Source organism: Pseudomonas peradeniyensis, assembly GCF_014268935.2.
Taxonomy (GTDB): Bacteria; Pseudomonadota; Gammaproteobacteria; order Pseudomonadales; family Pseudomonadaceae; genus Aquipseudomonas; species Aquipseudomonas peradeniyensis.
In genome coordinates, this window is record NZ_JABWRJ020000001.1 from 789,024 (window position 1) to 844,816 (window position 55,793).

The following is a 55,793-nucleotide window of genomic DNA, read 5'->3' on the forward strand; positions in this document are numbered from 1 at the left end:
ATGGTGAACAGGGTCGGCGTGCTCAGGCCGCGCCAGTGCATGTAGGCCGGGGCCAGCCCGGCCGGCCAGTCGTGGGCATGCACCAGGTCGGGGCGCCAGTGGGCCATGCCTTCGCCGGCGGCGATTTCCGCCGCCGCCAGGCCCAGGCGGGCGAAGCGGATATGGTTGTCGGGCCAGTCGCGGCCGTTGTTGGCGCCGTAGGGCGTGCCGTCGCGCTGGTACAGCTCGGGGCAGATCAGCACGTAGATCACCAGGCCGTCGGCCAGGTCCATGCGGCCGATCTTGCACGGTGGCAGGGCCGCGTGGCCGCCCAGTTCGCCGACGATATGGATGGGGTTGTCGCTTTCCATCACCTGGCGGTAACCAGGGATCAATACCCGCACGTCGTGCAGGTGCGCCAGGGCGCGGGGCAGGGCGGAGGACACGTCGCCCAGGCCGCCGGTCTTGACCAGGTCGGCGATCTCCGAGGTGACGAACAGGATCTTGCGCTTGTTCGGATTGTGCTGGCGCTGGGCGCCGGGTGCCTTGGCTGTCGGGGCGAGCGCCGATGGCAGCGGCTCGCGGCTATCCGGATTGAATGACTCTACGTGAGGTTCGACAGCGGCACTGATCATACTTCTCTCCGTCCCTTGTTCTGGTGTGTGCTTAACGTTGGCTCGTGGGTGTGCTCTCTGATCGTTGTTGCATCTTCGTAGTGCGGTCCTTGCCTCAGATTCGTGCGCGCAGGCACGGCACGTTCGGCATTCCGGCCGAAAGACGTATGGACTGGTTGGGGTGGGCGGGCCTGACGTGAGGAAGTCCTTTTGCGTCGGCCCACTTAAGTCCTGACCTGCCCGTGTTTTGCAAAGTTCGACTTTTTTACGTCACTTTTTTATGAGCAAAACGCGGGCCGAAACTGGAGTGTAGGAGACGAAATGCGAGAAAAGTGACCCGTTGGTCATTTTTCTCGGGGACGTTTGCCCGCGCAAACGTTGGCGAGTTGTTGCAAAATATGAGGGTCGCAGCGCAACGCAACGGGTTCGACCCGCGGCGGGCGCGATACGGCAACAAGAAAGGGCGTCAGCGAGAGGGTGGGAGCCAGGGCGCTCCCACACGGGATGGGTGAATCAGAGACCGGCGGCCTTGCCTTGCACGCGGGCCTGCTCCAGCAGCAGGTTCAGCTGGGCGACCTGCTGGCGCAGCTGGTCACGTTCGTCCTTCAACTGGCGCAGCTCGTCGCGGCGCACGGTGACGTAGAGGGTCTGGGTGGGAGTGGCTGGCATCAGGGTACCCATGGCACACCTCGCATGGCTGGTGACAATTTGAAGCGTAGTCGCTTCGCGCGGCGCGCATTCTGAATTCTTCGCAGGCCCTTGGGAACTTTTTTGTTTATCGTTGTCGCCCCGTTCGTCGGTGAACCCTACGCCAGAACGCTGGACTAATCTGAAATCGTCAATTGTTGTAAAGCAAAACCAACGGGAGCGTCGTCACATGCAACTGGGAATCATCGGGCTTGGCCGCATGGGCGGCAATATCGCAAGGCGCCTGATGCGCGCAGGTCACAGCACTGTGGTCCACGATCGCAACCGCGAAGCCATCACCACCCTGGAAGGCGAAGGTGCCGTGGGCGCCCACGACCTGGGTGCGCTGGTGCAGAAACTCAAGGCGCCGCGGGCAGTGTGGGTCATGCTGCCGGCGGGCGAAATCACCGAGCAGACCATCGCCCAGCTGGCCGACCTGCTCGAGCCGGGCGACGCCATCATCGATGGCGGCAACACCTTCTACAAGGACGACGTGCGTCGCGCCGCCGAACTGGGCAAGCGTGGCCTGCACTACCTCGACGTCGGCACCTCCGGCGGCGTGTGGGGCCTGGACCGTGGCTACTGCATGATGATCGGCGGCGAGAAGGCGGTGTTCGAGCGCCTGGAGCCGCTGTTCAAGGCCCTCGCCCCGGGCGTCGGCGACATTCCGCGCACCCAGGGCCGCAGCGGCGAGCACGAGCGCGCCGAGCACGGCTACATCCACGCCGGCCCGCCCGGTGCCGGCCACTACGTGAAGATGGTGCACAACGGCATCGAGTACGGCCTGATGCAGGCCTACGCCGAAGGCTTCGACCTGCTGCGCAGCAAGGGCGGCCCGGAACTGCCGGAGGACCAGCGCTTCGACCTGAATGTGGCCGAGATCGCCGAAGTGTGGCGCCGCGGCAGCGTGGTCACCTCCTGGCTGCTGGACCTGACCGCCGACGCGCTGGTCGCCGACCCGCAACTGACCGAATTCAGTGGCTCGGTGTCCGACAGCGGCGAAGGCCGCTGGACCATCGACGCCGCCGTCGAGCAAGCGGTGCCGGTGCCGGTGCTGTCCAGCGCGCTGTTCGCCCGTTTCCGCTCGCGCCAGCAGCAGGGCACCTACGGTGACAAGATCCTCTCCGCCATGCGCCTGGGCTTTGGCGGCCACGTCGAGAAGAAGAAGGACTGAATGAGCAAATCGACCATCCCCGCTGCGCCGCCGTGCACCCTGTTCCTGTTCGGCGCCAGCGGCGACCTGGTCAAGCGCCTGCTGATGCCGGCGCTGTACAACCTCAGCCGTGACGGCCTGCTCGATCGCAACATGCGCATCGTCGGGGTCGACCACAACGCCGCCACGGCCGAGGCGTTCGCCGAGCGCCTGCATGCCTTCATGGCCGAGCGCGACGCCGGCAAGTGCCTGGACGAAAAACTGTGGGCACGCCTGGCCAAGCGCCTGGACTACCAGACCGGCGATTTCCTCGATCCGCAGACCTACCAGGCCCTGGCCCGGCGCATCGACAAGACGCGCCACGGCAATGCCATCTTTTACCTGGCCACCTCGCCACGTTTCTTCCCCGAGGTGGCCCAGCGCCTGGGCGATGCCGGCCTGCTCGACGAGTCGGGCGGGGGCTTTCGCCGGGTAGTGGTGGAAAAGCCCTTCGGCACTGACCTGGCCAGCGCCGAGGCACTCAACGCCCGCCTGCTCAAGGTGATGAACGAGCGGCAGATCTATCGCATCGACCATTACCTGGGCAAGGAGACCGTCCAGAACATCCTGGTCAGCCGTTTCTCCAACGGCCTGTTCGAATCGTTCTGGAACAATCATTACATCGACCACGTGCAGATCACCGCCGCCGAGACCGTCGGCGTCGAGACGCGCGGGGCGTTCTACGACAACACCGGCGCCCTGCGCGACATGGTGCCCAACCACCTGTTCCAGTTGCTGGCCATGGTCGCCATGGAGCCGCCGGCGGCCTTCGGCGCCGACGCCGTGCGCGGTGAAAAGGCCAAGGTGATCGGCGCCATCCGCCCCTGGTCGCAGAAGATGGCCCTGCGCAATTCCGTACGTGGCCAGTACAGCGCCGGCAAGCAGGGCCGCAAGCAGCTCCCCGGCTACCGCGAGGAGGCCAACGTCGCCCCGCACAGCCAGACCGAGACCTACGTCGCCCTCAAGGTGATGATCGACAACTGGCGCTGGGCCGGGGTGCCGTTCTACCTGCGCACCGGCAAGCGCATGAGCGTGCGCGACACCGAGATCGCCATCTGCTTCAAGCCGGCGCCCTACGCGCAGTTCCGCGAAAGCGAGCTGGAGCGGCCCAAGCCCAACTACCTGAAGATCCAGATCCAGCCCAACGAAGGCATGTGGTTCGACCTGCAGGCCAAGCGCCCGGGGCCGGAGCTGGTGATGGAGAATGTCGAGATGGGCTTCGCCTACAAGGACTTCTTCAAGATGACCCCGGCGACCGGTTACGAGACGCTGATCTACGACTGTCTCACCGGTGACCAGACCCTGTTCCAGCGTGCCGACAACATCGAGAACGGCTGGCGCGCGGTGCAACCGTTCCTCGATGCCTGGGCGGCCGAGGGCGGCGAAGTGCACGGGTATGCGGCGGGGGAGGATGGCCCCGAGGCCGGCGACGAGCTGCTGGCGCGGGACAAGCGCGAGTGGCACACGCTGGGGTGACGCCAGCGGGGATAGCGACCTGCCGCCGTTGCAGCACGGCGGCAGGTCTTCAGAGCAGCCCTACAAGGTAAACGACAGCGCCGAGAACACCATCCCGCCACTGCCCGCCCAGCCCATGCAGAACTGGCCTGGCTCGGCTTCGCCGCGGCTCATGGCATCAAAGATACCGAAGGGAATCGACGCGGTAATGATGTTGCCGGTCTTGTGCCCGACGTGATGCAACTTGTGATCGACGCCGATCATCTGGCCAATGTGTTCCCACATCTTTGGCGAGCCGGTATGGATGAACACCTTGTGCACGTCGTCCGCAGTGAGCTTCTGCAGGTTGAAGACTTTGATCGCTTCGTTGCGCCCGTCTTCATGGAGGGCGGCGGCATAGGAGTTGAACTGGTACTGGCCACCGGTAGGCTCGATCTTGGCGATATCGGCCTCGTTGCAGAACAGCTTCCAGTCCGGCAAGGAGATCGTCGACAAGTCACTCAGGTCGGGCCTATTGATATAGGAGAACTTGAAGTTCCCCGGTGCCTCGTTACTCAGGATGGTGACGACGGCGGCCTCGCCAATGGTGAAGCTCGGGAACTTGTAGGCCAGTTCGGCCGGCGACTGCAACGAGAAGTTCTTGGGCATCACCGGCCCGCCTTCCGACATGCCGAACTCCATGTTGACGATGGCGGCGTAGCGGATCTCACCGGCTTGCATCTTGCTGTTGATGACGTCCATGGCCGTCACCCAGCCGTTGCAGGCATCGACCACATCGAAGTTGCGGCAGTTCAGGCCCAGCGCCTTGGCGATGAAGGTGCTGTTGGCCGGCTCGATGAAGCCGCGGGTGACGTTGGGATAGATCAACAGGTCCAGGTCGGCCTTGCTGATATTGGCCTGGGCCAGCGCCGCGTCGAACGCCGCTTCCATCAGTGCCATCGGCGTCTCGTCAGCCGCCAGCCAATGGCGGGTGTCGCTGCCGCTTTTTTCCAGCAACTTGCCGATGGTCTTCAAGGTTTTCGGCAAGTCCTCCTGGAAGGTGTCCCTGGAGTGTTGTTCGACCAGGTTGATGACGTCCTGGTTGGTGACTTGGCGTGACGGCAGTATTGCGGAAAGCCCGACGATCTTCATATAACGTCCTTGTTGAGGGGGTTGATCCTGCGCGGTATGTGCGCATGAGTGGAGGCGTGCTCATCCTTGTAAGCAGCCATTGGCCTGATGCTTGCCAGTCAAGCGAAAGGGGGCCGCTCTGCGGCCTTTCGCCGGCAAGCCGGCTCCCACAGGGCGCGTGCATTCCCTGAGCCTGCGCTGTATCCGTGGGAGCCGGCTTGCCGGCGATGGGCTGCGTAGCAGCCCCGGTGACGCCAACTGACCGACCTATTTCTAGCACAGGGCATTTGCGAACCCATGTCGTGGATCAATGTTCCTGCGCCTCGCCAGCGGCATGCGCTCAATCACAACCAAAGTGCCGGCGGCAGAGTCGTCAAGTTGTCATCGAGGCTAAGTAAGGGGCAACCCGTGGCCACGCCCAAGTGGCGAGAGTTGAGTGGGAGCGGGCTTGCCCCGCGATGAACGCCAGGAGCCTCTGCGTAATGCGCTGAGGGACGTTCATCGCTTCCAATACATCTGATCGAAGCTTATGCCTTTGCGGGATCGGGCGAGGTGCAGTTGACGCAGAGAAGGTGAGGTTGCCTTCGCCCTGGCTGCACTCCAAAGGCGAGGGCGGCTTGTCTTTAATCGTAGTAGCCCACAGTGTCCCTTAACTGATCAGCGAATTCGTAGATATCGTCTAATGAGTTAATGGGGTGGCGTGTCTCATTTTTATCTTTGTCGAAAATACCGATGTATTTTTGTGAACGGTTGAAGTGAAGCCGGGTGATCGGTTTCCGGTTGTTGTCGTCTAGTAGAATCCCGAAATAACTCTGCGTATCTCGGTGGATGACACGTTTGGAGTCCACAGTGGTACGGACAATAGCTTTGACTATGTGGAAACCTTCCAGCTCATCCATTGTGGTTTGAATGCGATCTTCTGCGCTATCCGAGGACTCGCTCTGCGTTTCGGTAACAACCTTTTCAGCAGGGGTTGGGTAAGAAACACCACTCATGGCTGACTTCAGGCGATCGTTGATCTGGTCATTCAAAAATTGAGAGGCTGCCTTGCGAGTCAGCAAACTGAACTGCTCTCTTACTTTTTGAGTGATGACACCATCGTAGACGCGTGAGGCGAAGAATTTTATGAAGTCATCGTCAGGTTGGCTGAATTGTGACGCGATGACCCGTTTGATCTGTCCGACGTACTTGAGCTCTCCTGCCGCATTAATTATTGAGTCAACGTCGAAGGCTGATTTTGTAAGTTTCTGCAGCTCCGGGATAACGTGCTCATCAATATCAAGAAGGTCGATTTCCAAAAATGGCTTTTCATCCATTTTGTTCGGTGCGTCAAGGTCTGTGAAGAAGCGGTAATGCCGCCCATTCGTCAGTATTGAAATTCTGGCCGTTGTGACGTGGAAGTAACGGAACAATTGGCTCGCATGGTTGATGTTGAGGGGCTCGCCTATTTTCTTCGTTTCGATGAGGATCTGTATTTCACCATCTTTCAAGATGGCGTAATCAATTTTCTCACCCTTCTTTGTGCCCACGTCACAGACGTATTCTGGAACAACTTCGGACGGATCGAAAACGTCGTAGCCCAGGACGGAGTGGATAAAGGGCATGATGAATGCCGTTTTAGTAGCTTCTTCAGTTTGAATGCTCGAAGCCAGTTGGTTGACCTTGGCGGCCATCGCGTTGAGACGTTCTACAAATTCCATTTGCGCTCCAGTGCGTGCTCGCCCATCCGGGCGGTAGAGGCAAGACGCTACTATGGTGGATCAGCTTGCCGCTACTGTCGTTTCATCCATGCTGGATACCCGAACAGGCAGGTGAAAGCACAATTTAGCTGCCTGAAAGTTAATCCTAAATCCGCAGAACGATCAGATTTTCCTCATTGCTTGTAGTCCATTTCCGAATCATCCTTTTGCCCCTCCTCAGCCATTGCTACGGTTTTCTCAGCAATCTAGGCTCCTTCGGTCGTTGCCAATTCAACGACCAGGTCTGCAAGCCTGTGTGTGATAGGAAGCCTAGCGCTAACCGCTATGCCGCCGGCGTATGTCTGTGGCTGATTTATGGCGGTTGTGTGTGGGTGGCCCTCGGGCCAGCCGGGTTTTCTCCTATTGCCCCGGTCTTGCAGCCCTGCACACGACCGCCACCATTACTTGCAAGGTAGTGAATGGCGGCATCTTCCAAGCAAAGGGAGCAGTGCCATGTTGAAGATCGTCCCGATCCACCGCCATCCAATCCTTCCCCTCATCACCTTGAAGACACCCTGATCCAGGCCGCGGAATATGTGCGTTGCGCCCTGATCGTGGCCCATCAGTCGGTGCTGGCCTTACATCCGCATTCGCTCGGTGCAACGCTGGCGCTGACGGCGGTGCACGAGATGGAAACCGTGCGCGCGCTGCTGGACTCCGCGTTAACGCAGGTACAGGTGCCAGTTCAGGCGCAGACACACCATTGAGTTTGCGCATCTCGCGTGGAATGCAGTGCTTGAAGTGGGCATGTCTGGCGATGATTGACGTTGGCTGCGTGGGTGGCTGCGCCGGTATCGCGGGCTTGTCCCGCGATACCGGCGCAGCCGGTGCCATCCTTATGGAGCATGCCCGCTCAAATCCCACCGAGGCGAATCGACACGCTAGCTATGGCATGATGCCCGGCCCCGCACGCGATAGACGCCTGCCATGAAAGGATTACTCAGATGCCCTCGACCCCACCCAACGGCCTGCCGGTCTATCGCCTGATCACCGGCAGGGACGACGCCAGTTTCTGCCAGCGTATTTCCGAGATCCTGGCCTTGGGCTATCAGCTTTATGGTTCGCCCAGCGTGACCTTCGATAGCAGCAAGGGATATGTAGTGGCTGCGCAGGCGGTATTGTGGCCAGTCCATGGCGCCGCCTTTCAAGGATGACACGATGCGCACTGTCGTCACCCTGCGTCCGGCCCGTGTCGAAGATGCTGGCGAAATAGCAGGGTTGGTCGCTGAAGCGTACAGCCCCTACATCGCACGAATCGGTCGTAAGCCGGCCCCCATGCTGGATGACTATGCGCAGGTCGTGCGTGACGACGATGTGTTCGTGGCCATGCAGGCCAGGCGTATTGCTGGCGTTGTTGTTGTACGCCGTGAAAAGGGCGACCTGCTGCTGGTGAACGTTGCCGTACGAGCTGCATGCAAGGGGCGAGGTATCGGTCGACACTTGCTCGATTTTGCCGAGGCCCACGCACGTGCAGCAGGGTGTGCGGCGATCAGGCTCTACACCCATGAGCGGATGACGGAGAACATCGGGATCTATCAGAAGCTCGGCTACCGCGAAACCCATCGCGCAGAGGTGGATGGTTTCTCCCGGGTATTCATGTGCAAACCGTTGGCGGTGAGCGCTCGGCGTCCAGCCGACCCTGGCTGTGATAGTTGAGAAAGTCGCCCATCGCCTCGGTGATTGCCGATTGTGCGGCGATACGCCAGAACACCCGTTTGCCGAGAACGGGTTCCAAATAGCTGATCAGCGCCTGCGCCGCATTATGGTTGCCTGACTCCAGCCAGTGACGGAGCAATGCTGCGTTTTCCTGTCGGGAAAGTCTGGCGCCTTGTGTCAGCAACAGGGCGTAGCGGGTATTGGTAGACCACAGGCCCTTCAGAAAGGTGATGCGCTCCGCGCTGGAGAGTGTGGCGAGCCAGTTTCTGACCTGTTTGTCGATCGGCCCATTGCCAACGCACCTGGCCAGGTGCTCTGGGGTGAAGGCTGGGGCGGTCATCTTGTCGCTCCTGAAGTCTTGCATCCATGTACAGAGGCCAGGTTGGCTATCACTGGAGTTGTCCTGTCTTTCTGAACGGCTGATCGTACGAGTATGGCGATGTCCTTCGATGCTTTACAGCCTTTGGCAGCTCTACGAAGCCGAGTGCGACATTTTTATTGGCAGGGTGTGACGCATAGCGTCACATATGATACTTTGTCATGTGTGACGTATGGGGTCACACTCGGGTTTTGTCGCATGGAACGGATGCGTGCCCCATGATTATCAGCTTTCGCCACAAAGGCCTGCGGCTCTTCCACGAAACGGGCAATGCTCGCGGCATTCAGGTTGCCCATGTCCAGCGATTGCGGCGGCAGTTGCAGTTCCTCGACAGTGCGGTGGTCGCCGAGGACATGAGTGTGCCTGGCTGGCAGTTGCACCCGCTCAAAGGAGAGCGGCTCGGTTTCTGGTCGATAAGCGTGTCCGGCAATTGGCGCCTGGTGTTCCGTTTCACAGGCTGTGATGTCGAACTGCTCGACTATCTCGACTACCACTGATCAAGGGGCCAAATCATGGCTATGCACAACCCGCCTCACCCCGGCGAAACCCTGCGTGAAGATGTCCTGCCCACGCTGGGCCTGACGGTAAAGGCATTCGCCGAGCACCTGGGCTTTTCCCGGGAGGCGCTGTCCCGGGTCCTTCATGGCCGTGCGGCGGTTTCTCCGGACCTGGCGGTACGCCTGGAAATGGCCGGCATCAGCACGGCGCGGCTGTGGTTGACGATCCAGGTGGACTACGACATCTGGCAGGCCCGCCAGCGCCAGCAACCGGTGATCAAGCGGCTTCACCAGGCAGCCTGAAGCCCCTGCAAGGAGCAGCTACGCTTGCGTGCTATAGGTCACGCAAGGCCGGGGAGCTGCCTGATGAAACGCCTGTACTACCTGCTGTTGTCGCTGCTGTTGCTGATACCCGCCGCCATGGCCGACGACGCCGATGGCACAGCACCTGTCGCGGCGCAGCTGACGGTGGCCAACCGCACGGTCTTCACCTTCCACGCCAGCGTGCTCGGCGAACCCCCGACAGTGCGTGCGCAGCGCGCCCGGGCGGTGGTCGACGAGGCCCTGCGCGGTGCCGAGGGGCTGCAGGTGCGGGTCGATCCGATGATGGACAGCCAATTGGTCCTGATCGGTGACCGGCGCGCCTTCATCGTTGCCCCGCAGGACTTGCCGGGCGGCTCGGGCGATACCCGGGCGGCCGCCGAACAGGCCGCCGTGGTGCTGCGCCAGGTGGTGGACGAAACCGGCGAGGCGCGCAGCCTGCATTTCCTGTTCGTGGCCCTGGGCTACTCGCTGCTGGCCACGCTGATCTACCTCGCGCTGCTCAAGGGCTCTCATGTTGCCCGGCGCAAGCTCACTGGCCTCTTGCCCAGGCTGATGCGCAACCGCGCCTACCAGCTCAAGGTGGGGCAACTGCCGCTGTTCGACATGCAGTACGTCTATGCCCTGGTCGACCGCTTGCTGCGCCTGTTCTACTGGCTGCTGGTGGCGCTGTTCAGCTACCAGTGGCTGAGCTTCGTGCTGTCGCGCTTCCCCTACACCCGTCCTTGGGGCGAGAGCCTCAACCTGCACCTGCTCGAACTGCTGCGCTACCTGCTCGACGGGATCGTCCATGCCATCCCGGGCATCGCCGTGGCGATCACCATCTTCTTCATCGCCCGTGGCATCAGCAGCTTCAGTCGCCGCCTGCTGGAGCGCCTGGCGCGCCCCGGCAGCGTGCCCTGGCTGACCGGCGAGACCCTGCAACCGACCACGCGCCTGACCTCCCTGGCCATCTGGCTGTTCGCCCTGGTGATGGCCTACCCGTACCTGCCGGGCTCGGGTACCGATGCGTTCAAGGGCTTGTCGGTGCTGCTGGGGCTGATGATTTCCCTGGGCGCCTCCAGCGTGGTCGGTCAGGCGGCGGCGGGGCTGATCCTCACCTATTCGCGCACACTCAAGGCCGGCGAATACGTGCGGGTGGGCGAGCATGAGGGGACGGTGACCGAGGTGGGGATGTTCAACACCACCATCCGCACCGGGCTGGGGGAAGTGCTGACCTTGCCCAACTCGATGATCACCGGCTCCGTGACCCGCAACTATTCACGGGTGGTGCAGGGGCCGGGCTATATCGTCGATACCGTGGTCACCATCGGCTACGACACGCCCTGGCGCCAGGTGGAGGCGATGCTGACCGAGGCGGCGCGGCGCACCGACGGCATCCTCGCCAGCCCCAGGCCGCAGGTGTTCCAGACCGGGCTGTCGGACTTCTACCCGGAATACCGCCTGGTCGCCCAGGCGGTGCCGAGCGAGCCGAGGCCGCGGGCGGAGCTGCTGAGCCTGCTGCACGCCAATATCCAGGATGTGTTCAACGAATACGGCGTGCAGATCATGTCGCCGCATTACCTGGGCGACCCGGCACAGGAGAAGTGGGTGCCGCCCGAGCGCTGGTACAGCGCGCCGGCACGGGCGCCGGATGCGCCTGGGGAGTGAGACCAGCGGCGCAGTTACAAAAGGCGCCGCCGATTCAGGGTTTGGCTATCAGGCCACCGCCTCGCGATTGGCACTTGCCGCCTTGGTGTGCCAAAGGGTCGGCACCATGAACGCGATCGCCAGCACGCACGCGCTCACCAGCAGCACGAAGCCGCCGTCCCAGCCGAAGTGGTCGACGGTGTAGCCCATCGCCGCGCTGGCCGCGACCGAGCCGCCCAGGTAGCCGAACAGGCCAGTGAAGCCGGCCGCGGTGCCGGCGGCTTTCTTCGGCGCCAGCTCCAGCGCCTGCAGGCCGATCAGCATCACCGGTCCGTAGATCAGGAAGCCGATGGAGAACAGCGCGATCATGTCGACGGTCGGATTGCCCGGTGGGTTGAGCCAGTACACCAGGGTGGCGACGGTCACCAGGGCCATGAACACGATACCGGTCAGGCCGCGGTTGCCGCGGAAGATCTTGTCGGACATCCAGCCGCACAGCAGGGTGCCGGGGATGCCGGCCCACTCATAGAAGAAGTAGGCCCACGAGGTGGTGTCGACGCTGAAGTGCTTGGCTTCCTTCAGGTAGGTCGGCGCCCAGTCGAGCACGCCGTAGCGCAGCAGGTAGACGAACACGTTGGCCAGGGCGATGTACCACAGCAGTTTGTTGCGCAGCACGTACTCGACGAAGATCTGCTTGGCGCTGAACTCCTGCTCGTGGCTTTCGTCGTAGCCTTCCGGGTAGTCGTTCTTGTACTGCTCGACCGGCGGCAGGCCGACCGATTGCGGGGTGTCGCGCATGGTGGCGAAGGCGAACACGGCCACCAGCACCGCCACGGCGGCGGGCACGTAGAAGGCGGCGTGCCAGTCGTTGGTCCAGCCCAGGCCCAGCAGGAACAGCGGGCCGATCAGGCCGCCACCGACGTTGTGGGCGACGTTCCATACCGAAACCACGCCACCGCGTTCCTTCTGCGACCACCAGTGCACCATGGTCCGCCCGCTCGGCGGCCAGCCCATGCCCTGGGCCCAGCCGTTGATGAACAGCAGCACGAACATGATCGTCACGCTGGACGTGGCCCAATGCGCGAAACCGAAAATGAACATCACCCCGGCCGAGATCAGCAGGCCGAAAGGTAGGAAGTAGCGCGGGTTGGAGCGGTCCGAGACCAGGCCCATGAGGAACTTGGACAGGCCGTAGGCGATGGCGATGGCGGAAATCGCCACGCCCAGCTGGCCACGGGTGTAGCCCTCTTCCTCGATCAGGTAGGGCATGGCCAGGGAGAAGTTCTTGCGCAGCAGGTAGTAGCCGGCATAGCCGAAGAAGATCCCGGCGAAGATTTGCCAGCGCAGGCGGCGATAGGTGCTGTCGACGCGCTCGTCGGGCAGCGGCGCCTGGTGCGCGGCAGGGCGGAAGAAGGCAAACATGTGAAGCTCCCAACTTGTTATAGGTATGCGAAAACGAATTTTACATTTTCGTTACAGAAAAAATATCTGTTTCGCGGGGAGCAGGTGTTGTTTTGTGAAAATTGCCGTGTTTCTCGACGACAGGTTGATGGCAGATACCTGACACGAATAATGGCAAATGGCTACAAGCTGATCGGAAGTGAACCACTTTTCCGGCTCGACTATGGATAGAAGAGCCGAAACACATGGATATTCACGTAACGCAAGCCGAGCGCACCAGCACCGCCCCCCGTGACACGCAACTGCCCATCCTGCACATCACTACGGACCACTTCCGTGCCTGGCGCCTGGCGGCCGATGTGCTGTTCAGCACGGCGGCCAGCACAGGCGATGCCTTCGCTGTCTCGCTCGAGGTCTTTCATTTCCAGCGATTCTTGTTGTGCCGTGGTTACCTGGAGGGCGCCCGCTATGACCGTGACGCGCACCGTCTGGGCGGCTGCGACCTCGATCACTATGTGCTGCACCTGCCGCTGCAGCGTGGCCTGGCCGCTGGCAATGGCATACGCGTACGGGCGCGGGATGTGGTGGTGCTGGACCTGACACAGCCGGCGGCTTTTGCCATGGCCGGCGGCGAAGGCCTGAGCCTGGTGATACCCCGTACCGCGCTGGCGCACCCCACATGGCAGTTGCATGGCCTGCGCCTGGGGCGGGAGAGCACGATGGGGCGCCTGCTCGCCAGCCTGCTTTTGTCGCTCGCCACGGCCGCGCCACAACTGACCCAGGAGCAATTGGTACATCTTGGCCAGCCGCTGGTGGGGGTGATCGGTGCCTGCCTGATCAGCGCGGCAGCCTGCAGCCAGGTCAAGGCCATGCCCACACAGGGCGACCTCGGTCGCCGGGCACGCAGTTACATCGAGCGCAATTTGCAGCGCAACGACCTTACCCCGACGCTGCTGGCCAAGGCCATGGGAACCTCGCGCAGTCAGTTGTATCGGGCATTCGAGCGATTCGGCGGGGTGCGCCACTACCTGCTGCAACGGCGCCTGCGCCGCTACCTGCAGGCGTTGGGCGAGCCCGGCAATGCCGGGCGGCGCATCGGCGACCTGGCCTATGACCATGGCTTCACTGACGAGGCGCACTTGCGCAAGGTGTTCCGCAAGGCCTTCGGCCTGTCTCCCCGCGCGGCGCGTACCGCCTTGCAGCGGGGCGAGCTGGCCTGCGCGGATGCGCGGGTTGGCGAGCCGCCCTCGATGGCGCGTTGGCTACGCGAGTTGGCCAGTCATTGATTCGGGACGGCTGACCCTGTTTTCGGGACGCACGCCCCCGGACACCCCCCGGGCCCATCCGTAATCTGGGCTCACCTGGTAACCCAACCATCCATCCAACCCGGTGCCGTCGTCAGGGCCTGAACCCTGCAACGCGTGGGGCATACCGAAGCCACCCGGACGGCATCGGCACCGCATGAGACAAGGAGCGTCGGTCGTGGCGAATCAATCCCTCCATCACCTCATCCAGAGCATCGCCGGCGCGGTCGCCGAGGCGCAGGACAAGATCCAGCGCTTCCAGGTATCGACCGTGCGCCAGTACTTCGACGAGGACAACCGGCCGGTCAGCATCGATGTGCGCCTGCCGTCCCATTCGCCCGAGGCGAGGGACGGCGAGGAGCGCGTGGTACGGGTCCCGCTGCTGTCGCTGGTGGGGGCGCGGCTGATGGCCGTGAAGGACATGGAAATCTCGTTCGAGGTAGGGCTGAACGCCGATGACGGTTCGGCCGCGAACGTCGGCCCGGCGACTGCCGGTGATGACGACTCGGGCTGGCCGAGCGAGACCCACAAGGCTCTGAACGTCGACCTGGGCGTTCGCCGCAATGGTGAAGGCGGGCCGCTGGCGCGCGTCACCCTCAAAGTCGAAACCCAGCCCCCTTCGGAGGGGATGGCTCGGCTGCTGCAAAACCTCGATAAATTGATCTAGGAGAAACTGAAATGGCTAACTTCTCGATGGGTGACCAGTTCCGCGGCCTGCCTATGGGCGACCTGATCGGCGGTCCTCTCACAGCCGCTTGCGACGCCCAGGTCCGCCTGGCCAATGCCACCGCCGACTTCATCAAGGTGATCGGCTTCCTGCCTGACCCCAACAACCCGACTGACCCCAACGCGGTGGGGGATGTGCGCACGGTCAGCTTCCGCTTCGACCGTCCGTCCACCAGCAAGCCCGACGACGGCACCATCCCGATGGAACGGGTGGAGCTCGAAGTCCCGTTGCTGGCGGTGGTCAAGGTGCCGAACCTGTCGATCAACAAGGTCGACATCACCTTCGACATGGAGGTGAAGAACTCCGAGCAATCGCGCGAAGCCACCGACGCCCAGGCGGCGATGTCGGCGGAGGCCAGCGTGGGCTGGGGGCCGTTCAGCGCCAAGGTCAACATCTCCGGCTCGGTGTCCTCGCACAAGGAGAACACCCGCTCGACCGACCAGTCGGCCAAGTATCACGTCGAGGTCCACGCGGCCGACGACGGTATGCCGGAAGGGCTGGCCCGGGTGCTGGACATGATCTCGCAGTCGGTCGCGCCCAAAGCCATCACCCAGCAGTAAGCGGTGATCGGCCCAACGCCAGCCCTGTGGGCGTGTGAGCGCTAGCCAGGGGTTGGCCGTCAGACTTTTCCGGAAAGGAGTTCCGTGATGTTCGATCTAACGGACGTGGGATATGTGAAACGCATCGTCGTCGGCAGCACCGATCCGGAGAAGCTGACGTCGCACGAGCTGATCCAGGCGCAGACCGCGTTGCTCAACCGCTGCCTCAGCGAGCCGCCCAAGGGGCGCATCGTCGGCATCGAGAAAACCTTCAACCTGCTCAACATCGGCGAGCACCAGGTGGTGCTGCAGTCACTCATCTACCACGTGGGCTTCGCCCGTCGGCCGTTCTGGCTGGCCGACGAACAGGAGGCCTCGTGATGAACCACTTCGCAGAGTTCGTCCACGCGCTGGGCGGCGCCGTGCAGTGCGCGCGGCAGGCCACCGGGCAACGCTGGCCGGGGATCCGGATCGCAGAGATGCAGGTGGTGCTGGCCGCCACCCTTGAGCCCGGCGATGCGCCGGGGAGGCTGGCACTGCGTGTCGGTCGCGCGCCACGGCGCAATGAAACCTTGCATGAGCTGAGTATCAATGTGCCCGGCGATGCCGGTGAGGCGATTGTCGTTCGCCTCGATGGCGAGCTGTTCGGCCACTACGGGAGGCCCGGTGATGGCCAGGCCGACTGAGCGCTCGATGCGTTTGCTGCTTTCAACCCAGGAGACCCGAACCATGCGCACGATTCTCAAGAACAAACCAGGCCAACCGGCTCGGATGTCCACCGGCAAGCGTGTGCTGTGCGCCATTGGCGCAGCCGCATTGTCGGCGCTGGTGGCGTTGGGGGCGATCCAGCCCGACCTGGCCCTGGCCATCGCCAAGTGGGCGGGGCTGGTGCTGGCGTTCTGAACCCATGAATCACCCAACAAGGAGAGTCACCATGAGACATCTGGCAACCGCACTGGCCGGTGCCCTTGCACTGGCCGGCCTGGGATCGGCGTGGGCCGACGAGTACCAGGGCACATTCAAGGACAACGGCACCAACGTGCCGGTGCTGCTGAACATCGATCCAGGCGCAGGCTTGGGCAAGAACGCCGGCAAGGTGCGCTTCGGTGCGGGATGGGCCTGCGATTTCGCCCTGGAGTTCAACGGTGCAGACGGGCCGGAGCGCAGCTACAGCCTCAAAGGCGGTGGGGCGGGTCGCTGCGGGCCGCTGACCCTGGGCTACCTGCAGAGTCGCCAGGGCAGTGACGGCCTGCAGATCCAGTTGTTCACCCAGGCCAACAAGCTCGCCTACAGCGCCACCCTGGTACCGCCCGCCAGGTAGCCGCCACAACCAACCGTCATCCATTCGCTTCGCCTTCAAGGCACGGCCTGGCCGCTGCCCCACGGGGAGCGGCTTGCCTGAAAAAAGGAGCTGACCATGTGCATCACCAACACCGTAGGGGCGGGCGGCAACAACGCCACCGCCGATGTGCGCAGCCTGCAGCTGCTGCTCAACCTCAACAGCGGTCAACGCGGCTTCAGCTGCGCGCTTGGCATCGATGGCCTGTGGGGGGGCGGCACGCGCAGTGCGCTGGACACCTTCCAGCAGATCATCGGCAGTCCGCAGGGCAAGCCGGTGGCGCCGGGCGATGCGACCCTGGCCGCCTTGCGCGTGGGCTTGCCTGGTGGGCTGGTCGCGCCCAAGTTGTGGCTGGCGCTGATCAATGCCAGCGGCGCACGTATCGATGCCTTCCACCAACCGGTGCTCGACGTGCTGACCCGCTACCGCATCGACACGCCGCTGCGCATCGCCCACTTCCTTGCCCAGATCGCCCATGAGAGCGGCTGCCTGCGATACACCGAGGAGCTGGCCTCCGGGAGTGCCTACGAGGGCCGCAAGGACCTGGGCAACCTGCAACCGGGCGACGGGCCGCGCTTCAAGGGGCGCGGGCTGATCCAGCTGACCGGTCGCGCCAACTACCGCCAGTACGGCCAGTACTGCAAGCGCGATTTCGAGAGCAAGGACGATCCCACGCTGGTCAGCAGCGACCCGGCCCTGGCGGTGGACGTCGCCGGCTGGTTCTGGGCCAACCGCAAGCTCAACGACTGGGCCGACAAGGATGACCTGCGTGAGGTCACCCGCCGCGTCAATGGCGGTTTCAACGGTCTCGACGACCGCGCCGCGTACCTCGCCCGGGCCAGGTGGCTGCTGATCGGCTGAACCCCATTCCCCCTTTTCGCCGGCAGCGGCGGAACCCGAGGACAACAACGTCCTGTCACCGTAAAAAAGGAGCTTCATGATGAAAAAGACTTTCGTATTCCCACATGCACGCGCCGCGCTGGCTGGGTTGGCGGTCATCGGCAGCCTGGCGTTCAGCCTGGTGCCGGTGGCGTCCGCCCAGGCCGCCGTGGCATGCCCACAGCCCAACTCGGGCGGCGTGCCGGCGGTCAATCAACAGCATGTGTTCTGCGGCGAGGTGGCCAACAACCGGGCCAAGGGCTTCCACAGCAGGCCTGGCGGACAGTTGCCCGCCACCGTGGCCTTCACGGCGGCGACCACCAATACACCGGTCGGGCCGGCCGGGATCTATGTCCTGCGCAGCTTCAACATCACCCAGAACGGCGTGACCGCGAGCAAGTCCATCTCCACCATGTTCCCGGACAGCTGCTCGCAAGCCAATGTGGTGGCGGCCATCCAGAATGCCTACAACAACCGCACCTCGCTGAACGGCAACGAGTTCCGCGGGCCGTCGGGGGCTCATTGCGTGGCCGGCAACCCTGGCGCATCGTTCAACATCGTCGGTTATCTGAATGGGGCTGGCACGGTGGTGACCACCGCCTATCCTGACTACTGATCCTGCGTCACCCTCACCAGGGCCGGGCATCATGCCCGGCTCTTCCGTATCCCTGGCAAAGGAGCCTGCTCATGTCCAACCCCCGCCCCCCAGGCCTGCAGCAGTTCCTCGACGACGAGATGACGGCCGTGGCACTCGAGCATTTGCTCGAGAAGGCCCTGGCCGCACGTCGCAACCGGATGGTGGAGGCCTACAGCGGCAACGCCTACCACGTTGCCTTCGAAGAGGACGTCGTAGTGATCGAACACCATTACAGGGAGGACTGGCCTGCGGTGCGCCTGCCTTTGGACAGTTTCATCGAGACCCTGCAGGGTTGGCAGCCGAAGGCGCGCTACTGAAACCCTGCGTCGGGCCGGCACGCCGGTGGTGCTTGCCACGTTTTTCGCGGGCCTGTGAAGGTCAATCGAGCACTGGCCGCAGGAAGTTGCGTTCGTAGCTGAGGATGAAACGTTGCTCGTTGGCCAGGGCGAAGGCGGCGATGCATTGCGGGTCGGTTTCCGAGGCTTTGCGGTACTGCTCGTAGGCGGCCAGGCTGGGGAAGCTGAACAGGGCGTAGGCGACATTGTTGGCGCCTTCGCTGGGCAGGAAGTAGCCGTGGTGGGTACCGCCCATGCGGTTGACCAGGCCGATCCACAGCTTACCGTAGGCCTCGAAGGCCGGGATCTGGTAGGGGTCGATGATGTACTTGAGGTGGCAGGTGATCATTGCACGCAATCCTTTGGGTGAGCCGGGTGGCTCACCTTACAGCGGGCGCGGGCGCGGGTGAAGACGCAACAAAACGGCACGGCCAGGCGCATCGCCATGGGAAACCTCCTGAAGGGGGGGAAGGGCTCACATGATGTTCGATGCGCGGGCCGGCCAAAGGTTTTACTGGGCTGGGCGTGAGGTCTCCACGCTCAGCACTTCGGTATAGATGGCTTCGACGGTCTGGTCGAGCTTGAGGTTCTTCATGCGTGCCTGCAGTTCGGGGTCTTCGACCTTGACCACCTGCAGCTTGCCTTCCGGTGGCAGCAGGGTGACTTCGTGGGTGTTGAGGTCGATTTTCTTGATCTGCGAGGTGACCTTGACCTGGCGGAATGCCTCGCCACCTGGGTTGGGGTTGGCCGCGGTGGCGCGGATGGTGCCCGACTCCTCGGAGGCCTTGGGCGCGCCGCCGACATTGGTGTTCAGTACATAGGCGATGGCACGGGTGACTTTGATGTTGACCTGGTCACCGACCTTGAGGTTGGGCAGGGCCTTGGCCTGCTCGGTGAGCTGGAAGGTCACGTCCTTGTCGTGAGGCCCCTTGACCGTGACCTGGCGGTTGGGCAGGTCGATCTTGGTCACTTCGGTGGTGACATGGCTTTCCAGCGCTTCGCTGGCGATGGGCAGTTCGGCGGCGTGGGCGGTGAGGCTGGCGGCAAAGATGAGCGAGGCGAGAGCGATGGCGCGGGTTGGGTTCATTGGCCTGTCTTCCTTGTGGTCGATACCGGTGGGTGTATGCGAGAAGAAGCATAGACACTGGTTGGCAGATGTGTGGCCAATGCTGGCCTTATCGCGGGGCAAGCCCGCTCCTACAGGCCGGTGCAACTACCTGTGGGAGCGGGCTTGCCCGCGATGAGGCCCTTGCAGGCATTACAAAGGCTGGCCAAGGTACTCACCTTTGGCCCCGGACACACTCACCGCCCCCGGCAAGCTCACGGCATTCTTCGCCGCCAGCACTTCGGCCATCACGCTCACCGCGATCTCCGCCGGGGTCTTGCTGCCGATATAGATGCCAATGGGCCCATGCAGGCGCTCAAGGGACTGTTCGGTTTCGCCGAAGTGCTCGATCAGCCGCTCGCGGCGCAGCTGGCTGTTGCGCCGCGAGCCGATGGCGCCGATGTAGAACGCCGGGCCATGCAGGGCCTCTAGCAGCGCCAGGTCGTCGAGCTTGGGGTCGTGGCTGACGGCGATGATGCAGGTGCGCAGGTCGGCCTTGAAGTCGCGTACCACATCGTCCGGCATGCCCTTCAGGTATTCGACGCCGGCGACCGACCAGGTGGCCATGTGCTCGGGCCGTGGGTCGCACACCGCCACCCTAAAGCCGTTGAACAGGGCCATGGTCGCCAGGTACTCGGCCAGGGCGCCGGCGCCGATCAGCAGCATGCGGTAGCCGGGGCCGAGGGTGTTGGTCATCTGCCGGCCATCGAAGCAGAACTGTTCCGGGGTGGCGGTGGGTTCGAGGTCGACCGCGCCGTTGGCCAGGGTCAGCTGGCGACGCATCAGCTGGCCGTTGTCGAGTTGCCCCAGCAGTTGTCGCAGCGGGGCGATGGCGGGCATGAATTCGAGGATCAGCTCCAGCGTGCCGCCGCATGGCAGGCCAAAGCGGTGGGCGTCGTCGGCGCTGATGCCGTAGCGGATCACCTCGGGCGCCCCCTCGGGCAGGCCGGGGCCGCCATAGGCGGTGGTGTAGCGGTGGATCAGGTCGTCCTCGATGCAACCGCCGGATACGCTGCCGACCACCCGGCCGTCGTTGCGCAGGGCCATCATCGAACCCACCGGGCGCGGCGACGAGCCCCAGGTGCGGGCGACGGTGGCGAGCAGCACGCGATGGCCGGCCTGGAGCCAGTCATGGGTGGTGCGCAGGACCAGCAGGTCGATGCTTTCCATGGTGTCCTCGTGAGTCTGTAGCTCGCGCTTTACCCGTGGGAGCGGTATCAGCGCATATGCAGGATGATCGGGCTGCTGCTGGCCGGGTCGGTATGCCCGCGCAACGTGCCCACCGCCTTGGCCTCTACCGCGCCGCCGTGATTGCCCCACGCACTGCGGGCGAAACTCAGCACCTGGGCGATCTCCTGGTCCGACAACTGCTCGCGGAACGCCGGCATGCGGTAGGCATCCGGCACCCCGGCGGCGACGATGCGCTGCGAGCCGTTGAGGGTGATGTTGATCGCCGAGGCATTCTCCGCGGCCAGCATCGAGGTGGCGCCCGCCAGTGGCGGCATCCACTCGGCCTGGCCCTTGCCGTCCAGGCCATGGCAGCTGGCGCAGCGGGTCGCGTAGGTATGCGCCCCCGGCGTGTCGGGCCCTGCGGCAAGCGCCTGGTACTGCCAGGGTGCGCCGTCACGCCCCGGATCGCCGGGCAGCGACTTGAGGTAGCGGGCGATCGCGTTCAGGTCGTCGTCGCTCATGAACTGCGTGGAGTTGTTGAACGCCTCGGTCATCGAGCCGTACACCACCGCGTGCTTGTTTCGCCCGGTCTTGAGGAACTGCACCATCTGCGGCTCGCTCCAGCGCCCGAGCCCGGTGTTGTGGTCCTGGCGCAGGCTCGGCGCGTACCAGCCATCGAGCAGGGCGCCGGCGAGGAACGGCGCGCCGCTTTCGTCCAGGGCCTTCTCGTTGAAGGCCAGGCCCCGAGGCGTGTGGCAACTGCCACAGTGGCCGGGGCCCTGGACGATATAGGCGCCGCGATTCCACAGCGGGTCCTGGTCGGCCTTCTGCGCATAGGTGCTGGTCGGCGCGAACAGGCCGTTCCACAGGGCAATGGGCCAGCGCAGGTTCAGTGGCCAGGGAATGTTGCTGGGGACATTGGCCTCGGCGACCGGCTGCACGCCCTTCATGAAGAACGCATAGAGCGCCCGCACATCGTCGTCGCTGAGCTTGACGTAGGACGGGTAGGGCATGGCCGGGTACAGCCGTCGCCCACCCGGCGCGACGCCCTGGCGCACGGCGCGGTCGAAGTCGGCCAGGCTGTAGGTGCCGATGCCGTGCTCGCGGTCGGGGGTGATGTTGGTGGCATGGATGGCGCCCAGCGGCGTGGCCATTTCCAGGCCGCCGGCAAACGGCGCCTTGCCCGGCAGGCTGTGGCAGGCCACGCAGTCGCTGAGCCGCGCGACGTATTCGCCACGGCTGACCAGGGCGGCGTCGGCGCTGTCCGTGGCGCTGAAGGGCGAGGCGGGCTCGCGGGTGACGTACCAGGCCAGCAGGCCTGCCGCGACCAGGCACGGCAAGGCCAGCCAGCCTGCGGTTCTTGCGAATCGGCTGTTGTTCATGGGCTGTCCTTGTCGTGTCAGCTGAAGGTATGGCGGCTCAGGGGCATGCTGCGCACGCGCTGGCCGGTGAGCTGCGCCACGGCGTTGGCCACCGCGGGCGCCACCGCCGGCAGCGGTGGCTCACCGATGCCGCCCATCTTCGCCCCGCTCTCGACGATGCGCACATGCACCCGGGCCATGCGCGACGGCGGCAGCACCGGGTACAGGTCGTAGTTGCGCGCCCTTGGCATGCCGTTGAGCCACACCGATTCCTCCAGCAGCACCTGGGACAGGCCCAGGGACACGGCGCTGTTGACCTGGGCCTCGATGATCGCCGGGTTGACGATGCTGCCCGGGTCGATGGCCTGCCAGATGTCGTGCACCCGGACCTGGCCGCCCTCCAGCGATACCTCGGCGATCACCGCCGCCTCCGAGCCGAATGGCGAGGCCATGGCCACGCCACGGGCTCGCTTGCTGCCGTCCTCGGCGGTGAACGGGCCGCGTTTCCAGCCACCGGACAACTCACCCACCGCCTGCAGCAGGGTGGTCAGGCGCGGGTTGCCCTGCAGCAGCTGCAGGCGCAGCTCGAAGGGGTCATGGCCGCCCTTGTCGGCCAGTTCATCGAGGAACGACTCGTAGAAGAAGTCGTTCAGCGAGTTGCCCACCGAGCGCCAGTAGCCGAGCATGGCCGGGCCTTTGACGTAGATCTGCGCGGTGCGCTTGTTGGCGATGGCATAGGCCTTGCCCGACAGACCTTCGAGGGCGGTGGGGTCGACCTTGTCGCCCTGCTTGCCGGCGAGCGCCTCGGTCGGACCTTCGGTGGCACTGATTGCCTCGATGGCCACCGGCAGGCCTTTTTCGTCCAGGCCGGCGCGGAACTTGACCACGGCCATCGGCCGCATGGCATCGCGCAGGAACTCCTCTTCGCGGCTCCAGATCAGTTTCACCGGCCGGCCCACGGCCTTGGCCAGGGCGATGGCCTGCGGGTAGGGGTTGGCCGAGTCGTACAGGAAGTGGCGGCCGAAGAAGCCGCCGAGCAGCGGCGAGTGCAGGGTGATCCGCGCCGGGTCCAGGCCGGTGCGCTTGGCGATGTCGTCGCGGAACATGTCCTGGGCCTGGTTCGGCAGCCACACCTCCAGGCTGCCGTCGGGGTTGAAACGGGCGGTGGCGGAGGGCGGCTCCAGCTGAGCATGGTTGAGGTACTGGTTGTGGTAGGTGGCCTCGACCGTGGTCTTGGCGCTGGCCAGGGCGCCCGCCACGTCGCCTTGGTTTTCCTCGTCACGGCTCGGCCCGCCCTGGGCGGCCAGGTGGTCGCGCCAGCCGTCAGTGGAAAAATCGGCGGGCATTGGCCGCACCTGGCTGTCGGCTGCCGCCTCCTTCCAGTCCACCTGCAGCGCTTCGACCGCGCGCTTGGCGTGCCACCAGCGTTCGGCGACCACGGCCACCGCGCCGGGCAGTTGGTGCACCGAGTGCACGCCCTTCATGGCCTTGACCTGTTCCTCGTTGCGCAGTCCGCCGACAGTCATGCCCAGGCGCGGCGCATGCTGCACGGCGGCGTGGAGCATGCCGTCGACCTTGATGTCGATGCTGTAGATGGCCTTGCCGGTGGACTTGTCATGGGCATCGAGGCGTTGCACCGGCTTGCCGATCCAGCGGAACTGGCTGGGGTCGCGCAGCTTGACGCTGGCCGGGTCCGGCACCGGCAGGTCCATGGCCTTGGCGGCCAGTTCGCCGTAGCCGAGCGAGCGCCCCGAGGCGGCATGCACCACCTTGCCCGGCTCGGTGCCCAGTTCGGCGACCGGCACGCCCAGTTGTTCGGCGCCGGCCTGCAGCAGCATGGTCCGGGCCAGGGCGCCGAGGCGACGCATGGTCGGGTAGCTCATGCGCACCGACATGCTGCCGCCGGTGATGCGCCAGCCGTTTTCCATCACCACGTAGGCCTCACCTGGTGGCGCGCTGTCGACCACGAAGGTGGCCGGGTCGGCATCCAGTTCCTCGCCGATGATCTGGGCCATGGCGGTGTTGACGCCTTGCCCGCCCTCGACGAACGGGCTGAGCAGGTGCACGCTGCCGTCCGGGCGGATTTCCAGGAACGCCGGCACCTGGGTGCCGCGCTCGGTGGTCGCGGCGGCGGCCTGCACCCGCGCCGAACCCAAGGGCAGGCCGAAGCCCAGCACCAGGGCGCCGATGGCGGTGCCGGCGAGGAAGCGCCGACGTGACAGGTTGACGGTTTCGCCGTTGCGCAGCCGCAGCAGGTCGTCGGGGGCGTCGGTACGCGCGTTCATCAGGCGTTCTCCCCTTGGGCCAGTTCGTGCACGGCGGCATGGATGGCGTTGTAGGTGCCGCAGCGGCACAGGTTGACCATGGCCGCGTCGATCTGCGCAGTGCTGGGCTTGGGCGTGTGCTTGAGCAGCGCGGTGGCCGCCATCACCTGGCCGGACTGGCAGTAGCCGCACTGGGCCACCTGGTGCTCGACCCAGGCGGCGACCACGCGCTTGCCCACGGCATCGTTCTCGATGGCCTCGATGGTGGTGACCTCGCGGCCGACCACGCCAGCCACCGGGGTGACGCAGGCGCGCACCACGTTGCCGTCCACCAGCACCGAGCAGGCGCCGCACTGGGCCAGGCCGCAGCCATACTTGGTGCCGGTCAGGCCCAGGTCGTCGCGGATCACCCAGAGCAAGGGCGTGTCGGCGTCAGCCTCGACCTGGTAGGTCTGCTGGTTGATTCGTAGTTCCATGGGCTCACCTGCTGATCATCGGTTGTGGAAGCGGGGAATACGCTGTTCCCCAATCCAGAAACGCTAGCACAGGGGCCCATTGCGCAACCGATACACCCCGTAGATTCAGAGGATCAGGCAAGCAATCCGGCGGAATGCACAAGTAGCCCTCAATCGATGCGCGGATGCTGTTGCGCGAGGGTCTTGCGCCGGGCCTCGAGCTCGGCGATCTGCGCGTCGATGTCCTCGATCTTCTGCTCGATGTTGTCGTGGTGCTCCTGCAGCAGCTCGCGGGCTTCCTCGATATCCGAGGCGGCCGGAGCGGCGCCGCGCAGCGGGCGGTTGGCGGTCTCCTTCATGGTCAGGCCGGTGAGCAGGCCGACCACGGCGATGACCATCAGGTAGTAGGCCGGCATGTACAGGTTGTCGGTGGTCTCCACCAGCCAGGCGGCCAGGGTCGGGGTGAGGCCGGCGATCAGCACCGAGATGTTGAAGGCGCTGGCCAGGGCGCTGTAGCGGATATGGGTGGGGAACATCGCCGGCAGGGTCGAGGCCATCACGCCGATAAAGAAGTTCAGCAGCACGGCGAGGATCAACAGGCCTGCGAAGATCACCGCCAGCTTGCCGCTGGTGATCAGCATGAACGCCGGGATCGCCAGCAGGAACAGGCCGACGCTGCCAATGATGATAAATGGCTTGCGCCCCCACTTGTCGCTGAGCAGGCCGATGATCGGCTGCACGAAGAGCATGCCGACCATGATCGCGATGATGATCAGCACGCCGTGGTCTTCGCTGTAGTGCAGGTTGTGCGAGAGGTAGCTGGGCATGTAGGTGAGCAGCATGTAGTAGGTGACGTTGGTGGCGATCACCACGCCGATGCAGGTCAAGAGGCTGCGCCAGTGCTGGGTGGCGACTTCCTTGAACGACACTTTCGGGCCGCTGGCCAGGCCTTCGCGGTCGCCTTGCTCGAGCTTGTCGACGTGTTGCTGGAACGCCGGGGTTTCTTCCAGGGCGTGGCGCAGGTACAGGCCGATCAGGCCCAGCGGCAGGGCCAGGAAGAACGGCAGGCGCCAGCCCCATTCGAGGAACTGTTCCTCGCCGAGCACCGTCGAGATCAGCACCACCACCCCGGCGCCGAGGACGAAGCCGGCGATCGAGCCGAAGTCCAGCCAGCTGCCGAGAAAGCCGCGCTTGCGGTCCGGGGCGTACTCGGCGACGAAGATCGACGCCCCGGTGTATTCGCCGCCCACCGAGAAGCCCTGGGCCATCTTCGCCAGCAACAGCAGGATCGGCGCCCAGATACCGATGCTGGCGTAGGAGGGGATCAGGCCGATGGCGAAGGTGCTCAGCGACATGATCACGATGGTCGCGGCCAGCACCTTCTGCCGCCCGTAGCGGTCGCCCAGGGCGCCGAAGAACAGCCCGCCCAGCGGGCGGATCAGGAACGGCACGGAGAAGGTGGCCAGGGCCGCGATCATCTGCACGCCGGGGCTGGCGTTGGGGAAGAACACCTTGCCCAGGGCATAGGCGACGAAGCCGTAGACACCGAAGTCGAACCACTCCATGGCATTGCCCAGGGCGGCGGCGGTGATGGCCTTGCGCATCTTGGCGTCGTCGACGATGGTGATGTCCTTCAAGCCGATGGGCTTGACGGGTTTCCTGCGTGATTTCATGGGCCGTTGTCCTTGAAAGCTTGGGGCGTGGCCATGGTTTGGCCAGCCTTGTACCTAGGGTCAGATACGACGGCGCGCTAAATAATTCCCTGCTGGGTCATTTGCGTGGGGCCAGCCATGCGCGATTCGTGTAGGAGATTGCCCAGCCTTTCAGGCTACGCTGTCACGCAGGTAACAGAGTTCCAACGTGGGAGCGGGCTTGCCCCGCGATGCGGTGTTTGGCACCGGCTACGCCGGTGATCGCGGGGCAAGCCCGCTCCCACGCTGCCCCAGTCAGATCAAAGAATTATGTTTTGTTCCATGAGAGCGGCGCTGGTCAGAGCGTGCGAGACATCAACCAATGGCTATGCCCCCAGGCCTCGAACGGCTCCATGCGCGTCCAGCCGCGCTTGGCGTAGTACGCATCCTGGTCGTGGGTATGCAGGTAGAGCGTGGCAACTCCGTTGCTGCGGGCATGCTCGCAGACACCTTCGATGAGCTGCTCCGCCAGGCCTTGGCCACGCGCCTCTGGGGCGACGAACACGCAGGCCAGCCAGGGACCGAGGTCGCTGCGCCCGGGCAGGTCGTCGCTGGCCAGGGCGGCGCTGCCCAGCAGGTGGTCGCCGTCCAGGGCGACCAGGCATTGCCATTCACCGTTGTGCTGGCCTTCGGCGAACGCGTGTTGCCAGTCGGACAGCGGCACATCCGCGTACTCATAGTGGAACTGTTGGTGCAGCCACTGGGCGAGGGTGTCGCTGTGGGCCATGTGGTGTTTCAGCCAGTCCAGGCGGAGCATGATGATGTCCTTTTCAGGGGCAGGAGGGGCGGACCTTTGCGCGAAGCATACACCGCGGTGGGTAAACGATGAGGGTGATGGCGTTTTGATTTTAAGGGCACGCAGCCGCTATCCTTGCGCCTGCATTCATCAAGGAAGAACCATGCGTCTGTCGTCCCGCCTCAAATCGCTTGTAGCCCTGTCACTTGCCAGCCTGCTCGGAGCCTGCTCCAACTACCACTACAAGGAGTACCAGGGTGACTGGGCGCCTGAGACGATGACGCCCTATGATCTGTCCGGCAACCAGGCCGACGCACCGGTCGTGTACTTCGCTACCGTCCGTTATCGCGCCCTGGGCGTGCCGTTCCATCGCCTGCTGCTGGCCACCCATGTCGATGACCAGTTGCTCGAAGGCGCCGGGCGCCGCTCGATTCTCGATATCGCGGGCAAGCAGGCGCTGCGGCTGACGCCGGGCAAGCACTCGTTGAGCTGGTGCTGGGCCTCGATGAACGCGCTGGGCACCGGTGGCGGCAAATGCGGCTTCACCGCGCGCGACGTCGAGTTCCGTGCAGGCAAGCGCTACATCGTCGACTTCGACACCGTCGATGCCATCAACGGCCCGCCCGGTCGAGAGACGATGACCATCACCATTACATCCGAGATTCGCGACCTCGATACCCGGGAGGTGGTCTACCCGCCCAAGGGCAGCGAAGCGTTGACCAAGAGCATGGGCGGTTGATCGACCCACCCCGCGCAAGCTGGCTCAGCGCGTGTAGATGCGTTTTCCGGCAAACCAGGTCTGCAGCACCTGGGTGTCGCGCAGCGCCTGGGGTGCGACGCTGAAGACATCGCGGTCGAGCACGATCATGTCGGCCTGCTTGCCGGCCTTGAGCGAACCGATCTGCCGTTCCAGGCGCATGGCCCGGGCGGCGTTGAGGGTATAGGCCTGGAACATCGTCTCGCGGTCAAGGGCCTCGGCGGCGTTGAGCACGCCCTTGGGGCCGGCGCGGCTGATGGCCTGGTAGATGGCCTGCCAGGGATCGGGGGTGCTGATCGGCCAGTCGCTGGCGCCGGCGATGGTGGCGCCATGGGCAAGCAGCGAGTGCGCCGGGAAGGTGTGCAGGAAGGCCATGGCATCGACGTAGGGTTTGACCAGCTCCAGATTGGCCTCGTCGGCGCTGGCCCAGTACAACTGCATCGAGGCGATCACGTCCAGCTGCTTGAAGCGTGCGTACTCCTTCGGGTTGACCATCTGCAGGTGGGTGATCGAGTGCGCGATGCCGCTGGCGCGATCACGGCGGGCCTGGGCCACGCCGTCGAGCGCCGCGCGCACGGCGCGGTCGCCGATGGCGTGCACATGCACCAGCCAGCCACGGGCGTCGGCGGCGCTCACCAGCTCGCCGAAGTGCGCCGGGTCCAGCAGCAGTTCGCCGTGCTGCCCCGAGTTGCGGTAAGGCTCGAGCATCGCCGCGCTCTGCGCCGGCATCTCGGCAACGCCATCGGCGAATACCTTGATGCCGGGCAGGGTGAGGTTGGGTACGCCGAGGAACTGCCGGCGCACCTTGTCCAGCTCATCCAGGTCGGCCGGACGGGCTTTGGAATCGGCCATCAGCAGCGCGGCCACATGGGCGGTCAGTTCGCCGCGCAGGGCGAGGTCCCTGTACACCGGCAGCACGCCGAGCGAATCGTTGTGTACCTCGGCACCGGGCAGCTCGTTGGCCAGTGGGTCCATCCAGCCGGTGACGCCCAGGCGCCGATAGTGCGCCAGGGCCTGGCGCCCGGCGCTCATCAGGGTGTCATGGGTCAGTGCCGGCAGCAGGTCGGTGACTGGGTACAGCCCGGCATCGACGAGAAAGCCGTTCGGCGTGCCGTCCGGGTGCTGGCCGATGGTGTTGCGGGCCACGGCTGGCAGGGCGGCGATCTTTGCCGCATCGATGCCGGCACGGGCGAGCATGGCGCGGTTGGCCCAGCCGGTGTGCATGTCGTTGGCGGCGAACAGGATCGGTTGGTCGGCCCACTCGCCCTGGTTGAAGCGCTGCTCGAGTGCGGCCAGGTCGTCCCAGTAGGTCGGTGGCAAGCCGCCGACGCTGAGGAACTCGCCGCGCCGTGCCTTGCCGTCGTCACGCCACTGGCGCAGGCGCTGTTCCAGCGCGTCGAGGGGGATCTGTACACCGGCCAGGTCGGCCAGTTCCAGCTGCAGGCCACCCTTGATGGCATGGGAATGAGAGTCGAGCAGGCCGGGCATCAGCACCTTGCCGCCCAGGTCGATGGTCCGCGTGCCATCGACCTTCAGGCGCAGCAAGGCTTGGTCGGAGCCCACCGCGACGATCTTCTCGCCCTCCACCGCCACGGCTTGCTGCAGTGGCTGGCCCGGCTCGGCGGTGTAGACCTTGGCGTTGTGCAGGATCAGGTCGACGGCGGCGAAGCCGGGCAGGGCGGCGCAGGCCAGGCCGGCGCCAAGCGCGATCTTCAGGAACTGCTTCATGCGATGCCTCGTGCTTGATGGGGAGGCGGCAGGCTAGCCAAGTGGGGAGGGCGTTTAAACGGCACGGCAGGCACAACTTTATTCGCGTTCTGGAAAGAGTGCTTGCTGTTCCCCGTCGATTGCCGCCTGCGCAAGAATCCATGGATACTCCACGGCGCCCCACGTGTGCCAACCAGGAAGCAACCATGGACAAAATGACGGCCCTGACCATCTTCGTTGCCGCCGCCGAGCACGGCAGCTTCAGCCGTGCCGCCGAGCAGCTGGGCAAGACGCCGTCGGCCATCACCAAGGCCGTCGCCCACCTGGAAGCCGAGCTGGGGGTGCGCCTGTTCGAGCGCACCACCCGGCGCATGGCGCTGACCGAAGCCGGCACCCTCTACCTGGAGGGCGCGCGCCAGGCCTTGATGCACCTGCAGCGGGTCACCGAGGAAGTGGAGCAGTTGCAGCATGAACTGCGTGGCACCTTGCGCATCACCGCACCACCGTCGTTCGGCCCGGCCTTTCTCAACCAGGTGTGCTGCCGCTTCATGCGCGAGCACCCGCAGGTGCGCCTGGAGGTGAACCTCAACGATGCCAACGAGGACCTGATCGACGGCGGCTACGACCTGTCGCTGCGCGACGGTCCCACCGACCAGCCCGAGCTGATCGCCCAGCCGCTGATCGAGAACCGCGTGATCCTGTGCGCCAGTCCCGACTACCTGGCCCGACGCGGCGAGGTCATTACCCTGGACAATTACGCCCAGCACGACTGGCTGCTGCTGCGCCACCCGCTGCTCAACCGCAGCTTCTGGTGGATCGAGCACGAGGGCCAGACCCAGCGCGTGCGCCAGCCGACGGCCAGGCTGGTCAGCGACAGTTTCGATTTCCTGCTGGCCTGCCTGCTCGATGGCCAGGGACTGCAGTTCATCCCCACCTGGTGCGCAGCACCTTACCTGGCCAGCGGGCAACTGCTGGAGGTGATGCCTGATTACTGGCGGGCGCTGAGCGCGTTCGGCCCCTGGGTGCATGTGCTGTACCTGCCGCATCGGCGCAATACGCGCAAGGTGCAGGCATTCATCGCCCTGTTGCATGAGCATTTGCGCGGGCAGGGCCTGCGCGCCTGAGTTTTTCCTGGTGGGCACAAAAGTTGTGCGGGGCCTGGCGATGATCGGGGCGCGGTCTCGCCGCTAGGCTTGCCGCTTGCGTCCTATCAGGAAAGCCGTCGTGAAGATCCATACCTGCGTCACCGATACCCTCGATCCCCATGCCCGCGGCCGTCAGGTCGGCGAGCGCTTTGCCGGGCAGATCGGCGAGACCACCCAGCTGTACCTGGACTTCTTTCCCCGTGTCGGCGTGACGCTGGGCGAAGCGCAGCGCATCGGCGAGAACAGCCTGGCCGCCCTCGAGGCCTGGAGCCCGGACCTGGCGGCGGAAATCGCTGGCCTGGCCGGTGGCAGCGGCCTGCCGTTGTGGCAGTTGGCGAGCCTGAATGCCCGCACCGAGGTGCTGGCGGCACGCACCCGCCACAGCGAATGCTCCACCACCGTGCACGCCTCCCGTGGCCTGCGTGCGCCGCAGACCCTGCAGACCTGGGACTGGCACGACAGCCTGTGCCCCCATGGCCTGATGCTGGCCCTGCGTAGCCGCCAGGGCCTGGCGGTCAAGCTGTTCTGCGAGTTCGGCATGCTGGCCAAGCTGGGGGTCAACAGCGCGGGCCTGGGCCTGCACTTCAACATCCTCCACCACCGCAGCGACAACACCACTGGCGGCGTGCCGGTGCATGCCATCGCCCGACGGCTGCTGGAGGAGGCACGCAGTGTCGACGAGGCCATCGAACTGGCCCGTTCGGCGCGGGTCAGCGCCTCCACCGTGCTTACTGTGTTCTCCCGCGAGGACCGCAGCCCACGTGCGGTGAGCATCGAGCTGAGTCCCGAGCGCACGGCGCTGGTGCTGCCCCGCGAGGATGGCTGGCTGTTGCACACCAACCACTTCCTCGACCCGCAGCTCAGCGCCGGTGAGCAGGTCGCCGACCGGGCCGAGACCGAGGGTCGGCTGGCCCATCTGCAACAGGTGGTCGGTCAGATGACCAGCGCCGACCCGCGAGCCCGCGCTGAGGCCATGTGCGGTGCCGCGGGCGATGCCGCGCCGATCTGCTTCCATCCGGACCTGGCGCTGCCCGACACCGAGCGCTGGGAGACCCTGCTCAGTGTGGCCATCGACACCGAGCACGGTCATCTCGACTACGTGGCCGGCACCCCGCTGCAACTGGCCAAGGCTGGCTGCCAACGCTTCTGAGCCCATCCGCATCACGAGAACAACAACAATGCATGCACAACCTTCCCGCTCCGCCTTGCGCACCTTCTGCGTCTCCGGCCTGGGCACGGCCCTCGAGTTCTATGATTTCATCATCTATGGCACCGCCGCCGCGCTGGTGTTTCCCCAGGTGTTCTTCCCTGGGCTGGACCACCTGACCGCCACCCTTGTGGCGTTCAGTGCCTTCGGCGCGGGGTTCCTCGCCCGGCCCTTGGGCGGCCTGGTGTTCGGCCATTTCGGCGACCGCGTCGGTCGGCAGAAGGTGCTGGTCACCACCTTGCTGCTGATGGGGCTGAGCACCTTCCTCATCGGTTGCCTGCCGGGGCACGCCAGTCTTGGCGTGGCTGCGCCGGTCCTGCTGGTGCTGTTGCGCCTTGTCCAGGGCTTTGCCGCCGGGGGCGAGTGGGGCGGCGCCGCGCTGTTCGGCATCGAGTCGGCGCCGCCTGGCCGGCGCGGCCTGTGGGGCAGTTTCACCAGCATGGGCATCGGCGTGGGCGGCATTCTCGGTGCGGCGGTATTCGCCCTGGTCAGCGCCGCGTTCGATGACAACCTGGTGGACTTCGCCTGGCGGATCCCGTTCTGGCTGGGAGGCACCCTGGTGCTGATCGGCCTGTATGCACGGCTGAAGACGCCGCTGGCCGCATCCACCGTCAAACCCATGCGGGCGCCCCTGGCGCAAGCCCTGCGGCAACGGCCACGGCAATTGCTGTTGTGCACCGGTATCGCCTTCGGTTACTGCACCATCGCCTATATCGGCAGCACGTTCTTCCTGACCTACGCCACCCAGGCGGGGTACGGCAGCACCGAGGCCCTGATGTTCGACCTGACCCTGTCGGTGGCCATCGTGCTGTCGGCACCGCTGTTCGGGCACCTGTCGGACCGCCTGGGGCGGCGTGTGGTGATGGTGTTCGGGGCGCTGGTCATGGCGCTGGGCCTGTTCGCCTTTTTTGCCCTGGTGGACATGCACCACTTCGGTATCGCCCTGGTCGCCTACAGCCTGGTCGGTGCACTGATGGGCGCCACACAGGGGCCGATCCCGGCGTTCCTGGGCGAACAGTTTCCCCGGGAAATGCGCTACTCGGGCATTTCCGCCAGCTACCAGGTCGGCGCGGCGCTGGGGGGCGGGACGGCGTCGAGCATTGCCACGGCGATCCTGATTCTCAACGGGCATGATCCGCTGGGCGTCGCGTTGTACGGGGCGGCGGCGCTGGCGCTGGTGGCGCTGTGTTCGTTGGGTTTGCAGGAGACGGCGCGGCTGAGCATGGTGCAGATCGATGGGCTGGGCGAGGGGAATGAAGAGGAGGGACTATTGCGCGGTTCGGCGCTGGAGCGGTGACGGTCAAGTGCTGAATCACGCTGTTCTCGAGATCGAGTGCCGCCTGTGCGGAACTCGATCTTGTTTGCGTTGCAATGCGCCCTCCGACGACCACGGAAAATCCAATGTTTAGAACACAACGCACTCCGCTATATAGCTCGGTTGTTGCGTGATTTTTAATCAGTTCATGTTTTGCTCAATCTGCCCGAAAATTAGAAATTTGAACCAGCAGATCGTGTACGACTAAAGTCAGGTGTCTCCCACTCGTGTCTACAAGTACTGTGGGGCCAGACAGTCATCAAGTTCGATTGTTGGACAATTTGGTTTCGTCAACCCCTATACCCGCTTTGCCACGGGCTATCCAGTGACCCTGCGGTCATGCCAAGAGTCATGTGGTAATTAGCAGTCGTTAACTTTTCCGCGAGCGTTCCAACGAATAACGCTCAACTTTCTAAAGTTATTGCATGTGTGCCGATACCCTCGGTAACCGTGCCGGGAAGTTCCAAGTGCTGCGATTCTCGCTGTGCCTTTGCCTGCGAATGGGTGTTGTATGTCGTACCTGTCTGCTGTTGATCGTCGTCCATTAACGCTGTCTGTCGTACTGGCTTGCCTGTGCGCCGGCAACCTGCATGCCGAGACATTTACCCCCGGCCAGGAAGTGTTGCGCCAACAGCAACAGCAGCAACACGACCTGCAGCAACTGCAACTGGAACAACGTCGCCGGCAACTGCAACGCGGCGCGTTCACCGCGCCCGACACCACCCCACAGGCTCCCCAGGCCGCGGCCCCGGATGCGCGCTGCTGGCCGCTGGCCGGGGTGCGCATCGGCGGTGTCACGCTGATCGACCGCGCCACCCTCGATGCCCGCATCGACCCCCTGGTAGCCGCGTGCATGGGCGTGGGGCAGATCAATCAGCTGCTGTCGGGCATCACCGCGCTGTACCTGGAAAAGGGCTATATCGCCAGCCGCCCCTACCTGAGCAGCGCCCCGGCAGCCGGGCAGTCGCTGGACATCCTGGTGGACGAAGGCTACCTGGAAGCCATCGAACTGGCCGACCAGCGCCTGCCGGTGTCCCTGGCCGGGGCCTTCCCCGGCATGCTCGGCGAGCCGCTGAACCTGCGCGACCTGGAGCAGGGCCTGGACCAGCTCAACCGCCTGCGCTCGGTCGACCTCACCGCCGACATCGCCCCCGGCAGCCAGCCGGGCGCCTCGCGGATCATCCTGCGCCCGCGCAGCGCTGGTCAGCCAAGGGTTTCCGTGGGCCTGGGCCTGGACAATCTCGGTAGCGCCAGCACTGGCCGTGACCGCAGCGTGTACAGCCTGAGCCTGGACAATCCGCTGGCGCTCAACGACCTGCTCAGCCTGTCGGCCAGCGACACCCTCAACCAGGGCGATCGCTACAGCCGCAATGCCAGCCTGTACTACGCGATTCCCTACGGCTACTGGACCTTCAGCCTGTTCGCCAGCCATGCCGAGTACCGCTCGCCGATCAAGCTCAGCACCCTGACCCTGCACAGCACCGGTATCACCGACCAGCTCAGCCTGCGCGGCGAGCGCGTGCTGTGGCGCGACCAGCGCCATCAACTGAGCGCCAGCCTGCAACTGGCGCACAAGGACGTCGACAGCGAATTCGCCAAGGTCCGCCTGGACGTGCAGAGCCCGACGCTGACGGTGGCCGAAGCCGGGCTCAACCTGTTCTGGCTCGACAGCGCGGTGTGGAACCTGGACCTCAACTACGCCCAGGGGCTGCACTGGTTTGGCGCCGACGACGATGCCGACCGGCCGGTGCCCGATCTGCCCATGGCGCAGTTTCGCAAGTACCGCGCCGGCCTCGGCCAGTGGCGCAATGGCCAGCTGCTGGGCCAGGCCTGGCAGTGGCAGAGCCAGCTCAACCTGCAGTACAGCCCCGACCCGCTGCCGGCCATCGAGCAGTTGCTCGGCACCGACGATTCCGCCGTGCGCGGCTACCGCCTCAGCAGCCTGTCCGGGGCCAGCGGGGCGGTGTGGCGCAACACCCTGCGCCTGCCGCTGCAGCCCCAGGGGCCGCTGACCATCACCCCGCGGCTGGGGCTGGACCACGGCTGGATCAAGGCCGACCACGGCGCTGCCAGCCAGCGCCTGAGCGGCGCGAGCCTGGGCCTGAACCTGAGCTGGAAGGCGCTGCAGCTGGACGTTGACTACCAGCGCAGCCTGACCACTCCCAGCGGTTACCACCGCGAGCCCGAGGTCTGGCTGTTCAGGGCCGCCGTGCAGATTTGAGCGCACCGAATTAGCAGTACCGACATGGAGAGTGACCTATGCCCAAGACCCCCTTTACCTTCAACCTGTCCCCGCAAGGCAAGCTGCGCTGGGCGATAGCCAGCCTGTTCCTGGCCGCGAGCCTGCCCCAGGCGCTGGCCGGCGGCGTCGTGGTCGCCCCCGGCCCCGGGGGCACGGCACAGTTGCAGACCCAGGGCGGCGTGCCCATCGTCAATATCGTCGCCCCCAACGGCGCGGGGCTGTCGCACAACCAGTTCCTTGACTACAACGTCGACCGCCAGGGCCTGGTGCTGAACAACGCCCTGCAGGCCGGCCACTCGCAGCTGGCCGGTGAGCTGGCGGCCAACCCGCAGTTCCAGGGCCAGGCGGCGAGCGTGATCCTCAACGAAGTGGTGAGCCGCAACGCCTCCGCCATCAATGGTGCCCAGGAAATCTTCGGCCGCGCCGCCGACTACGTGCTGGCCAACCCCAACGGGATCTCGGTCAACGGCGCCAGCTTCATCAACGCACCCAATGCCAGCCTGGTGGTGGGCCGCCCTGAACTGGACGCGGGCCGACTCAAGGCCCTGGGCACCCAGGACGCCAACGGCCAGTTGCAGGTGCAGGGCGCCGGCCTGCGCAACGACGGCGGTTCGGTCAACCTGATCGCCCCGCGCATCGACAGCCAGGGCCGTCTGGATGCCCGTGACCAGCTCAACCTCACCGTGGGCCGCAACCAGGTGGACTACGCCAGCGGCCAGGTCAAGGTCGTCGACCATGGCGCGGCCAGTGGCGAGCAGCGTATCGATGCCAGCCTGTTCGGCGCGATGCAGGCCGGACGCATCAACATCGTCAGCACCGCGCAGGGTGCCGGGGTGCGGGTCGGGTCGGGGCAGATCGACGGCCGCGACGGCGTGCGCATCGACTCGGCGGGTGACCTGAACGTCAGCGGCGCTGCCGTGGCCGACTCGCTGGAAGCGACCCGTGCCGGCGTGCGCAGCAGCCAGGGTGATGTCGAACTGCGTGGCGCCCAGGACCTGACCCTGGCCGCCGCCGACGTGGCCGGGCGCGACGTCAAGCTCGACGCCGGACGCAACCTCACCCTGAGCACCGTGCAAAGCCGCAAGCTCCAGGAAAAACGCGAGAACTGGCGCAGCGGCGCGCTGGGCATCGACTGGGAGACCTATCAGCGCACCCAGACCGACAGCGACACCCGCGAGCACGGCGCTCGGGTAGTGGCCCAGCGTGATGCCGGCTTGCACGCCGGTCAGGATCTCACCCTCAGTGCCGCCAGCCTCGAGGCGCCCGGCAAGCTGAGCCTGGACAGCGGCGCCGACCTGCGTCTGACCGCCGCCACCGAGCGCCAGGTGCAGACCGACCAGGGCAAGCACGCCAAGGGCTTCTGGAAGGCCGACTGGGACAACCGCAATGAAACCCAGCGCAGCGTCACCAGCCAGCTCAAGGGTGGCGACATCGCACTGCACGCCAAGGCCTCGGTGCTGGCCGAAGGTGCCCAGCTGACCAGTGGCCAGGACATCCGCATCGCCGGCAAGCAGGTGCAGATCAGCAACGCCTCGCGCACCGACCAGCGCGACAGCCAGAACCAGCAGAGCAAGTTCTTCGGCGTCAGCCACAACGAAGCCAAGCAGAACAGCCGGGAAAGCACCGCGGTGCGCAGCGAGCTGGTGGCCGGTGGCAGCGTCGGCCTGAGCAGCGCCGAGGGCATCGACGTGGTCGGCTCGACGGTCAAGGCCACCGGTGCGTTGAACGCCGAGGCGGCGGGGGATCTGAAGATCGCCTCGGCCCAGGACACCCGCGAACACAACAGCGCCAGCAGCAGCCGTGGCTTCGTTGCGTCAGCCAAGGAGACCGCGCCGGGCTCTGGGCAGTATCGTGCTGGCGTCGGCTATGCGAGCGATCGGCAGAGCGCCGCTGGCAGCCAGGTCAGCCAGCAGGGTTCCAGCCTCAGCGGCAGCGAGGTTCAGCTGGCCGCCGGCGGTGACCTGACCGTCAAGGGTGCAGCGGTGAAGTCCACGGCGGGTGATACCACCCTGGCCGGCAAGCAGGTCTCGCTGCTGGCCGAACAGGACAGCCGCAGCGAGTCCCGCGACAGCAGCCATACCGGCGGTGGCGTCTACCTCACCGCTGGCCTGGACCGTGCCGGCGCCGGGGTCGACTTTGCCCATCGCACAGAGCAAGACACTTCCAGCAGCACCACGGCGAAGACCACCGGCCTCGACAGCGCCGGCAGCGTGAAAATCAAGGCCGACACACTGGCCAGCGAAGGCGCGCAGGTGAACAGTGGCGGCACCCTGAGCATCAGCGCAGGCCAGGTGGACAACCGCGCGGCCCGCGACACCACCAGCAGCAGCCACCAGCAGAGCAGCTGGACGGCGGATGTCGGTGTCAACGTCGAGTACAAGGACATCGCCCGGCCGATCGCCGGGGCGGTCAAGGACGTGGTGGACGGCAAGGTGTCGGTCAAGGACGCGCTCGACGGCAAGCTGCCGCTTAATGACGTCAAGGACGTGCTGGACGGCAAGACTTCGTTGACCGCCGCGCTGGGCAAGCTCGGCACGCCGAACCTGGGCGTTGACCTGGCCGTGGGCCATGCCAGCCAGCAACAGGGCGAGCAGACCGGCACTGCGGTGGTCAGCCAGTTCAATGGGCAGGGCGTGCAGCTGGACGTGGCCGGCGCGCTGAAGGACCAGGGCACCCGCTACAACGCCAACGGCGGCGCGCTGGACGTCAAGGCCGGTTCGTTGCAGGCCGACGCGGCCAGCAACACCCACAGCCGCAGCGAGCAGCAGGTGAACGCCGATGTGTCCGCCCGGATCTACACCAAGACCGGCGAGGACCTCAACGTGACCGCCAACGGTTCCGGTGGCAGCAAGCACCTGAGCGAAGATACATCCACTGCCGTGGTCGGTACTTTCAGTGGCAGCCAGGGCCTGAACATCCAGGTCGGTGGCGATGCCCGCTTCGAAGGCAGCCGCCTCGACGGCGGCCAGGGCGCGGTGGCCGTCAACACCGGCGGCAAGCTGGCCCTGGACCAGGCCAGCAACCAGGCGCGTCGCGACACCGGCAGCCTCGGTGGCAGCGGTTCGCTGACCGTGGGCACCTTGCCGGTGGGCGACAAGGTCGACCTGGGCGCTGGGTTCCAGCTCGACCATGCCGGCGAGCACAGTGTCGACAGCAAGGCCCAGGTGGCGAGCATCAGCGGTAACGGCCCGGTGCGGCTGGGCAGTGCTGGCGACCAGACTTTGCAGGGCACGCGCATCGACGCGAACGGCCCGGTCGAACTCAAGGCCGGTGGCGCCCTCGACCTGCAGGCCGCCAGCGACACCCGGACCGTCAGCGGCAACCATCTGGGCGGTGGCCTCAACCTCGGCGGCAAGGCTGCCACCGGTGAGCAGGGCCGTGACCTGAGCGGCAAGGTGGGCGGCAACTTCAATGTGGGCCAGACCAACGAACGCTCGCAGACCCTGGCCGGCGGTCAGCTGAACAGCCGTGGCAACGTGGACCTGGCCGGCCAGTCGGTGCATCTGCAGGGCACCCAGGTCGGTGCCACGGGCGTCAACGTCGGCGCAGGCGAGGGTGGCCTGGCGCTGGAGTCGGCGCAGTCCACCCAGGGCCGTACCAACTGGGGCGTCGAGGTGAAGGCCGGGAGCAACCTGAGCCGAAATACACCGGCGGACGCCGGGCAAAAGGTCAGCTCGTCCCATGACTTTGACCTGGGCGGCAAGGTGCAGGTGGACCATCTGCAGGCCACCACCCAGCAGAACAGCCATATCACCGCTGGCGATGTGACCCTGAACAGTGCCGGTGCGGCGCAACTCAGCGGCGCCCGGGTCGACGGCCAGCAGGTCGGCGGCAAGCTGGCGGGCGGGTTGACGGTCGCGGAACGCCAGGACACCACCACCTCGGTGCGGGTCGACCTGGGCGCGGGCCTGGTCGGCAAGCCGGGCGAGGCGAAGGAGGGCCAGGAGAAGCCAGGCTTCGACTACACGCCATCGTTCAATGCCCAGGGCGAGTTCGTGCGCAAGGCCGGGGTCACGGAGGCTTCGGGCATCGCGGCGCAGCGTGGGCTGGGGCTGCAGGTCAAGGGCGTGGAGCAGGGCGGTACCACGCTCGGGGCCGAGGTGAAACCACTCGGCTACCAGGTCAAGGCCACCCTCGACCTGCCCAAGCTGCCGGAGGCTGGCCTGCCCAGCGTGTCACTGGAGGGTGGCAAGCTGAAGGTCGGGCCGGTGACGGTCGAAGGCCAGGTTGACGGCCTGACCAACAAGGGCTGACAGGGCACGTTTCGTGCCCCCAGCCTGAAGAGAGACTACGTGGGAGCGGGCTAGCCCCGCGATCACCGGCGAAGCCGGTGCCATGCACCGCATCGCCTGAGTTGCGGGGCAAGCCCGCTCCCACGCAGCGCTCGTCATCTTCTGCCCCCTGCAAGCGGGCTAGTCCCGCTTTGCAGGCTTGTCCGATCCCACCCCCCTCGCTGTCCGCCATTGCCCTGAACCCCCAGCCTTTCCCCGCCTTACTGTTGCCCTCTACCCACCACAAGAAAACACCGTGCTCAAGCACGGTAGAAGAGGGGAGCACCATGCCGTTTTTCCCACCGCTGCTGCCTGCAGCCGCCCTGACCACCCTGGCCCTGTTGCTCGGCGGTTGCCGCGATGACAGTGACCCCGCCGCCCCCCAGGCCGCCCCCGCCGACCCTGCGTTGGCTGCGCTGTACGCCAACACCTGCCAGACCTGCCACGCCAACCCCGCGTCCGGCGCGCCCCTGGCAGGCGACGCGGCAGCCTGGGCACCACGCCTGGCCCAGGGTGTCGACCGCCTGCTGGAGCACAGCATCAACGGCTACCAGGGCATGCCGCCCATGGGCCTGTGCATGCAGTGCAGCGAGGCGCAGTTCCTCGCCCTGATCGGCTACATGTCCGGCCAGCCCCTCCACTGAGCGCAAGGTACTCCCATGGCGATTCACCTGTCCCGTCGTCGCTGGCTGCAACACACCGGCGCGGCCTGCGCGTTGCTCGCGCTTTCCGCCAACCCGGCACTGGCGCAACTGTTGCGCGCGCCACGGCTGATCCCCTGGCGCAACTGGTCCGGCGCGCAGAGCTGCCTGCCCGAGGCGCGGCTGGCGCCGCAGAGCCTCGACGAACTGGCCCAGGGCATCCGCCAGGCCCCCGGCAGGGTGCGTCCGGTCGGTTCGGGGCATTCCTTCAGCGCCCTGGTGCCCACCGACGGCACCCTGCTGTCGCTGGGCTACTTCAATGGCCTGCTCGACCACGACCCCGCCACCTTGCAGGCCGAGTTCGCCGCTGGCACGCCGATGTCGGCGATGGGCGCGGCGCTCAAGGCGGTCGGCCAGGCGCTGCCGAACATGGCCGACATCGACTACCAGACCCTGGCCGGCGCGATCGCCACCTCGACCCATGGCACCGGTGTCGGCTTCGGCTCGTATTCCTCGCGGGTCACCGGTCTGCAGCTGGTCACGGCCAGTGGCGAGGTGCTCGACTGCGACAGCCATCGGCACCCCGAGGTGTTCGCCGCGGCACGGGTGTCCCTCGGCGCGCTGGGCGTGGCCACCCGGATCCGCCTGCAGAACCGCGAGGCCTTCCGCCTGCGCGAGCGACAATGGATTGCCCGCACCGACGAGTTGCTGGAGGACGTGGAGAAGAACACCCGGGAAAACCAGCATTGGGAAATGCTGGTGATCACCCATTCCGACTACGCGCTGTCCATCGCCCTCAACGAAACCAATGACGCCGTCACCGCCGCCCAGGATCCGGCCAGCGAAGGCGGCAACGAATTCGTCAGCCTGATCGAGAAACTCGACAAATACGGCAGCGACTTTCCCGCGGCCCGGCGAGCGTTGCTCAATAGCCTGCGGCATGTCGCCAGCTTCGACGAGCGGGTCGGCGACTCGTACGAGATCTTCGCCAATGTGCGCAACGTGCGTTTCAACGAGATGGAGTACTCGGTGCCCGCCGAGGATGGCCCGGCCTGCCTGCGGGAGATCCTCGCGCTGATCCGCGAGCGCGACCTGCGCACCTGGTTTCCCATCGAGTACCGCTACGTCAAGGCCGACGATATCCCGCTGAGCATGTTCGAAGGGCGCGACAGTTGCTCGATCTCGGTGCACCAGCACTACAGCATGGACCACCACAATTTCTTCGCCGCTATCGAGCCGATCTTCTGGAAATACGCCGGGCGCCCGCACTGGGGCAAGCTGCACACCCTCAATGCGCGCACCCTGCAGCCGCTGTATCCGCGCTGGAAGGACTTCACCGAGGTGCGCCAGGTGCTGGACCCGACAGGCAAGTTCCTCAATGGCCACCTGGCCTCGATCCTCGGCGTGGGCTGAGTACAAGGAGATGTGATGAACAGACGCAAATTCCTGGTCGGCGCAGCGGGAGCCGGTGTGCTGCTGGCTGCTGCCGGCGCCTGGCTGCGCCCTGGCGCCCAAGGGGCGCCGCACGACGACTATTTCGCCAGGTTGCAGCGCGAGCTGCGCGAGCACGGGCCGATGCGCCCGGTGATGCTGATCGACCTCGACCGCCTGGACCACAACATCGACGTGGTGACCCAGTCGGTGCGCCGTGCCGGCAAGCAGCTGCGCCTGGTGGAAAAGTCGCTGCCTTCGCCGCAGTTGCTCGACTACATCGCCCGGCGCGCTGATACCCGCCGGCTGATGTCGTTCCACCAGCCGTTCCTCAACCACGATGCGCTGCGCTTCCCGGATGCCGACATCCTGCTTGGCAAGCCGCTGCCGGTGCGTTCGGCACAACTGTTTTACGAAGAGCACCGCGGCGCCTTCGACCCGGCCAGGCAACTGCAATGGTTGCTCGACACCCCCGAGCGCCTGCAACAGTACCTGGCGCTGGCCCAGGGACTGGGCACCCGGCTGCGGATCAATATCGAGCTGGATGTCGGCCTGCACCGGGGCGGGGTCAAGGACTCGGCGCAGCTGGAGCGGATGCTGGCGATCATCGCCGCCAATCCCCGGCACCTGGCCTTCGCCGGCTTCATGGGCTACGACCCCTTCGTCGGCATGGGCGTGCCGGGCATCCTCGGATCGCCACAGGCGCTGTTCGCCAAGGTCATGGGCTTGTACGACGGCTTCGTCGACCACGCCCGCAGTCGCTATCCCGGGTTGTGGCACTCGGACCTGACCCTCAACACCGCCGGCAGCCCGAGCTACCGCATGCACGAGCACGAACGCACCAGCAGCGAGGTATCGGTGGGCTCGGCATTGCTCAAACCCACTCACTACGACCTACCGTCGCTGCAGGACCACCAGCCGGCGGCCTATATCGCCACGCCGGTGATCAAGCGCACGGGGGCGGTGCAGATTCCGGCGCTGGACGGCAAGTCGGCGTTGTTCGCCTGGTGGGACCCGAATCAGCGAGAGACCTTCTTCATCTATGGCGGCAACTGGCTGGCCGAGCCCGAGTCGCCCAAAGGACTGCGGTTCAACGGCCTGTACGGGCGCAGTTCCAACCAGGAAATGCTCAACGGCTCGGCGGCGGTGGGCCTGCAAGTCGACGACCAGGTGTTCCTACGGCCGACCCAGTCCGAGGCGATCCTGCTGCAGTTCGGCGACTTGCTGGCGGTACGCGGCGGGTGGATTGTCGAGCGCTGGCCGGTGTATGCGTGAGCCCTTTCAGGGTGTTCTACGTGAGAGTTGTTGCGCCTTTGAGATCGAGCGCCGCCCGCGCGGCGCTCGATCTCGAGAGCACTACAAGACTATCGCCTTGCACTTCAATGGAGCATCACAAACTAAACGGCAAACTCAGCTTGACCCATAGCATCTCCCCCTCCGGCCTGTTGCGCACCGCGAACTCCTTGGCCCAGCGCGCCTCGATGCTGGCGTACTCAAGGAAGGTGTAATGCAGCGCCGGGCCGATGGCGAACACCTGCCCGCGCACCCCATCATCGACATCCTCACCCATGAAGCTCACGGTCCTGCCGAACTGCTTGTCGTCGGTAGTCTGCTTCACGTAGTAGCCATTGACCCCCAGGCGCAGGTTGTCGGTCACCCGGTAGCTGGCCGAATAGTCGAAATGGAACAGCTGCCCCGAGCGGTAGTCGGTGTCATGGTTCTCTTCGTTGAAGCTGTAGGTGGCCTTGACCGACAGCTCACTGCGTTCACTGGGCAGCCAGGTCGCCGACAGCAGCGGCTTGTAGGTGTAGAAGTTGTTGCTGGTGTTGGCCATGCGCGTGGCCTCGTAGTCGCCGGTGGGCAGGGTGATCTCCAGCGCCGCGCCGAGGGTGAGGTCGGCGCCCATGTCCCAGAGGATGATCGGTGCGATGGTGACATCGCCCTGGCTTTCGCGGCGGCTGCGCTGGCCGAACATCGCCACCTGCTGGCGCATGTAGGGCTGCGCCACGTAGCCGCCGACCCGCCCGCCGAACAGGCGCAGCGGGCTGAGGTAGTCCAGCCGCGGGATGATCGCATCGGAGGTGATCTTCACCTGCTCGACCTTGCCGCCGAGCGAGCTGATATCCAGCTTTCGCGCCTGATAGTGGTTGTAGTAGAGGTTGAAGGCGAACATGTGCGCCGGCAACTGGTCGACGTTCAGCGGCAGGACGAAGAAACCGTCGGTGCCGGGGCCGATGTTGTCCACGCCGTTCTCGGTGGCATGGGCGGGGAGGGTGAGGCTGGCGCTGAGCATCCAGGCGGCTGCCGGGGGCAGCCAGGCGAGGCGGGTCGGGTTCATGGTCGGGCTCGTTCTTATTGTTGTGGGCGAGCGGCGTCGTGCCGCCCTATACAAATAAGCGCTGGCCGCCAGGGGGCGCAGGGCCGTGCCGGACAGGCAGGGGGGCTTTGCCGGACACTCTGCAATATTTTGTTACTCTCGCCTTCGGGGCGCGCCCCTGCGCGATATGATGACGGCGCCGAGCGCAGTGCCCCCGACAATTAGAACCTCAGGCGCCTCGGCCCGGGAGTAGCCTTTCATGCCCAGTACCCCCCTCGACCCGCAACTCGACCTGGCGCTGGCGTCGCCGTTCATGTTGCAGACCCTGGTCCAGCTTGCCAGCGACCGTGGCCTGGATGGCGAGCGGTTGTGCCGCGGCCTGGGCTTCACCCCGGCCGAGCTGCAGGATCCAGCCCAGCGCATCGCCTGCCGCCAGGCGGTGGCGTTGATCCAGCGCGCCCTGCAGGCCTTGCCCGGGCAGGGCCTGGGGCTGTGGGTCGGGCATCGCAACGTGCTGGGCACCCTGGGCCTGCTGGGGCACGTGCTGTCGTTGTGCAGGACCCTGCGCGACGCCTTCGAGGTGGGCGTGCGCTACCAGCACGCCAGCGGCGGCATCGCGGTCTACAGCCTGCACGAAGGCGCGCGGGAAACACTCATCGAGGTTGAGTGCCGGTTGCCCTACGCCGAGATTCAGGTGTTCGCGGTGGAGGAGTTCTTCGCCAGCATGCTGGTCTACGGCCGGACACTGATCGGTGCCGAGTTCCAGCCGCTGCGTTTCGAGTTCACCCATGCCGCGCCGGTCTACCGGGACACTTACGTGCATCTGTTAGGGCCGGCGGTGACGTTCGGCTGCCTGCACAACCGCATGGTGATCGCCAGCCGCTGGCTCGACCAGCCGTTGCCCGGGCACCAGCCGGTCGCCCTGCGCCAGGCGCTCAAGCTGCTGGAGCTGGAGTGCGCGCCGCTGCAGCACAAGGCCAGCCTGCTGCAGAGCGTGGAGCGCGCCATCGCCCGCGACCTGCCCGAGGGCTGCCGGATCGACAGTGTCGCCGCCGACCTCAACATGAGCAGCCGTACCCTGCGCCGGCACCTGACCGAGCACGGCGTGACCTTCGAAGGTTTGCAGGAGCAGGTGCGCCAGTCGCGGGCGATGAGCCTGCTGGGTAACCCGAACATGCCCATCGAACGCATCGCCGAGGCACTGGGCTACAGCGATGTACGCGGCTTTCGCCGGGCGTTCAAGCGCTGGACCGGACAGAGCCCCTCGGGTTGGCGCGACAGCCCGGCCCTGTAGGGTGTTCGCTCAGACTGCCGAGAACACCGACCCGGTCATCCGCTCGCTCAGCAGCTCCAGCGCCCGCAGCCCCGCCAGCGAGTTGCCCGAGGCGTTCAGCGCCGGCGACCACACGCAGATGCTGTAGCGCCCCGGCACCACCGCGACGATGCCGCCGCCTACGCCGCTCTTGCCTGGCAGGCCGACCCGGTAGGCGAAGTTGCCGGCCTCGTCATACAGCCCGCTGGTGGCCATGATCGCGTTCACCTGCTGCGCCTGGCGCGGGCTGAGCACCTGCTCGCCGCTGTGCGGGCAGTAGCCGCTGTTGGCCAGGAAGGCAAAGCCGCGGGCCACGTCGGCGCAGCTCATCGACAGCGCGCAATGGTGGAAGTAGCTGCGCAGCACCGCATCGACATCGTTGTGGAAGTTGCCGAAGGCCTGCATCAGGTAGGCCATGGCTGCGTTGCGCGCGCGGTGCTGGTATTCCGACTCGGCTACCACGGTGTCGCTGACGATGCGCGGGTTGGCCGCCAGGCGACGGACGAAGTCGCGCATCGACAGGGTGGGGGTGGCATAGCGCGACTGGTTGATGTCGCAGATCACCAGTGCCCCGGCATTGATGAACGGGTTGCGCGGCCGGCCTTTCTCCACCTCCAGCTGCACCAGCGAGTTGAACGCCTGGCCCGAAGGCTCGTAGCCCAGCCGCGACCAGATGTCCTCGCCGCTGTGGTTGATCGCCTGCACCAGGCTGAACACCTTGGAGATGCTCTGGATCGAGAACGGCGTGTGCGCGTCACCCGCACAGTGCAGCTGGCCGTCCAGGCTCTGCACGGCGATGCCCAGCTGGTTCGGGTCGACCTGGGCGAGGGCGGGGATGTATTGCGCCACCTGGCCCTGGACGAGCAGGGGGCGGACGTGGTCGAGGATCTCTTGCAGGAGTGCTTGCATCGGGAAACCTGGTGCGAAGGAAAGGCGCGTTCGAAACGTTCAGGTAGACGATGGCTGCTGGCTGCGGAGCACATCGATTACACAGACGCTGCCAGCCTTCCTCTCACACCGGGTAGTCCAGGCTTGCCATCAAGGCATCGAGTCAGAACCTGCTGCGCACGGTCAGCATTAGGTTGCGTGGGTCACCGTAGAAGTTGTTGTAGGCCGAATTGCCCACTGTCGCGTAGTACTTCTTGTCGAACAGGTTATTGGCGTTGAGGGTTGCCGACCAGTGCTCGTCGATCCGGTAATCCAGGCTGGCGCTCCAGATCGTGTAGCCCGATTGCAGGAACTTGTAGTCGACCGGGTCGCCATCGAAGCGGCCAGTGGACGGATTGAATGGGCTGACCGTGCCTTGCTTGGAGGTGCCGCTCTGGCTGGTCGCGCCCAGGCCGACCTTCCAGTCCTGCAGCCCGCCGGGCAACTGCCAGGTGCCCCAGACCTTGAGCAGGTGCTTGGGCGTGATGCCTTCGAAGCTGCCACGACCGTCGCTGGCGTCCTTGGCCTCGAGGCGGTTGTAGGTGTAGCCGGCGGTCAGTTGCAGGCCGCGGGCGACTTCGCCGCTGATCTCGGCGTCGAAGCCCTTGCTGGTGACCTGGCCGGCGTTGAAGTAGCAGCAGGTGGCCTCGCTGCCAACCGGGCCGCTGCCGTTTTCATCGTAGACGGCGGTGTCCTGTTGCTCGATCCGGTACACCGCGAACGAGCTGTTGAGGCGACCGTCGAACCATTGGCCCTTGAGGCCGACCTCGTAGTTCTTCGAGGTGGCGGGCGCGATCTGGGCGCCACTGGTGTCGGTGTTGCCGGCCTGGGGGGTGAAGGTTTCGGCGTAGCTGGTGTAGGCGGTCCAGCGATCATTCAGGTCGTAGGTGAGGCCGGCGTAGGGAGTGAACACGCCGTTTTTGTGTTGCGTTTGCGGACGTGATGGCGGGGTTGTTCCGTCGTAGAAGTCCTGTTTGTTCTGATAGCTGTAGTCGGTCAGGCGCCCGCCGAGAATGAACTTGAGATCATCGCTGAGCGCCAGGCGCGTCATGCCGTAGGCGGAGCGACGGATCTCAGGTAGCAGTTGTTTCTTGTTCGGCGTGCTGCCCAGGTCCTGCGGCGGGGTGCGTCCGCCGAGGTCCACGGAGATTCCGGAGATCAGGCCGGTGCGCTGGATCACCGAGCCGACGGTGTTGGTGTAGTCCACGCCCAGCAGCACGTCATGATGGCGGTCGAAGGCATCGAACCCGCCCTTGAGGTAGCTGTTGACCGTCTTGCGCACGCTGCCGCCCTTGTTCGGGTACTGGTGCCAGCTCGGCCCGGTGCCGGTCTGTGGGTCCACGCCGCCGAAGTAGTACAGACCGGTGGAGTCGCGGTCGATGTCGACGTAGGTCAGGTCGGTGGTCAGCGACCAGTCACTGGTGAAATTGTGTTCCAGCCGGGTGTACAACTGCGTGGTCTTTTCCCGCACCGTGTTCCAGTTGGAGGTAAACGCGGTGTGACGTGGCAGCTTCAGGTCGGCACCGTCGCTGTAGCGCGGCAGCCCGGCGAAGTAGGGGACGCCATCGTTGTCCTGGAAGCTGCCGCCGACGGTGAGCACGGTGTCTGGCGTCAGGTCGAGTTCAAGCGAGCCATAGGTCAGCGAGTTGCGGGTATCGACGTAGTCCAGAAACGACTTGCTGTCCTGGTACGTCAGACCGAGACGGCCACGCAGGGCTGCGCTGTCCACCAACGGTCCGGTGACGTCCAGCTCGCTGCGGTAGTTGTCCCAGCTGCCGGCCGAGGCGGCGAAACTCAGGTGTTGCTCGCGCAGGGCACGCTTGCGCACAAGGTTGACGGTGCCGCCGGGGTCGCCGGTGCTGGAGTACAGGCCATCGACGCCGCGCAGGAACTCGACGCGCTCGTACTGGGCCATGTCCAGCTGGCTGAGCGAACCGTAGCCGGCGATGGAGGTGGTCAGCGGCGCGCCACCGTCGAGGGTGGTGTTGGACACCGCGAAGCCGCGGGAGAAGAAGTTGCTCTCGTTGCCCATGGCCGCCTGGGAGATCCCGCCCTTCTGCACCGAGACGCCGGTCATCTTGCCCATCACGTCGGTCAGGCTGTTGAGGTTCTGCTCCTCGATGCGCTTGCGGGTGATCAGCGAAACCGAGTGGGGTACTTCGCGCAGCGAAGTCGCCACCTTGCTGCCCACTGTCGCACTGGCGGCGGTATAGCTGTCGGCATCGTCCTGCAGGCTCTGGCTGTCGATCTGCGTGGCACCCAACTGAACGGCGTCGTCGTGCGCCAGGGCGACCAGCAGGTAGACGCCATTGGCCTGACGGACCGCCTGCAGGCCGCTGCCCGCCAGCAGCACGGCAAACCCCTGGTCGATACTGTAGCGGCCTTGCAGGCCCCAGGAGCGCAGGGCCCGGGTGGCCGCGCCGTCAAACGACAGCGCCACCCCGGCCTGGCTGGCGAAGCGGCTCAGGGTCTCGGTCAGGTTGCCGGGCGCAATGTCGTAGACCCGGGCCTGGGTGCTGCTGGCCGATGCGGCCAGGGCGATGCCGGGCAACGCGAACGTCGTGCCCAGTGAAAGGTGGATGGCCAACGCCAATGCCGAATGTACCGAGTGCCGCGTGCTCATGCTTCCCTTCCCAAATGGTTGAGTGGTGTCAGATGGAAGGAAGGGCCGAACGAGCGCGCATGAAAGTGCAATCCCGGGCAAAGAAAATCAGCCGCGCGCGGTCACCGTCACCCAGTAACGGGTGCGTCGCTGCACGTCCAGGGCGAAGGCGCTTTGCAGCGCCTCCAGGGCCAGGTCGGTGTCGGTGATGGGGAAGGCGCCGGAAATCTGCATGGCGGCCACGGCCGGGTCGCAGCGCAGCACACCGGGACGGTAGCGCGACAGTTGCGCGAGCAGCTCGGCCAGGGGCTGTTCGATGGCGATCAGGCTGCCATCCTGCCAGGCGCCGACCGAGGCGTCATTGACGCGTATGCGACCGATGCCCGACGGACCGAAGTCGACCCGCTGTCCGGCTTCCAGGCGTAGCGGCGGACTGCCCTCGGCCGAGACTCGCACAGCCTTCTCCATGACCGCCACTTCGCAGCCCTGCTCGCTGGTGCTGACAATGAAATGGGTACCCAATGCCTGCACCTGCCCGAACCGGGTCTCGACCAGGAAGGGGCGAGCGGCCGGGTCCGTGCCGGTACTGATGGCCAGCTGGCCGCGATGAAGCACCAGCAGGCGCTGGCGATCATCGAAACGCACGTCGACCGCGCTGTCGGTGTCCAGGGTCAACTGACTGCCGTCGGCCAGGGTGAAGGTGCGACGCTCACCCACGGCGGTATGGTGGCTGGCCCGCAGGGCCAGGCCCAGGTCGCTGCGCCAGCCCAGGGTTGCCAGGGTTCCGCCACCGAGCAGGCAGGCCAGGCCGTAGAGCACCTGGCGTCGTGATTGCCCGGCCGCCAGCAAGGTCGAGGCCGCCAGTTGGCCCGGCATGCGTCCGAGGTTGTCGCTGATCACCTGCATGCGTTGCCAGGCCTGTTGGTGCAAGGGATCACTGTCATGCCATCGTTGCCAGCGCGCCTGCTCGTGGGCGTCGGCCGTCCCTGAAGCCAGCCGTGCGTACCAGTGCGCCGCTACGCGGATTGCCTCGCGCTGGGCGGGTGTCGGCGTCACGCGTGGGTATCCCATTGCAGCAGGCAGATGTGCTCCATGGCCTTGGCCATGTGGCTGTTCACCGTGCGCAGGGAGATACCCAGCTGCGTGGCGATCTGGGCGTAGGTGAGACCGTCGAGCTGGGACAGGATGAAGACCTGGCGAATGCGTGTGCCCAATCCCGCCAGCAGGCGGTCCAGTTCTACCAGGGTTTCGAGCAGGATGGCTTGGGTTTCAGCGCTGGGGACCTGAGCCTCGGGCAGGTTGGCCAGGGTGTCGAGGTAGGCCTGCTCCAGTGAGCGTCGCCGCAGCAGGTCGATCATCAGACCTTTGGCCACGGTGCTCAGGTATTGGCGTGGCTCGCGGATTTCCAGTGCGGTACGGGCTTTGATCAGCTTGACGAAGGTGTCCTGAGCCAGGTCGGCGGCATCGCAATGATTGCCCAGACGCTTGCGTAGCCAGCCACGCAGCCAGACACTGTGCTGGGCATAGAGGGTACTGACCGCGGAGGGTAGGGCAGAGGACTCGGCCGACATGGACAAATTCTTAAATGGGAATTTATCGCATTATTGTGTATTTCCCAGTGGGCTGGCAACGGGATACGAGAGAAGGGCCGCTCCACAGTGTCTGCCATGGAGCGGCGGGATGGCTTACGCCGTCGCCTCGAAGGCCACGTGGTATTGCACGCTGCCCTGCGGCATATCACCGCTGAAGGCAAGGGCCTGGAAGTACTCGGCGGGCACGCCCGGCAAGCTCAGGCCCGGTTGGGCCTTGAAACCGAAGCGGCCATAGTACTTTGGATCGCCCAGCACCACGCAGCCCTGGCCACCCAGCCCGTGCAGGCGGGCCAGCGCGGCGTTGATCAGCGCCGAGCCGATGCCCTGGCCCTGACGCTGCGGCAGCACCGAGACCGGTCCCAGCCCGTACCAACCCTCGGCACCGGACGACAGGGTCACCGGGGAGATCGCCACATGGCCGACGATGACACCGGCCTCCACGGCCACCAGCGATACCGTGAGCGCTCCGGCGCGGCGCAGGGCGGTGACGATGAACTGCTCGGTGTGGCTGCTGTGTTCGGCGTTGGCAAAGGCGGCCTCGGTCAGGTGGCCGATGGTGGCGGCGTCCTCGGGGCGCTCGTCACGCAGGGTGATGCCATTGTCGAGATGCCGGCGCGTGTCGGCGTCGATCAGGCCGCGCAGGGCCTCGAACAGCGGCGTGGCGGCGGTGTAGCGCTTGCCGTAGTCGAGGTTGAAGGCATAGTCGAAGCCTGGCGGGTTGCGCCCCTGGTTGTGCTGCAGCAGGGTTTCCAGCTTGTCGAGGGCCTTGACTGCCTGCGCTTCGACTGAGGTCGCTGCCTCGTATTCCTCCCACAACGCCATGATCTCGTCGCGCAGGACGGTGTCCAGACTCGACATCAGCTGCAGCAGGTCTTCGCGCTCTTGCCGGCTCTTGTCGGGGAAGCCCTGTTTGCTGACGGCCGGGACATCGCCGCTGATGGCCTCGCCCAGGTCGTGGACCAGGCACATCTTCAGCACCTTGAGCAGGTCGAGGTCGCCCAGTTCGTCGGCGAAGGTGATGGCCATCAGGCACAGCCGCCAGGTGTGCTCGGCGGTGCTTTCGGCGCGGCCGCTGGAGGTGTGGGCGCTGCGGATGACGCTCTTGAGTTGTTCGGCCTGGCGCAGGAAGGCGAGGCGGTTCTGCAGTTTTTCGATGTTCATGGTGACTCCATGTCCTGGGGCGGGTTCAGCGCGTCTGCATGACGAACAGATGATACCCGTACTCGCCCAGGTGGTTTTCGTGGATCTCGAGTTCGCGGCGGATGTCGGCCAGGGCCTGGGAGGCGAAGTCCTCGTCCGCCAGGCTGGCCACGCGTTCGCGCAGCGGCTCCAGATAGTGGGTCCAGGCCTGCGCGCTCAAGGGGAAGTGCGACAGGGTGCGATAGCCCAGGCGGGCGATGGCGGCCAGGCGCGTGTCGACGCCGTGCAGGTCGGGGTAGGCGGCCTGCCAGAACGCCTCGGCCGACGGGGCGAGCTTGTCGGCCACCCGCACCAGGTCGCTGACCACCAGGTAACCCTGGGGTTTGAGAAAGGTGCGCCAGTACGCCAGGGCGTTGTCGAAGCCCATGATGTAGGCGCAACCCTCGGCCCAGATCGCGTCGAAGTGCCGGGGCGCGAACGGCAGCTGGGTCATGCTCGCGCAAATCGGCGTGACCCGCGCCTGCAGGCCCTTGGCGACCAGGGTCGCGCGCAGGCAGCCCAGGCTGTGCTCGTCGTTGTCCAGCGCAGTGATGTGCGCCTGGCTGTGTTCGGCCAGCAGCACGCTGGAGGCGCCACGACCGCAGCCGATGTCCAGCAGTGTCGCGGGGGCGTGGGGCAGGGCGCGCAGTGCGTTGAGCGAATCCTCTGGCGAGCCCGGGCCGAGGTGCTCGAGGCCATCGAAGATGCGTTCGAAGTCGGCCATGTAGCGATCGTGTTCGTTCATGTCGCGGGACAGCCATTTCAGGCGCAGGGCCTGTTTCTCATTGAATCCCTGCCGGCGTAGCCACGCCAGGTGGGCGCCGGGTGCCTGCTGCTCGAGGGCCTGGTGCCAGGGGCGCATGGACGACAACCCGAGCATCGCCGCCAGCAGGTCACGCGACCGTTGCCGGGCGGCGATCTCCTCGTCCAGGGTGTGCAGGCGTTCGAGCAGGGCCGCGCGGTCCAGGCGCGCTTCCAGGCAGGCCTGGCATTGCTTCAGGCTCAGACCGCCGGCCTGCAGTTGTTGCAACAGGCGCAGCTGCTGCAGGTCCTGCTCGCCGTAGGTGCGATAACCGTTGGCCTGGCGCCGCGAAGTCACCAGCCCGAGTTTTTCGTAATAGAGCAGCGTGGAGCGGCTCAGGCCCACCTTCGCCGCCAGTTCGGAAATGCGATACACCGGTCTTCCCCTCATGCAGTGGGGCGATGATGAACCATGAAGTTATAGACAGGTAAAGCGGGTTCTCGCAGATACGGGTGTTTTTTTCAGGTGTTTTCCCAATCTTTGGGATCGCGCCATTACGCAGGCAACGGCGTTGTCGGCATCACCTGCGTGGGAGCGGGCTTGCCCCGTGATGAGGCCTGGCCGGCGGCACTCAACCCCAGGCCTGCTGTCGTGCCAGCACCGACGCTGCCGTCTCGCCCACCAGCTCTGCGTAAAGGCTTGGTGCCGTGGCCCCTTCGGTGCTGATCAACAGCACCCGCGAGTCGCGACCGAGTCCCACCTGGGTTGCCAGGCCAGGCTGTGCCAGCAAACGGGTCAACCCCGCCAGTCCGGCCACCGCCGACTCACCGGCGAGCAACGGGATGTCTCGGGCGCTGCCCCGTGCCAGGCGGCGCATTGCGGCAACCGCATCGACGTCTTCCAGGGTCATGAAGAAATCGACGCTCGGTTGCAGGAATCGCCACGCCAGCGGCGATGCCTGCCCGCAGGCCAGTCCGGCCATCAGCGAGTCCACCGAGCCGCTGGCGGCACGCGCTTGCCCGGCCATGGCGCTTTGCAGGAGGCAGTCGGCTTGCTCGGGCTCAATCACGATGAAGGTCGGGCGTCCCTCGCCATGAAGCTCCCAGAGGTAGCTGACGACGCCCGCTGCCAACCCTCCCACGCCCCCTTGCAGGAACACATGGGTGAAGGTCGGAGCCCGCTCGCCGGGCTCGGCCAGTTCGGCGACCAGGGTACCGTAGCCTTGCATCACGTCCCCCGGGATCTGTTCGTAACCATCGTAGGAAGTGTCCGAGACTACCTGCCAGCCATTGGCCTGGGCCAGTGCCGCGGCATGCGCCACCGAGGCGTCGTAGTTGCCCTCGATCCGCACGATCTGCGCGCCATGGGCGGCGATGGCCTGTTCCCGTTCGACGCTGACCTGGGCGTGCAGAACGATGATGCAACGGCAGCCGATGCTCTGAGCGGCGGCTGCCAGGGCGCGCCCATGGTTGCCGTCGGTAGCGCTGATCACGCTGAAATCGCCCAACTGAGTGGCGTGCCGACCAGCGAACAGGCCGGCGGCGCTGAAACCAAGCGCGGGGAAGGTGCGCAGGATCAGGTGTACCAGGGCGATGGGTGCCCCCAGTGCCTTGAAGCTGCCCAGCGCCGAGCGCACCGACTCGTCCTTGAGCAGAACCTGCCCGACACCCAGCTCGGCGGCAAGGTCTGGCAGGTTATGGAGCGGGGTGCCGGTCGCGCGCAACTGCGGCCAGTGCGACAGCCACTGACGGCTTTCGTTGGCCCGGCGAATGCTCATCAGGGCTTGCAGGGAGGCGGGGTAGGGCGTGCGTGTGGCGTTGGGGTTGGCGAACAGCATGGGAAGTTTCCTTTCGACAGACAGCGATGAGGCAGGCTTCAGTGCCTGGCCCCCAGGCGTTGGGTGACCACGTCCAGCAACACCCGCGCGCCATCGAGCAACTGGTCGTCGTCGGTGTGCTCACGCGGGTTGTGGCTGATACCGCCACGGCTGGGCACGAAGATCATCGCCGCTGGAGCGATACGCGCGATCATCTGCGCATCGTGGCCGGCGCCGGAAGTCATGCGCCGGTGGCTCAGGCCCAGGCGCCCGGCGCTGGCCTCGATGGCATTTGCCAGCGTGGCATCGAACATCACCGGCTCCAGACGTACTTTTTGTTCGGTTTCGATGACCACGCCTTCGGCTTCGGCAAGTTGCCGCAGAAGATCTGCCAGGTGTGTCTCGGCCTGTTGCAGGCGCTGTTCGTCCGGATCGCGCAGGTCGACGGTAAAGGTGGCGCGACGCGGGATCACATTGATCACATCGGGCTCGAAGCGCATGCAACCGGTGGTGGCCAACGTTGTGCCGCTGTCGCGCGCCAGGCGCCGCATTTCGGTGACCACGGCGCAGGCTGCGTAACCTGCGTCATGCCGTAGCCGGGTCGGGGTGGTGCCGGCATGGTTGGCATTGCCTGTTACCGTCACTTGCTGCCAGGAAATCCCTTGCAGGTTCTCCACCACTCCGATCAACGTATCCTCGGCTTCGAGAATCGGCCCCTGTTCGATGTGCAGCTCGAGGTATTCGTGGGGCATGATTGCACCGGGTTCCAGATCGCCGGCATAGCCAATGCGTCGCAGCTCATCACCCAGGCGCGTGCCATCGCTGCCGAGCGTGTCCAGCGCCGCCTGCAGCGCCAGTCCACCGGCATGGACCAGCGAGCCCATCATGTCCGGCTGGTAGCGCACGCCTTCCTCGTTGCTGAAGGCTGCCACGGTGATCGATCGCGCCGGTAGCGCACCGGCTTCGCGGTAGGCGCGCTGCACCGCCAGCCCGGCCAGTACACCATAGCAACCGTCCAGCGCCCCGGCATGGGTGACACTGTCGATATGCGAGCCAATCATCAGCGGCGCGGCGGCGTCGCAGGCGCGCAGGGTGCCGAAGATGTTGCCGATGCGATCGACGTCGATCTCCAGTTCAAGCTCGCGCATCCAGGCCACCAACTGGTCGCGGCCGGCCTTGTCGGCGTCGGTGAAGGCGATGCGGGTCCGGCCGCCGCCGAGTGTATCGGCACCGATCTTGCCCAAGGCGTGGATTTGCTCCAGCAGTTTCGGGCCATTGAGGTACAGCTCGCTCATGGGGTTCTCCGGAAAGCGTTTCATGCGGTGTTGCCGAAATGGTATTCAGTGGGTGTGAACTGAAATATTGATTTTTCGGCATGAACCGTAATTT

General features: G+C 65.5%; 52 protein-coding genes and 1 pseudogene (1 of these 53 only partly in view). 28 read left to right on the forward strand and 25 right to left on the reverse strand.

Translation table 11 applies throughout. The annotated features are described in order from the left end of the window. Together glgA and HU751_RS03565 are read right to left on the reverse strand one after the other, a co-directional pair. Nucleotides 1-614, reverse strand: the beginning of a protein-coding gene (gene glgA, locus HU751_RS03560; RefSeq protein WP_186732624.1) for a glycogen synthase GlgA. The gene continues 946 nt to the left of window position 1, outside the view; 614 of the gene's 1,560 nt are visible here — the first part of the coding sequence; it begins with the start codon at nt 612-614; its stop codon lies off the left edge, out of view. A 492-nt stretch (nt 615-1,106) separates the two neighbouring features. Next, nucleotides 1,107-1,274: a DUF6026 family protein gene (locus tag HU751_RS03565; RefSeq protein WP_220037411.1), complete on the reverse strand. Its 168-nt coding sequence runs from the start codon at nt 1,272-1,274 to the stop codon at nt 1,107-1,109. 160 nt (nt 1,275-1,434) lie between these two features. Between HU751_RS03565 and gnd the strand changes: the two genes are divergently transcribed. Together gnd and zwf are read left to right on the forward strand one after the other, a co-directional pair. After that, nucleotides 1,435-2,454, forward strand: a complete 1,020-nt coding sequence (gene gnd / locus HU751_RS03570; protein WP_256206016.1) for a phosphogluconate dehydrogenase (NAD(+)-dependent, decarboxylating) — start codon at nt 1,435-1,437, stop codon at nt 2,452-2,454. After that, nucleotides 2,455-3,948: a glucose-6-phosphate dehydrogenase gene (gene zwf / locus HU751_RS03575; protein WP_186732623.1), complete on the forward strand. Its 1,494-nt coding sequence runs from the start codon at nt 2,455-2,457 to the stop codon at nt 3,946-3,948. It abuts the gene before it with no gap. Between the two features lie 60 nt (nt 3,949-4,008). Here the strand turns inward: zwf and HU751_RS03580 are convergent, their stop codons facing one another. Beyond that, a complete protein-coding gene (locus tag HU751_RS03580; protein ID WP_186732622.1) occupies nt 4,009-5,058 on the reverse strand; it encodes a 3-oxoacyl-[acyl-carrier-protein] synthase III C-terminal domain-containing protein in 1,050 nt (349 codons plus the stop codon). A 602-nt stretch (nt 5,059-5,660) separates the two neighbouring features. After that, the gene (locus tag HU751_RS03585) at nt 5,661-6,737 is read right to left on the reverse strand and encodes a type I restriction endonuclease (RefSeq protein ID WP_186732621.1); all 1,077 of its coding nucleotides are present in this window, start codon (nt 6,735-6,737) and stop codon (nt 5,661-5,663) included. 458 nt (nt 6,738-7,195) lie between these two features. Here HU751_RS03585 and HU751_RS03590 point away from each other — a divergent pair, with 458 nt between their 5' ends. The 3 genes from HU751_RS03590 to HU751_RS03600 all read left to right on the forward strand — a co-directional run bounded on the left by HU751_RS03590 (nt 7,196) and on the right by HU751_RS03600 (nt 8,432). Beyond that, complete coding sequence (locus HU751_RS03590; protein WP_186732620.1) at nt 7,196-7,483, forward strand: hypothetical protein; 288 nt, start codon at nt 7,196-7,198, stop codon at nt 7,481-7,483. Between the two features lie 237 nt (nt 7,484-7,720). After that, the gene (locus HU751_RS03595; protein ID WP_186732619.1) at nt 7,721-7,930 is read left to right on the forward strand and encodes a DUF1737 domain-containing protein; all 210 of its coding nucleotides are present in this window, start codon (nt 7,721-7,723) and stop codon (nt 7,928-7,930) included. A gap of 4 nt (nt 7,931-7,934) precedes the next feature. Beyond that, nucleotides 7,935-8,432: a GNAT family N-acetyltransferase gene (locus HU751_RS03600; RefSeq protein ID WP_186732618.1), complete on the forward strand. Its 498-nt coding sequence runs from the start codon at nt 7,935-7,937 to the stop codon at nt 8,430-8,432. Here the strand turns inward: HU751_RS03600 and HU751_RS03605 are convergent. Continuing rightward, complete coding sequence (locus HU751_RS03605) at nt 8,371-8,772, reverse strand: hypothetical protein (protein ID WP_186732617.1); 402 nt, start codon at nt 8,770-8,772, stop codon at nt 8,371-8,373. The genes HU751_RS03600 and HU751_RS03605 overlap by 62 nt on opposite strands. A 257-nt stretch (nt 8,773-9,029) precedes the next feature. Here HU751_RS03605 and HU751_RS03610 point away from each other — a divergent pair, with 257 nt between their 5' ends. From HU751_RS03610 to HU751_RS03620, 3 genes are all read left to right on the forward strand, one after another. Then, a complete protein-coding gene (locus HU751_RS03610; protein WP_186732616.1) occupies nt 9,030-9,308 on the forward strand; it encodes a type II toxin-antitoxin system RelE/ParE family toxin in 279 nt (92 codons plus the stop codon). Between the two features lie 15 nt (nt 9,309-9,323). Then, a complete protein-coding gene (locus HU751_RS03615) occupies nt 9,324-9,611 on the forward strand; it encodes a HigA family addiction module antitoxin (protein WP_186732615.1) in 288 nt (95 codons plus the stop codon). Nucleotides 9,612-9,674: 63 nt separating this feature from the next. Then, the gene (locus tag HU751_RS03620) at nt 9,675-11,279 is read left to right on the forward strand and encodes a mechanosensitive ion channel family protein (RefSeq protein ID WP_186732614.1); all 1,605 of its coding nucleotides are present in this window, start codon (nt 9,675-9,677) and stop codon (nt 11,277-11,279) included. Between the two features lie 48 nt (nt 11,280-11,327). Here the strand turns inward: HU751_RS03620 and glpT are convergent, their stop codons facing one another. Continuing rightward, on the reverse strand, nt 11,328-12,680 hold the full coding sequence (gene glpT / locus HU751_RS03625; protein ID WP_186732613.1) for a glycerol-3-phosphate transporter: 1,353 nt from the start codon (nt 12,678-12,680) through the stop codon (nt 11,328-11,330). A gap of 224 nt (nt 12,681-12,904) precedes the next feature. On the opposite strand from glpT, the gene HU751_RS03630 reads away from it, so the two are divergent. The 10 genes from HU751_RS03630 to HU751_RS03675 all read left to right on the forward strand — a co-directional run bounded on the left by HU751_RS03630 (nt 12,905) and on the right by HU751_RS03675 (nt 18,401). Then, entirely contained in the window at nt 12,905-13,945 is a 1,041-nt protein-coding gene (locus HU751_RS03630; protein WP_186732612.1) for a helix-turn-helix domain-containing protein, read from the forward strand. Nucleotides 13,946-14,141: 196 nt separating this feature from the next. After that, a complete protein-coding gene (locus tag HU751_RS03635; protein ID WP_050706451.1) occupies nt 14,142-14,630 on the forward strand; it encodes a DUF2589 domain-containing protein in 489 nt (162 codons plus the stop codon). 11 nt (nt 14,631-14,641) lie between these two features. Beyond that, nucleotides 14,642-15,250: a DUF2589 domain-containing protein gene (locus HU751_RS03640; protein WP_050706450.1), complete on the forward strand. Its 609-nt coding sequence runs from the start codon at nt 14,642-14,644 to the stop codon at nt 15,248-15,250. Between the two features lie 87 nt (nt 15,251-15,337). Beyond that, on the forward strand, nt 15,338-15,610 hold the full coding sequence (locus tag HU751_RS03645; protein ID WP_050706449.1) for a hypothetical protein: 273 nt from the start codon (nt 15,338-15,340) through the stop codon (nt 15,608-15,610). After that, on the forward strand, nt 15,610-15,915 hold the full coding sequence (locus HU751_RS03650) for a hypothetical protein (protein ID WP_186732611.1): 306 nt from the start codon (nt 15,610-15,612) through the stop codon (nt 15,913-15,915). Before HU751_RS03645 ends, HU751_RS03650 begins: the two co-directional genes overlap by 1 nt. A gap of 43 nt (nt 15,916-15,958) precedes the next feature. Further along, the gene (locus HU751_RS03655; RefSeq protein ID WP_225933215.1) at nt 15,959-16,132 is read left to right on the forward strand and encodes a hypothetical protein; all 174 of its coding nucleotides are present in this window, start codon (nt 15,959-15,961) and stop codon (nt 16,130-16,132) included. A gap of 31 nt (nt 16,133-16,163) precedes the next feature. Beyond that, entirely contained in the window at nt 16,164-16,550 is a 387-nt protein-coding gene (locus tag HU751_RS03660; RefSeq protein WP_186732609.1) for a hypothetical protein, read from the forward strand. A gap of 96 nt (nt 16,551-16,646) precedes the next feature. Continuing rightward, complete coding sequence (locus tag HU751_RS03665; RefSeq protein ID WP_186732608.1) at nt 16,647-17,429, forward strand: glycoside hydrolase family 19 protein; 783 nt, start codon at nt 16,647-16,649, stop codon at nt 17,427-17,429. A gap of 79 nt (nt 17,430-17,508) precedes the next feature. After that, on the forward strand, nt 17,509-18,063 hold the full coding sequence (locus HU751_RS03670) for an EndoU domain-containing protein (protein ID WP_050706444.1): 555 nt from the start codon (nt 17,509-17,511) through the stop codon (nt 18,061-18,063). A gap of 71 nt (nt 18,064-18,134) precedes the next feature. Further along, entirely contained in the window at nt 18,135-18,401 is a 267-nt protein-coding gene (locus HU751_RS03675) for a hypothetical protein (RefSeq protein WP_186732607.1), read from the forward strand. Nucleotides 18,402-18,462: 61 nt separating this feature from the next. Here the strand turns inward: HU751_RS03675 and HU751_RS03680 are convergent, their stop codons facing one another. From HU751_RS03680 to HU751_RS03715, 8 genes are all read right to left on the reverse strand, one after another. Next, nucleotides 18,463-18,768, reverse strand: coding sequence for an NIPSNAP family protein (locus HU751_RS03680; RefSeq protein WP_050706442.1), 306 nt, complete (start codon nt 18,766-18,768; stop codon nt 18,463-18,465). Between the two features lie 162 nt (nt 18,769-18,930). Continuing rightward, nucleotides 18,931-19,506, reverse strand: a complete 576-nt coding sequence (locus HU751_RS03685; protein WP_186732606.1) for a hypothetical protein — start codon at nt 19,504-19,506, stop codon at nt 18,931-18,933. Nucleotides 19,507-19,677: 171 nt separating this feature from the next. Then, nucleotides 19,678-20,694, reverse strand: coding sequence for an XdhC family protein (locus tag HU751_RS03690; RefSeq protein WP_186732605.1), 1,017 nt, complete (start codon nt 20,692-20,694; stop codon nt 19,678-19,680). A gap of 47 nt (nt 20,695-20,741) precedes the next feature. Then, nucleotides 20,742-22,076 carry a c-type cytochrome gene (locus tag HU751_RS03695; RefSeq protein ID WP_186732604.1) on the reverse strand — a complete coding sequence of 445 codons (1,335 nt, stop codon included), beginning with the start codon at nt 22,074-22,076 and terminating at the stop codon, nt 20,742-20,744. A 17-nt stretch (nt 22,077-22,093) separates the two neighbouring features. Then, entirely contained in the window at nt 22,094-24,340 is a 2,247-nt protein-coding gene (locus HU751_RS03700) for a xanthine dehydrogenase family protein molybdopterin-binding subunit (protein WP_186732603.1), read from the reverse strand. Continuing rightward, entirely contained in the window at nt 24,340-24,795 is a 456-nt protein-coding gene (locus tag HU751_RS03705; RefSeq protein WP_186732602.1) for a (2Fe-2S)-binding protein, read from the reverse strand. The genes HU751_RS03700 and HU751_RS03705 overlap by 1 nt, the downstream gene beginning before the upstream one ends. Before the next feature lie 149 nt (nt 24,796-24,944). Continuing rightward, the gene (proP, locus tag HU751_RS03710; protein WP_186713492.1) at nt 24,945-26,447 is read right to left on the reverse strand and encodes a glycine betaine/L-proline transporter ProP; all 1,503 of its coding nucleotides are present in this window, start codon (nt 26,445-26,447) and stop codon (nt 24,945-24,947) included. 316 nt (nt 26,448-26,763) lie between these two features. Then, entirely contained in the window at nt 26,764-27,222 is a 459-nt protein-coding gene (locus HU751_RS03715; protein WP_186732601.1) for a GNAT family N-acetyltransferase, read from the reverse strand. A gap of 142 nt (nt 27,223-27,364) precedes the next feature. Here HU751_RS03715 and HU751_RS03720 point away from each other — a divergent pair, with 142 nt between their 5' ends. Then, a complete protein-coding gene (locus HU751_RS03720; RefSeq protein ID WP_186732600.1) occupies nt 27,365-27,940 on the forward strand; it encodes a hypothetical protein in 576 nt (191 codons plus the stop codon). Between the two features lie 24 nt (nt 27,941-27,964). On the opposite strand, the gene HU751_RS03725 is transcribed toward HU751_RS03720, so the two are convergent. Continuing rightward, the gene (locus tag HU751_RS03725; RefSeq protein WP_186732599.1) at nt 27,965-29,686 is read right to left on the reverse strand and encodes an amidohydrolase; all 1,722 of its coding nucleotides are present in this window, start codon (nt 29,684-29,686) and stop codon (nt 27,965-27,967) included. Nucleotides 29,687-29,871: 185 nt separating this feature from the next. Between HU751_RS03725 and HU751_RS03730 the strand changes: the two genes are divergently transcribed. From HU751_RS03730 to HU751_RS03765, 8 genes are all read left to right on the forward strand, one after another. Then, complete coding sequence (locus HU751_RS03730; RefSeq protein WP_062574456.1) at nt 29,872-30,789, forward strand: LysR family transcriptional regulator; 918 nt, start codon at nt 29,872-29,874, stop codon at nt 30,787-30,789. Nucleotides 30,790-30,889: 100 nt separating this feature from the next. Then, nucleotides 30,890-31,960 (forward strand): C45 family autoproteolytic acyltransferase/hydrolase, encoded by a 1,071-nt coding sequence (locus tag HU751_RS03735; RefSeq protein ID WP_186732598.1) that lies wholly within the window; start codon nt 30,890-30,892, stop codon nt 31,958-31,960. Between the two features lie 28 nt (nt 31,961-31,988). Next, nucleotides 31,989-33,314, forward strand: a complete 1,326-nt coding sequence (locus HU751_RS03740) for an MFS transporter (RefSeq protein ID WP_186732597.1) — start codon at nt 31,989-31,991, stop codon at nt 33,312-33,314. Nucleotides 33,315-33,843: 529 nt separating this feature from the next. Beyond that, on the forward strand, nt 33,844-35,553 hold the full coding sequence (locus HU751_RS03745) for a ShlB/FhaC/HecB family hemolysin secretion/activation protein (protein WP_186732596.1): 1,710 nt from the start codon (nt 33,844-33,846) through the stop codon (nt 35,551-35,553). 38 nt (nt 35,554-35,591) lie between these two features. Continuing rightward, a complete protein-coding gene (locus HU751_RS03750) occupies nt 35,592-39,827 on the forward strand; it encodes a hemagglutinin repeat-containing protein (protein ID WP_186732595.1) in 4,236 nt (1,411 codons plus the stop codon). A 305-nt stretch (nt 39,828-40,132) separates the two neighbouring features. Further along, nucleotides 40,133-40,489: a c-type cytochrome gene (locus HU751_RS03755; protein ID WP_186732594.1), complete on the forward strand. Its 357-nt coding sequence runs from the start codon at nt 40,133-40,135 to the stop codon at nt 40,487-40,489. Nucleotides 40,490-40,504: 15 nt separating this feature from the next. After that, complete coding sequence (locus tag HU751_RS03760) at nt 40,505-41,899, forward strand: D-arabinono-1,4-lactone oxidase (protein WP_186732593.1); 1,395 nt, start codon at nt 40,505-40,507, stop codon at nt 41,897-41,899. A 15-nt stretch (nt 41,900-41,914) separates the two neighbouring features. Next, complete coding sequence (locus HU751_RS03765; RefSeq protein ID WP_437181033.1) at nt 41,915-43,192, forward strand: DSD1 family PLP-dependent enzyme; 1,278 nt, start codon at nt 41,915-41,917, stop codon at nt 43,190-43,192. Nucleotides 43,193-43,307: 115 nt separating this feature from the next. Here the strand turns inward: HU751_RS03765 and HU751_RS03770 are convergent, their stop codons facing one another. Beyond that, entirely contained in the window at nt 43,308-44,255 is a 948-nt protein-coding gene (locus HU751_RS03770) for a SphA family protein (protein WP_186732592.1), read from the reverse strand. A gap of 238 nt (nt 44,256-44,493) precedes the next feature. Here HU751_RS03770 and HU751_RS03775 point away from each other — a divergent pair, with 238 nt between their 5' ends. Continuing rightward, nucleotides 44,494-45,528 (forward strand): AraC family transcriptional regulator, encoded by a 1,035-nt coding sequence (locus HU751_RS03775; RefSeq protein WP_186732591.1) that lies wholly within the window; start codon nt 44,494-44,496, stop codon nt 45,526-45,528. A 9-nt stretch (nt 45,529-45,537) separates the two neighbouring features. On the opposite strand, the gene glsB is transcribed toward HU751_RS03775, so the two are convergent. From glsB to HU751_RS03815, 9 genes and pseudogenes are all read right to left on the reverse strand, one after another. Beyond that, the gene (gene glsB / locus HU751_RS03780) at nt 45,538-46,455 is read right to left on the reverse strand and encodes a glutaminase B (protein ID WP_028691427.1); all 918 of its coding nucleotides are present in this window, start codon (nt 46,453-46,455) and stop codon (nt 45,538-45,540) included. A 142-nt stretch (nt 46,456-46,597) separates the two neighbouring features. Next, entirely contained in the window at nt 46,598-49,096 is a 2,499-nt protein-coding gene (locus HU751_RS03785) for a TonB-dependent siderophore receptor (RefSeq protein WP_186732590.1), read from the reverse strand. Between the two features lie 87 nt (nt 49,097-49,183). Further along, a complete protein-coding gene (locus HU751_RS03790) occupies nt 49,184-50,131 on the reverse strand; it encodes a FecR domain-containing protein (protein WP_437181034.1) in 948 nt (315 codons plus the stop codon). After that, entirely contained in the window at nt 50,128-50,646 is a 519-nt protein-coding gene (locus tag HU751_RS03795) for a sigma-70 family RNA polymerase sigma factor (protein WP_186732588.1), read from the reverse strand. Before HU751_RS03795 ends, HU751_RS03790 begins: the two co-directional genes overlap by 4 nt. 114 nt (nt 50,647-50,760) lie before the next feature. Next, on the reverse strand, nt 50,761-51,261 hold the full coding sequence (locus HU751_RS26985; protein WP_367616952.1) for a GNAT family N-acetyltransferase: 501 nt from the start codon (nt 51,259-51,261) through the stop codon (nt 50,761-50,763). A gap of 9 nt (nt 51,262-51,270) precedes the next feature. After that, nucleotides 51,271-51,828, reverse strand: a pseudogene (locus HU751_RS26990) (HD domain-containing protein); the annotation flags it as partial. A gap of 25 nt (nt 51,829-51,853) precedes the next feature. Beyond that, the gene (locus HU751_RS03805) at nt 51,854-53,023 is read right to left on the reverse strand and encodes a MerR family transcriptional regulator (RefSeq protein WP_186732586.1); all 1,170 of its coding nucleotides are present in this window, start codon (nt 53,021-53,023) and stop codon (nt 51,854-51,856) included. A gap of 196 nt (nt 53,024-53,219) precedes the next feature. Further along, the gene (locus tag HU751_RS03810; RefSeq protein ID WP_186732585.1) at nt 53,220-54,425 is read right to left on the reverse strand and encodes a diaminopropionate ammonia-lyase; all 1,206 of its coding nucleotides are present in this window, start codon (nt 54,423-54,425) and stop codon (nt 53,220-53,222) included. A gap of 38 nt (nt 54,426-54,463) precedes the next feature. After that, nucleotides 54,464-55,699 (reverse strand): Zn-dependent hydrolase, encoded by a 1,236-nt coding sequence (locus HU751_RS03815; RefSeq protein WP_225933216.1) that lies wholly within the window; start codon nt 55,697-55,699, stop codon nt 54,464-54,466. Nucleotides 55,700-55,793: the final 94 nt, after the last annotated feature.

Excerpts from the sequence above, each read along its gene's own strand:
- HU751_RS03605 (WP_186732617.1), bottom strand. The coding sequence starts at position 8,772 with ATGACCGCCCCAGCCTTCACCCCAGAGCACCTGGCCAGGTGCGTTGGC.
- HU751_RS03630 (WP_186732612.1), top strand. The coding sequence starts at position 12,905 with ATGGATATTCACGTAACGCAAGCCGAGCGCACCAGCACCGCCCCCCGT.
- HU751_RS03720 (WP_186732600.1), top strand. The coding sequence starts at position 27,365 with ATGCGTCTGTCGTCCCGCCTCAAATCGCTTGTAGCCCTGTCACTTGCC.
- HU751_RS03740 (WP_186732597.1), top strand. The coding sequence starts at position 31,989 with ATGCATGCACAACCTTCCCGCTCCGCCTTGCGCACCTTCTGCGTCTCC.
- HU751_RS03600 (WP_186732618.1), top strand. The coding sequence starts at position 7,935 with ATGCGCACTGTCGTCACCCTGCGTCCGGCCCGTGTCGAAGATGCTGGC.
- HU751_RS03785 (WP_186732590.1), bottom strand. The coding sequence starts at position 49,096 with ATGAGCACGCGGCACTCGGTACATTCGGCATTGGCGTTGGCCATCCAC.
- HU751_RS03705 (WP_186732602.1), bottom strand. The coding sequence starts at position 24,795 with ATGGAACTACGAATCAACCAGCAGACCTACCAGGTCGAGGCTGACGCC.
- HU751_RS03725 (WP_186732599.1), bottom strand. The coding sequence starts at position 29,686 with ATGAAGCAGTTCCTGAAGATCGCGCTTGGCGCCGGCCTGGCCTGCGCC.
- HU751_RS03645 (WP_050706449.1), top strand. The coding sequence starts at position 15,338 with ATGTTCGATCTAACGGACGTGGGATATGTGAAACGCATCGTCGTCGGC.
- HU751_RS03685 (WP_186732606.1), bottom strand. The coding sequence starts at position 19,506 with ATGAACCCAACCCGCGCCATCGCTCTCGCCTCGCTCATCTTTGCCGCC.
- HU751_RS03775 (WP_186732591.1), top strand. The coding sequence starts at position 44,494 with ATGCCCAGTACCCCCCTCGACCCGCAACTCGACCTGGCGCTGGCGTCG.
- HU751_RS03815 (WP_225933216.1), bottom strand. The coding sequence starts at position 55,699 with ATGAGCGAGCTGTACCTCAATGGCCCGAAACTGCTGGAGCAAATCCAC.
- HU751_RS03680 (WP_050706442.1), bottom strand. The coding sequence starts at position 18,768 with ATGATCACCTGCCACCTCAAGTACATCATCGACCCCTACCAGATCCCG.
- HU751_RS03670 (WP_050706444.1), top strand. The coding sequence starts at position 17,509 with ATGAAAAAGACTTTCGTATTCCCACATGCACGCGCCGCGCTGGCTGGG.
- glpT (WP_186732613.1), bottom strand. The coding sequence starts at position 12,680 with ATGTTTGCCTTCTTCCGCCCTGCCGCGCACCAGGCGCCGCTGCCCGAC.
- HU751_RS03745 (WP_186732596.1), top strand. The coding sequence starts at position 33,844 with ATGTCGTACCTGTCTGCTGTTGATCGTCGTCCATTAACGCTGTCTGTC.
- HU751_RS03590 (WP_186732620.1), top strand. The coding sequence starts at position 7,196 with ATGGCGGCATCTTCCAAGCAAAGGGAGCAGTGCCATGTTGAAGATCGT.
- HU751_RS03695 (WP_186732604.1), bottom strand. The coding sequence starts at position 22,076 with ATGAACAACAGCCGATTCGCAAGAACCGCAGGCTGGCTGGCCTTGCCG.
- HU751_RS03690 (WP_186732605.1), bottom strand. The coding sequence starts at position 20,694 with ATGGAAAGCATCGACCTGCTGGTCCTGCGCACCACCCATGACTGGCTC.
- HU751_RS03700 (WP_186732603.1), bottom strand. The coding sequence starts at position 24,340 with ATGAACGCGCGTACCGACGCCCCCGACGACCTGCTGCGGCTGCGCAAC.
- HU751_RS03565 (WP_220037411.1), bottom strand. The coding sequence starts at position 1,274 with ATGGGTACCCTGATGCCAGCCACTCCCACCCAGACCCTCTACGTCACC.
- HU751_RS03715 (WP_186732601.1), bottom strand. The coding sequence starts at position 27,222 with ATGCTCCGCCTGGACTGGCTGAAACACCACATGGCCCACAGCGACACC.
- HU751_RS03650 (WP_186732611.1), top strand. The coding sequence starts at position 15,610 with ATGAACCACTTCGCAGAGTTCGTCCACGCGCTGGGCGGCGCCGTGCAG.
- HU751_RS03750 (WP_186732595.1), top strand. The coding sequence starts at position 35,592 with ATGCCCAAGACCCCCTTTACCTTCAACCTGTCCCCGCAAGGCAAGCTG.
- HU751_RS03595 (WP_186732619.1), top strand. The coding sequence starts at position 7,721 with ATGCCCTCGACCCCACCCAACGGCCTGCCGGTCTATCGCCTGATCACC.
- HU751_RS03665 (WP_186732608.1), top strand. The coding sequence starts at position 16,647 with ATGTGCATCACCAACACCGTAGGGGCGGGCGGCAACAACGCCACCGCC.
- zwf (WP_186732623.1), top strand. The coding sequence starts at position 2,455 with ATGAGCAAATCGACCATCCCCGCTGCGCCGCCGTGCACCCTGTTCCTG.
- HU751_RS03795 (WP_186732588.1), bottom strand. The coding sequence starts at position 50,646 with ATGTCGGCCGAGTCCTCTGCCCTACCCTCCGCGGTCAGTACCCTCTAT.
- HU751_RS03660 (WP_186732609.1), top strand. The coding sequence starts at position 16,164 with ATGAGACATCTGGCAACCGCACTGGCCGGTGCCCTTGCACTGGCCGGC.
- HU751_RS03755 (WP_186732594.1), top strand. The coding sequence starts at position 40,133 with ATGCCGTTTTTCCCACCGCTGCTGCCTGCAGCCGCCCTGACCACCCTG.
- HU751_RS03585 (WP_186732621.1), bottom strand. The coding sequence starts at position 6,737 with ATGGAATTTGTAGAACGTCTCAACGCGATGGCCGCCAAGGTCAACCAA.
- HU751_RS03765 (WP_437181033.1), top strand. The coding sequence starts at position 41,915 with ATGAACAGACGCAAATTCCTGGTCGGCGCAGCGGGAGCCGGTGTGCTG.
- proP (WP_186713492.1), bottom strand. The coding sequence starts at position 26,447 with ATGAAATCACGCAGGAAACCCGTCAAGCCCATCGGCTTGAAGGACATC.
- HU751_RS03615 (WP_186732615.1), top strand. The coding sequence starts at position 9,324 with ATGGCTATGCACAACCCGCCTCACCCCGGCGAAACCCTGCGTGAAGAT.
- HU751_RS03810 (WP_186732585.1), bottom strand. The coding sequence starts at position 54,425 with ATGCTGTTCGCCAACCCCAACGCCACACGCACGCCCTACCCCGCCTCC.
- HU751_RS03770 (WP_186732592.1), bottom strand. The coding sequence starts at position 44,255 with ATGAACCCGACCCGCCTCGCCTGGCTGCCCCCGGCAGCCGCCTGGATG.
- HU751_RS03640 (WP_050706450.1), top strand. The coding sequence starts at position 14,642 with ATGGCTAACTTCTCGATGGGTGACCAGTTCCGCGGCCTGCCTATGGGC.
- HU751_RS03760 (WP_186732593.1), top strand. The coding sequence starts at position 40,505 with ATGGCGATTCACCTGTCCCGTCGTCGCTGGCTGCAACACACCGGCGCG.
- HU751_RS03610 (WP_186732616.1), top strand. The coding sequence starts at position 9,030 with ATGATTATCAGCTTTCGCCACAAAGGCCTGCGGCTCTTCCACGAAACG.
- HU751_RS03620 (WP_186732614.1), top strand. The coding sequence starts at position 9,675 with ATGAAACGCCTGTACTACCTGCTGTTGTCGCTGCTGTTGCTGATACCC.
- HU751_RS03730 (WP_062574456.1), top strand. The coding sequence starts at position 29,872 with ATGGACAAAATGACGGCCCTGACCATCTTCGTTGCCGCCGCCGAGCAC.
- glsB (WP_028691427.1), bottom strand. The coding sequence starts at position 46,455 with ATGCAAGCACTCCTGCAAGAGATCCTCGACCACGTCCGCCCCCTGCTC.
- HU751_RS03655 (WP_225933215.1), top strand. The coding sequence starts at position 15,959 with ATGCGCACGATTCTCAAGAACAAACCAGGCCAACCGGCTCGGATGTCC.
- HU751_RS03675 (WP_186732607.1), top strand. The coding sequence starts at position 18,135 with ATGTCCAACCCCCGCCCCCCAGGCCTGCAGCAGTTCCTCGACGACGAG.
- HU751_RS03580 (WP_186732622.1), bottom strand. The coding sequence starts at position 5,058 with ATGAAGATCGTCGGGCTTTCCGCAATACTGCCGTCACGCCAAGTCACC.